Annotated in this window: 50 protein-coding genes (1 of these 50 running past the window's edge); 33 read left to right on the top strand and 17 right to left on the bottom strand. The window is 65.4% G+C overall.

What is annotated here, in order from left to right; translation table 11 throughout:
- Positions 1-856, bottom strand: the start of a protein-coding gene (gene recC / locus ACMZ91_RS09550; protein WP_414578244.1) for an exodeoxyribonuclease V subunit gamma. Its footprint begins 2492 nt before the window's first position; 856 of the gene's 3348 nt are visible here — the first part of the coding sequence; it begins with the start codon at positions 854-856; its stop codon lies off the left edge, out of view.
- Between the two features lie 189 nt (positions 857-1045).
- Between recC and ACMZ91_RS09545 the strand changes: the two genes are divergently transcribed.
- The 6 genes from ACMZ91_RS09545 to ACMZ91_RS09520 are packed head-to-tail and all read left to right on the top strand — an operon-like array spanning position 1046 to position 5142.
- Positions 1046-1834 (top strand): ABC transporter ATP-binding protein, encoded by a 789-nt coding sequence (locus ACMZ91_RS09545; protein WP_049462908.1) that lies wholly within the window; start codon positions 1046-1048, stop codon positions 1832-1834.
- A complete protein-coding gene (locus ACMZ91_RS09540; protein ID WP_005414955.1) occupies positions 1834-2583 on the top strand; it encodes an MlaE family lipid ABC transporter permease subunit in 750 nt (249 codons plus the stop codon). Before ACMZ91_RS09545 ends, ACMZ91_RS09540 begins: the two co-directional genes overlap by 1 nt.
- Positions 2584-2642: 59 nt before the next feature.
- Entirely contained in the window at positions 2643-3167 is a 525-nt protein-coding gene (mlaD, locus tag ACMZ91_RS09535) for an outer membrane lipid asymmetry maintenance protein MlaD (protein ID WP_010487482.1), read from the top strand.
- The gene (locus ACMZ91_RS09530) at positions 3164-3826 is read left to right on the top strand and encodes an MlaC/ttg2D family ABC transporter substrate-binding protein (protein WP_010487479.1); all 663 of its coding nucleotides are present in this window, start codon (positions 3164-3166) and stop codon (positions 3824-3826) included. The genes mlaD and ACMZ91_RS09530 overlap by 4 nt, the downstream gene beginning before the upstream one ends.
- On the top strand, positions 3816-4127 hold the full coding sequence (locus tag ACMZ91_RS09525) for an STAS domain-containing protein (protein ID WP_032128488.1): 312 nt from the start codon (positions 3816-3818) through the stop codon (positions 4125-4127). Before ACMZ91_RS09530 ends, ACMZ91_RS09525 begins: the two co-directional genes overlap by 11 nt.
- Position 4128: 1 nt before the next feature.
- Positions 4129-5142 (top strand): MlaA family lipoprotein, encoded by a 1014-nt coding sequence (locus ACMZ91_RS09520; protein ID WP_049420935.1) that lies wholly within the window; start codon positions 4129-4131, stop codon positions 5140-5142.
- Between the two features lie 84 nt (positions 5143-5226).
- Here the strand turns inward: ACMZ91_RS09520 and ACMZ91_RS09515 are convergent, their stop codons facing one another.
- The 3 genes from ACMZ91_RS09515 to ACMZ91_RS09505 all read right to left on the bottom strand — a co-directional run bounded on the left by ACMZ91_RS09515 (position 5227) and on the right by ACMZ91_RS09505 (position 7915).
- The gene (locus ACMZ91_RS09515) at positions 5227-5772 is read right to left on the bottom strand and encodes a glutathione peroxidase (protein ID WP_010487473.1); all 546 of its coding nucleotides are present in this window, start codon (positions 5770-5772) and stop codon (positions 5227-5229) included.
- A 137-nt stretch (positions 5773-5909) separates the two neighbouring features.
- On the bottom strand, positions 5910-6308 hold the full coding sequence (locus ACMZ91_RS09510; RefSeq protein WP_071228677.1) for a hypothetical protein: 399 nt from the start codon (positions 6306-6308) through the stop codon (positions 5910-5912).
- Positions 6309-6379: 71 nt separating this feature from the next.
- Complete coding sequence (locus ACMZ91_RS09505; RefSeq protein WP_049400349.1) at positions 6380-7915, bottom strand: DNA recombination protein RmuC; 1536 nt, start codon at positions 7913-7915, stop codon at positions 6380-6382.
- 45 nt (positions 7916-7960) lie between these two features.
- Here ACMZ91_RS09505 and ACMZ91_RS09500 point away from each other — a divergent pair, with 45 nt between their 5' ends.
- Positions 7961-8566: a glutathione S-transferase family protein gene (locus ACMZ91_RS09500; RefSeq protein ID WP_414578241.1), complete on the top strand. Its 606-nt coding sequence runs from the start codon at positions 7961-7963 to the stop codon at positions 8564-8566.
- A gap of 121 nt (positions 8567-8687) precedes the next feature.
- On the opposite strand, the gene ACMZ91_RS09495 is transcribed toward ACMZ91_RS09500, so the two are convergent.
- A complete protein-coding gene (locus tag ACMZ91_RS09495) occupies positions 8688-9695 on the bottom strand; it encodes a zinc-binding alcohol dehydrogenase family protein (RefSeq protein WP_414578239.1) in 1008 nt (335 codons plus the stop codon).
- 91 nt (positions 9696-9786) lie between these two features.
- Between ACMZ91_RS09495 and ACMZ91_RS09490 the strand changes: the two genes are divergently transcribed.
- The 5 genes from ACMZ91_RS09490 to ACMZ91_RS09470 all read left to right on the top strand — a co-directional run bounded on the left by ACMZ91_RS09490 (position 9787) and on the right by ACMZ91_RS09470 (position 14128).
- Entirely contained in the window at positions 9787-10758 is a 972-nt protein-coding gene (locus ACMZ91_RS09490; protein WP_032128494.1) for a LysR family transcriptional regulator, read from the top strand.
- Between the two features lie 15 nt (positions 10759-10773).
- Positions 10774-11403, top strand: coding sequence for a leucine efflux protein LeuE (gene leuE, locus ACMZ91_RS09485; RefSeq protein ID WP_134951596.1), 630 nt, complete (start codon positions 10774-10776; stop codon positions 11401-11403).
- A complete protein-coding gene (locus tag ACMZ91_RS09480) occupies positions 11400-11828 on the top strand; it encodes a hypothetical protein (RefSeq protein WP_414578237.1) in 429 nt (142 codons plus the stop codon). Before leuE ends, ACMZ91_RS09480 begins: the two co-directional genes overlap by 4 nt.
- A 5-nt stretch (positions 11829-11833) precedes the next feature.
- Positions 11834-12523, top strand: a complete 690-nt coding sequence (locus tag ACMZ91_RS09475) for a suppressor of fused domain protein (RefSeq protein ID WP_414578250.1) — start codon at positions 11834-11836, stop codon at positions 12521-12523.
- A gap of 177 nt (positions 12524-12700) precedes the next feature.
- Positions 12701-14128, top strand: a complete 1428-nt coding sequence (locus ACMZ91_RS09470; protein WP_032128498.1) for an amino acid permease — start codon at positions 12701-12703, stop codon at positions 14126-14128.
- 48 nt (positions 14129-14176) lie between these two features.
- Here the strand turns inward: ACMZ91_RS09470 and ACMZ91_RS09465 are convergent, their stop codons facing one another.
- On the bottom strand, positions 14177-15418 hold the full coding sequence (locus ACMZ91_RS09465; RefSeq protein WP_478476266.1) for a dipeptidase: 1242 nt from the start codon (positions 15416-15418) through the stop codon (positions 14177-14179).
- A gap of 124 nt (positions 15419-15542) precedes the next feature.
- The gene (locus tag ACMZ91_RS09460) at positions 15543-16712 is read right to left on the bottom strand and encodes a class I SAM-dependent rRNA methyltransferase (protein WP_049400342.1); all 1170 of its coding nucleotides are present in this window, start codon (positions 16710-16712) and stop codon (positions 15543-15545) included.
- A 407-nt stretch (positions 16713-17119) separates the two neighbouring features.
- On the opposite strand from ACMZ91_RS09460, the gene ACMZ91_RS09455 reads away from it, so the two are divergent.
- Positions 17120-18082 (top strand): TerC family protein, encoded by a 963-nt coding sequence (locus tag ACMZ91_RS09455; protein WP_121504960.1) that lies wholly within the window; start codon positions 17120-17122, stop codon positions 18080-18082.
- 106 nt (positions 18083-18188) lie between these two features.
- Complete coding sequence (locus ACMZ91_RS09450; RefSeq protein WP_049400340.1) at positions 18189-18959, top strand: rhomboid family intramembrane serine protease; 771 nt, start codon at positions 18189-18191, stop codon at positions 18957-18959.
- Between the two features lie 154 nt (positions 18960-19113).
- Here ACMZ91_RS09450 and ACMZ91_RS09445 read toward each other — a convergent pair whose 3' ends face one another.
- The 6 genes from ACMZ91_RS09445 to rpmH form a co-directional block, all read right to left on the bottom strand.
- Positions 19114-20229 carry a glycerophosphodiester phosphodiesterase gene (locus tag ACMZ91_RS09445; protein ID WP_414577315.1) on the bottom strand — a complete coding sequence of 372 codons (1116 nt, stop codon included), beginning with the start codon at positions 20227-20229 and terminating at the stop codon, positions 19114-19116.
- A 159-nt stretch (positions 20230-20388) separates the two neighbouring features.
- Entirely contained in the window at positions 20389-21738 is a 1350-nt protein-coding gene (mnmE, locus tag ACMZ91_RS09440) for a tRNA uridine-5-carboxymethylaminomethyl(34) synthesis GTPase MnmE (RefSeq protein WP_277779123.1), read from the bottom strand.
- 3 nt (positions 21739-21741) lie between these two features.
- A complete protein-coding gene (locus tag ACMZ91_RS09435; protein WP_277779122.1) occupies positions 21742-24414 on the bottom strand; it encodes a polysaccharide deacetylase family protein in 2673 nt (890 codons plus the stop codon).
- Positions 24415-24564: 150 nt separating this feature from the next.
- Positions 24565-26280, bottom strand: coding sequence for a membrane protein insertase YidC (gene yidC, locus ACMZ91_RS09430; protein WP_049399025.1), 1716 nt, complete (start codon positions 26278-26280; stop codon positions 24565-24567).
- Positions 26280-26774, bottom strand: a complete 495-nt coding sequence (rnpA, locus tag ACMZ91_RS09425; RefSeq protein ID WP_021203275.1) for a ribonuclease P protein component — start codon at positions 26772-26774, stop codon at positions 26280-26282. The genes yidC and rnpA overlap by 1 nt, the downstream gene beginning before the upstream one ends.
- 5 nt (positions 26775-26779) lie before the next feature.
- Entirely contained in the window at positions 26780-26920 is a 141-nt protein-coding gene (gene rpmH / locus ACMZ91_RS09420) for a 50S ribosomal protein L34 (protein ID WP_005411729.1), read from the bottom strand.
- A 255-nt stretch (positions 26921-27175) separates the two neighbouring features.
- On the opposite strand from rpmH, the gene dnaA reads away from it, so the two are divergent.
- From dnaA to ACMZ91_RS09335, 17 genes are all read left to right on the top strand, one after another.
- On the top strand, positions 27176-28507 hold the full coding sequence (gene dnaA / locus ACMZ91_RS09415; protein ID WP_005411730.1) for a chromosomal replication initiator protein DnaA: 1332 nt from the start codon (positions 27176-27178) through the stop codon (positions 28505-28507).
- Positions 28508-28782: 275 nt separating this feature from the next.
- Positions 28783-29883, top strand: coding sequence for a DNA polymerase III subunit beta (gene dnaN, locus ACMZ91_RS09410; protein WP_005411731.1), 1101 nt, complete (start codon positions 28783-28785; stop codon positions 29881-29883).
- Positions 29884-30874: 991 nt separating this feature from the next.
- Positions 30875-31969: a DNA replication/repair protein RecF gene (gene recF / locus ACMZ91_RS09405; protein ID WP_134951818.1), complete on the top strand. Its 1095-nt coding sequence runs from the start codon at positions 30875-30877 to the stop codon at positions 31967-31969.
- Between the two features lie 112 nt (positions 31970-32081).
- The gene (gyrB, locus tag ACMZ91_RS09400) at positions 32082-34541 is read left to right on the top strand and encodes a DNA topoisomerase (ATP-hydrolyzing) subunit B (RefSeq protein WP_032128508.1); all 2460 of its coding nucleotides are present in this window, start codon (positions 32082-32084) and stop codon (positions 34539-34541) included.
- A 67-nt stretch (positions 34542-34608) separates the two neighbouring features.
- Positions 34609-35454 carry a CPBP family intramembrane glutamic endopeptidase gene (locus ACMZ91_RS09395; protein ID WP_134951819.1) on the top strand — a complete coding sequence of 282 codons (846 nt, stop codon included), beginning with the start codon at positions 34609-34611 and terminating at the stop codon, positions 35452-35454.
- A 71-nt stretch (positions 35455-35525) separates the two neighbouring features.
- A complete protein-coding gene (locus ACMZ91_RS09390; protein ID WP_032128510.1) occupies positions 35526-36332 on the top strand; it encodes a M48 family metallopeptidase in 807 nt (268 codons plus the stop codon).
- Between the two features lie 132 nt (positions 36333-36464).
- Complete coding sequence (locus ACMZ91_RS09385; RefSeq protein WP_032128511.1) at positions 36465-37652, top strand: tetratricopeptide repeat protein; 1188 nt, start codon at positions 36465-36467, stop codon at positions 37650-37652.
- A 143-nt stretch (positions 37653-37795) separates the two neighbouring features.
- The gene (locus tag ACMZ91_RS09380) at positions 37796-38464 is read left to right on the top strand and encodes an energy transducer TonB (protein ID WP_049420917.1); all 669 of its coding nucleotides are present in this window, start codon (positions 37796-37798) and stop codon (positions 38462-38464) included.
- A gap of 94 nt (positions 38465-38558) precedes the next feature.
- Positions 38559-39320, top strand: a complete 762-nt coding sequence (exbB, locus tag ACMZ91_RS09375) for a TonB-system energizer ExbB (protein ID WP_049420916.1) — start codon at positions 38559-38561, stop codon at positions 39318-39320.
- A gap of 62 nt (positions 39321-39382) precedes the next feature.
- A complete protein-coding gene (locus tag ACMZ91_RS09370; RefSeq protein ID WP_005411739.1) occupies positions 39383-39808 on the top strand; it encodes an ExbD/TolR family protein in 426 nt (141 codons plus the stop codon).
- A gap of 3 nt (positions 39809-39811) precedes the next feature.
- Positions 39812-40225 (top strand): ExbD/TolR family protein, encoded by a 414-nt coding sequence (locus ACMZ91_RS09365; protein WP_005411740.1) that lies wholly within the window; start codon positions 39812-39814, stop codon positions 40223-40225.
- Between the two features lie 101 nt (positions 40226-40326).
- On the top strand, positions 40327-41787 hold the full coding sequence (gene cls, locus ACMZ91_RS09360; protein ID WP_414577311.1) for a cardiolipin synthase: 1461 nt from the start codon (positions 40327-40329) through the stop codon (positions 41785-41787).
- 40 nt (positions 41788-41827) lie between these two features.
- On the top strand, positions 41828-42097 hold the full coding sequence (locus ACMZ91_RS09355; RefSeq protein ID WP_032129280.1) for a hypothetical protein: 270 nt from the start codon (positions 41828-41830) through the stop codon (positions 42095-42097).
- Positions 42098-42106: 9 nt separating this feature from the next.
- Positions 42107-42850, top strand: coding sequence for a pyridoxine 5'-phosphate synthase (locus tag ACMZ91_RS09350; RefSeq protein ID WP_277779118.1), 744 nt, complete (start codon positions 42107-42109; stop codon positions 42848-42850).
- A 146-nt stretch (positions 42851-42996) separates the two neighbouring features.
- A complete protein-coding gene (locus ACMZ91_RS09345) occupies positions 42997-44088 on the top strand; it encodes a PA0069 family radical SAM protein (RefSeq protein ID WP_414577308.1) in 1092 nt (363 codons plus the stop codon).
- A gap of 192 nt (positions 44089-44280) precedes the next feature.
- Positions 44281-47499, top strand: a complete 3219-nt coding sequence (locus ACMZ91_RS09340; protein ID WP_277779117.1) for a DUF6531 domain-containing protein — start codon at positions 44281-44283, stop codon at positions 47497-47499.
- A gap of 16 nt (positions 47500-47515) precedes the next feature.
- On the top strand, positions 47516-49651 hold the full coding sequence (locus tag ACMZ91_RS09335) for an RHS repeat-associated core domain-containing protein (protein WP_277779116.1): 2136 nt from the start codon (positions 47516-47518) through the stop codon (positions 49649-49651).
- Between the two features lie 636 nt (positions 49652-50287).
- Here the strand turns inward: ACMZ91_RS09335 and ACMZ91_RS09330 are convergent.
- The 3 genes from ACMZ91_RS09330 to ACMZ91_RS09320 form a co-directional block, all read right to left on the bottom strand.
- Positions 50288-50995 carry a 2OG-Fe(II) oxygenase gene (locus ACMZ91_RS09330; RefSeq protein WP_134950649.1) on the bottom strand — a complete coding sequence of 236 codons (708 nt, stop codon included), beginning with the start codon at positions 50993-50995 and terminating at the stop codon, positions 50288-50290.
- 108 nt (positions 50996-51103) lie between these two features.
- The gene (locus ACMZ91_RS09325; RefSeq protein WP_014035428.1) at positions 51104-52120 is read right to left on the bottom strand and encodes a class 1 fructose-bisphosphatase; all 1017 of its coding nucleotides are present in this window, start codon (positions 52118-52120) and stop codon (positions 51104-51106) included.
- 419 nt (positions 52121-52539) lie between these two features.
- Complete coding sequence (locus ACMZ91_RS09320) at positions 52540-53742, bottom strand: amino acid aminotransferase (protein ID WP_049462449.1); 1203 nt, start codon at positions 53740-53742, stop codon at positions 52540-52542.
- A gap of 171 nt (positions 53743-53913) precedes the next feature.
- Between ACMZ91_RS09320 and ACMZ91_RS09315 the strand changes: the two genes are divergently transcribed.
- The gene (locus ACMZ91_RS09315; RefSeq protein ID WP_049462447.1) at positions 53914-56004 is read left to right on the top strand and encodes a TonB-dependent receptor family protein; all 2091 of its coding nucleotides are present in this window, start codon (positions 53914-53916) and stop codon (positions 56002-56004) included.
- Between the two features lie 228 nt (positions 56005-56232).
- Here the strand turns inward: ACMZ91_RS09315 and ACMZ91_RS09310 are convergent, their stop codons facing one another.
- Complete coding sequence (locus tag ACMZ91_RS09310) at positions 56233-56577, bottom strand: hypothetical protein (protein WP_032129273.1); 345 nt, start codon at positions 56575-56577, stop codon at positions 56233-56235.
- Positions 56578-56723: 146 nt separating this feature from the next.
- Here ACMZ91_RS09310 and ACMZ91_RS09305 point away from each other — a divergent pair, with 146 nt between their 5' ends.
- Complete coding sequence (locus ACMZ91_RS09305) at positions 56724-57122, top strand: hypothetical protein (protein ID WP_010487387.1); 399 nt, start codon at positions 56724-56726, stop codon at positions 57120-57122.
- The last annotated feature ends 19 nt before the right edge of the window (positions 57123-57141 follow it).

The following is a 57141-nucleotide window of genomic DNA, read 5'->3' as shown; positions in this document are numbered from 1 at the left end:
CCAGCACCGCCATGAAGTCGCGCCCGGCCGCGCCCCAGGCTTCCAGCAGGCGGTTTTCGCCGGCTGCTTCGCCGAAGGGATCGGGCGCGCCGCTGCGCAGGCGCTCGGCCAGGGTCTGCAGATCGCCCCAGTACGACTGCACCGGGGTGGGCATATAGAAATGCAGCTCGCCAACACGTGCCTGGGTGGCCATCACCCGCAGCACATCGGGCGAGATGTTGAGCGTCGCGAACGCAGACATGCGCGGTGGCAAGCCCTTCGGCAAGGGTTGGCCGGCCCCTTCGAAACGGTCCAGGTATTCCTGGATGCGGCGCGCGCGGTAGTCGTGGCCGTGGGTGATGGTGCGCCACAGGATCGCCTGCGGATCGGACGGATCGGCACCGGCCGCCCAGCGCAGCAGCCAGTCGCGGCGCCACGCCTGGTACTTCTCGAACACCGAGGCCAGCTCGCCAGCCAGCGCCCACGGCTTCAATGCGTCATCGCCGGCAAGATAGGACTGCAGCGCGCGCATCGGTGGCTGCGCCAGCAACGCCGGGTCGCGCAGGGCCTGGTACAGCTTCCAATGCAGGCCGGCCGCGTCCAGGTCGTCCTGCTCGCCGCTGACGTTGGCCTTCAGCGCGCGCGCCACGAACTCACCCGGGGTGAGGAATTCGAGGTTCGCAGCCACACCGAACTCGGCGGCCAGTGTCGCTTGCAGCCAACGCCGCATCGCTACCTGCGGGATCAGCACCACTTCCGGTGCCAGCAGCGGCTGGCCAGGAACGGGCGCCCGCACATTGCGCGCCAGCAGCGCGGCCAGCACGTCCAGGGAGTTGGAATGGTAGAGGCGGAAATCGCTGCCTGGGTCACTCATCATGCACAGTGTGCAGGACAGCAGGCAGTATTCAATGGCTGGGCCGCGAGCGGTACGGATTGTTCCGGGACGCCGGCCGATTGTCCCGGCCTCCGCCGAGGCTTGTCGTGCAACAATACTGCACCGTCCAGTCTGCTTATGTTCAGCCGACGGGCCCGATCCTTCGATGTCTAAAAAACGTTAATGGTGCCCATGTCGGCTTCCACCTCCAGTCTGGTGCAGTTATCCAACGTCCGCATCGACCGGAGCGGACGCACGATCCTGCGCGACGTGTCGCTGCAGGTGCCCAAGGGCAGCATCACCGCCGTTCTGGGTCCGTCCGGCAGCGGCAAGTCGACCCTGCTGGCGGCGCTGACCGGCGAACTGCGCCCGGTCGCCGGCGAGGTCACCCTGTTCGGCAAGCCGATTCCGCATGACAGCGGCGCGCTGCTGGAAATGCGCAAGAGCGTGGGCGTGCTGCTGCAGGGCAACGGCCTGCTGACCGACCTGACCGTGGCGGAAAACGTGGCGCTGCCGCTGCGTACGCACACCCGCCTGCCGACCGCCGTGCTGCGCCGGCTGGTGCAGATGAAGCTGCATTCGGTGGGCCTGCTGGCCGCCGCCGATGCCTGGCCGCGCGAGCTGTCAGGTGGCATGGCGCGCCGCGTGGCGCTGGCCCGTGCACTGGCGCTGGACCCGCCGCTGATGATCTACGACGAGCCGCTGACCGGGCTGGACCCGATCGCCTCGGGGGTGATCATGAGCCTGATCCAGCGCCTCAACCACAGCCTGGGCCTGACCAGCATCATCGTCAGCCACCACGTGCACGAGACCCTGCCGATCTGCGACCAGGTGATCGCGATCGCCAATGGCGGCATCGTGTTCCAGGGCACGCCCGAGGCACTGCAGTCCAGCCAGGACCCGCTGCTGCGGCAGTTCCTGCACGGCCAGCCCGATGGTCCCATCCCGTTCGATGCCGCGCCGCGCGCGAGGGTCGCCTGATGCCGTTCGTTCAAGCCACCCGCTCGCTGGGTCGTGCCGGCCTGTTCTCGCTGACCGTGCTGCGCGGTTCGCTGCCGACCCGTGATTTCCTGGCCGAGTTGACCCGCGAGATCTACAAGATCGGTGCGCGCTCGCTGCCGATCATCGCCGTCGGCGGTGCCTTCGTCGGCCTGGTGCTGACCCTGCAGGGCTACCGCACGCTGACCACCTTCGGTGCGGCCGACGCACTGTCGACCCTGCTCGGGCTGTCGCTGTACCGCGAGCTGGCACCGGTGCTGACCGCGCTGCTGTTCATTGGCCGCGCTGGCAGCTCGATCGCCGCCGAGCTGGGCCTGATGCGTGCCACCGACCAGATCAAGGCGCTGGAGCTGATGGCGATCGACCCGGTGGCCAAGGCGGTGGCGCCGCGCTTCTGGGCGGCGGTGCTGACCGTGCCGCTGCTGACCGGCATCTTCTGTTCGCTTGCAATCAGTGCCAGCTACTTCGAAGCGGTGCACGTGCTGGGCCTGGACAATGGCGTGTTCTGGTCGGCGCTGCGCAACAGCGTGGACTTCTGGGACGACTTCGGCGTGGCAATGCTGAAGTCGGCGATCTTCGGCGGCACTGCCGCGCTGGTTGCCGCCTATGTGGGTTTCCACGCCGAGCCGACCATTGAAGGCACTTCGGTGGCGACCACCCGTGCGGTGGTCAACGCTTCACTGCTGGTGCTGATGTTCAACTTCGTGCTGTCGGCAATGTTGTTCACCTAACCCCTCCACCGGCGGTGCGCAGGCGCGCGCGGCCACAACGACTCGATCAGGTAATCCACATGGCCATCCGCGGTCCCAGACTCGAATTTTCCGTCGGCGCCTTCCTGCTGCTGGCCCTGGCCTCGCTGATGGTGCTGGCCGTGGCCTCGACCAACCAGCGCTGGAGCTGGGGCAGCGAAGGCTACGACCTGAAGGCACGCTTCTCCCAGGTCGGCCAGCTGCGCAAGCAGGCGCCGGTGAAGATCGGCGGCGTCACTGTCGGCCAGGTCGCTTCGATCGACCTGGACCCGGTGAAGTTCGAATCGATCGTCACCCTGCGCATGGACAGCAAGGTCAAGGACCTGCCGGCGGACACCTCGGCCGGCATCTTCACCAGCGGTTTGCTCGGCGAGAGCTATATCGGTCTGCAGCCGGGCGGTGATCCGGACGTGCTGAAGGCCGGTGACGAGATCGTCTTCACCCAGCCGGCGGTGGACCTGATCCAGCTGGTCGGCAAGTACATGTTCAGTGGCGGTGCCGGTGGCGGCGCTGCTCAGAAGCCCAACGATGGCGCGCAGGCGCCTGCAACGGAACCGCAACCATGAAGATGAAACTGATCCCGGCCCTGCTCGCCTCGGCGCTGCTGGCGGCCACCCCGTTCCTGGCCCAGGCCCAGGCCGCTGCGCCGGCCGCTGCCGCAACGCAGAGCCAGGCCGGCAAGGTGGTGATCGATGCCAGCAGCCGCATCCTGTCCACGCTGCAGCAGCGCAAGAGCGAGTTCACCAGCAACCCGGCCAGCCTGCGCAGCTACATCGACAGCGAGCTGACCCGCACCTTCGACCGCGACTACGCCGCGCGCCTGGTGCTGGGCCCGCACGCCCGCGGCGCCTCCGACGCCGACATCAAGCTGTTCGCTGATGCCATGGCCGACAGCCTGATGCAGCGCTACGGCTCCACCCTGCTCAACATCCAGGGCAAGCCGAGCTTCCGCCTGAAGGGTGAAAGCCCGCTGCCGGGCAATCGTGGCGTGCGCGTGAGCACCGAACTGGTGCGCGCCGGCAACGAACCGACCCCGGTCGAGTACTGGATGCGCAACGTGAACGGCCAGTGGAAGATCTTCGACGTCAACATCGAAGGCATTTCCTACGTGCAGACCTTCCGCAACCAGTTCGACACCCCGCTGCGCCAGAAGGGCATCAAGCAGGTGGCCAACGAACTGCACAGCGGCAGCATGCAGGCCGGGCCCGCGGGCAATGGCAAGTAACGCACTGGCGCTGCTGGAAGGCGACACCCTGCGCCTGCGCGGGGTGCTCGACCGTGCCGCGGTGATCGCACTGTGGCCGCAGCTGCAGGCCCTGCCGGCAAAGCTGTCACGGCTGGAGCTGGGTGAGGTCGAACGCGTGGACAGCGCCGGCCTGGCGCTGCTGGCCGAGCTGGCCGCACGTGCGCGCAAGAGCGGTCACCCGCTGGCAGTCTCCGGCGCGCCGGCCGGCTACAACGAGCTGAGCGCAGCCTACCGGCTGTCGCCCGACCTGGATTTCAACGCTACTTCTGCTGCGAGCTGACATGAACGTCGTACGCACTTTCCCCCTGATCGTCCTGGCCACCGCCCTGACCGCCTGCGCCGGCAAGCCCGCACGCAGCGATGCGCCCGCAGCCAGCACCGTGGTCCCGGCCAGCACCATCGCCGAGGCCTCTGCCGCCACCGCCGATACCGCTACGGTCGATGCCGCACCGGCAACAGCCGTGGTTGCCGCACCTGCGCCGGCCACGCCGCCATCCGCACCGGCCCGCAGCGCCGACACCGATGCGGCCAGGGCCGCGGCGGCGACCGCCCCCGGTGGTGACGACGACTTCGATGCCCTCTACGGCGGTGCCGGCAACACTGGCAGCGCGGCAGCCTACGATCCGTGGGAACCGTTCAACCGCAAGGTGCACACGTTCAACAACGCGGTTGACCGTGGCATCGCCCGCCCGCTGGCCACGGCCTACACCCACGTGGTGCCGCGCTTCGCCCGCACCGGCGTCAGCAACTTCTTCAGCAACCTGCGCGCACCGGTGACCATCACCAACCAGCTGCTGCAGGGCCGCGGTGCCGATGCGTGGGACAGCCTCGGCCGCTTCCTGATGAACAGCACGCTGGGTATCGGCGGCCTGTTCGATCCGGCCAGCAAGGCGATGGTGCCGCGTCGCAATGAGGACTTCGGGCAGACCCTGGGTGCCTGGGGCTGGCGTCGTTCGCGTTACGTGGAACTGCCGTTCTTCGGCCCTCGCACCGTGCGCGATGTGTTCGGCCTGGCCGGTGACATTCCGCTGTCGCCGATCCGCCGCATCGAAGAGGACAAGATCCGCATCGGCCTGCAGGGCATGCAGCTGGTCGATACCCGCGCGCAGCTGCTGGCAATCGACGACCTGCGTGACACCGCCGTGGACGAGTACTCGCTGGTACGCGATGCGTGGATGCAGCGCCGCAACTACCAGATCGAGAACGATCTGCGCAGCAAGCGCGACCGTGGCCATGACGATGCCAATTCGCCGATCCCGGTCGATGCGATGCCGATGCCGCAGTGGACGCACTGAGTCCGGTCTGCAGCGCATGAAAAACCCCGCCTCGGCGGGGTTTTTCTTTTCCGGCAGGTGCCAACCTTGGTTGGCACGCTTTCCTCAGGCTGCCAGCGCTGCCTCGATGGCCTCGCGCAGGCGCGCGTCATCGGCAGCCACGTCCGGGGCGAAACGCGCGATGACCTTGCCGTCGCGGCCAACCAGGAACTTCTCGAAGTTCCACAGCACCGCCGGTGCTGCGTGGATCGGGATCTCCTTGCTGGCCAGGCGCTCACGCAGCGGGCCTTCGCCGATCGACTGCGGCTGGGCGGCGGTCAGCTGCTGGTACAGCGGATGGGTATCGTCACCGGCCACGCTGATCTTGGAGAACATCGGGAAGCTGACGTCGTAGGTGAGCTGGCAGAACTGCTGGATCTCCGCCTCGCTGCCCGGCTCCTGGCCGAGGAAGTTGTTGGCGGGGAAGCCCAGTACTTCCAGACCCTGCGCGTGCTTTTCCGCATACAGCGCCTGCAGGCCTTCGTACTGCGGGGTCAGGCCGCACTTGGAGGCGACGTTGACCAGCAGCAGTACCTTGCCCTGGTAGTCGGCAAGCGAGGACGGCTGGCCGTCGATGGTGGTGAGGGAAATGTCCTGGATCGGGGTGCTCACGCGGGGGCTCCGGCAACAGCGGGGAATGGCCCACCAGCATAGCGCCGCGCGATGGCGGTAGTGCCGGCCGCTGGCCGGCAGTCGTGCGACCGTTCGCAAAGGTTCATGCGGTTGCCGGCCAGCGGCCGGCACTTCGATCAGTCCACGCAGATCGTGCCCTGCGCCTTGCCGTCATCAATGCGCTGGCGGCAGCCGAAGTTCTGGCGCACATCGCGCTGGCAGGTACCGGTAGCGGCACTGCCAGCGGCCACCTCGGGACCGGCCAGGCACTGGCCCGTGCAGTCGCTTTTGCGGCTGCAGGCCTTGCCGGCATCGGCATAGGGAATCACGCACTGCTCGCGTTGCAGCCGGCCCAGCCGTTGCAGGCTGCCGCCGGCGGCCTGGCAGTCGACGTCGCGCGCTTCGCGATACGCCTCGGCCGCTTCAGGGCTGGTGGCTGCGGCAGGTGCCGCGGTCGTATCGGCAGCCGGTGGTGCGCTGCTGCAGGCGGCAAGCAGCGCGGTCAGGACAAGGCTGGTGAAGCGGCGCAGGCGCATGACGATACCTGATCGAGACGGACAGGCCGCCAGCATACGCATCGGCGATGCAGGCGGCGTGTCAGCGTGGCTCAGGCCTCGTCGCCGTCACTGCCTTCCTCTGCTGGCAGCGCGTCCGGCAGCAACTGGCGGCTCTGCTCAACCGGCAGCGACTCGACATCCCTCAGCTTGCGGGCGATCGCGCGGGTGCGCACCCCGGTCTGGTCGATCTGCTTGCTGGCCTGGTCCAGCTTGGCCTTCACGTTGTCCAGTACATCACCGAACTTGCCGAACTCGGTCTTCACCGCACCCAGCAGGCTCCACACCTCGCTGGACCGCTTCTCGATGGCCAGCGTGCGGAAGCCCATCTGCAGGCTGTTGAGCAGTGCGGTGATCGTGGTCGGCCCGGCGACCACCACGCGGTGGTCGCGCTGCAGCAGATCGACCAGGCCGGGGCGCCGGATCACCTCGGCATACAGGCCTTCGGTAGGCAGGAACATCACCGCGAAGTCGGTGGTGTGCGGCGGCACGATGTACTTCTCGCAGATCGACTTGGCCTGCACCTTCACCGCACGCTCCAGCTGCGCACCCTGCACGCGTACGAGTTCGGCATCACCCTGCTCCTGTGCGTCCAGCAGGCGCTCGTAGTCTTCGCGTGGGAACTTGGAGTCGATCGGCAGCCACACCGGCGTGTCATCGCTGCTGCGACCCGGCAGGCGCACGGCGATGTCGACCATTTCGCCACTATCCGGGCGTACCTTCACCCCGCGCGCGTACTGCTCCTGGATCAGGGTCTGCTCGAGGATGTTCTCCAGCTGTACTTCACCCCAGCTGCCGCGCGTCTTGACGTTGGTCAGCACGCGCTTGAGGTCACCCACGCCGGTGGCCAGCTGCTGCATCTCGCCGAGGCCGCGCTGCACCTGCTCCAGGCGCTCCGAGACCAGTTTGAAGGACTGGCCAAGGCGTGTTTCCAGGGTGGACTGCAACTTCTCATCCACCGTCACGCGCATCTGTTCCAGCTTCTGCGCATTGTCGCTCTGCAGCGCGCGCAGCTGCTCTTCCAGCGTCGTGCGCATCTCGGCGATGCGCTGCTCGTTGCGCTGGGTCAGTTCCTGCAGGCGCAGGCCAAGGCTTTCAGTCAGGCGCTGCTGCGACTGCGCGCCCTCCTCGCGGCCCTTGCGTGCATCGTCCACCAGGGTCTGCCGCAGCGCGCCGAGCTGGGTATCGGTACGCCCGGTGAGCTCCTGCAGCTGCTGGCCAAACGCATGGATGCGGGCTTCCTGCTGCTGGCCGAAGGTCTCCAGCTGGCCGCGCAGCTCCTGCAGCCGCTGTCCCATCAACGCCGCGCCGCGCTGCTGGCTCTCGGCCGCTTCGGCGCGCGCCTTGCGGGCATCTTCGCCCAGCGCTTCGCGCAGCAGGTCCAGGCGCTGGTCGGTGCGGGTGGACAGATCGGTCAGCGCGCGGGCGAAGCCATCGAGCTGTTCGCGCAGCTCGCTGCGCCCGGCCCGCGCCTCCTCGCGCACCGCCTGTTCCAGGCGGTCATGCGGCGGGCGGCGCAGCAGGGCGACCAGCTGCAGGATGAGCACGGCCAATAGAAGGCCGCCAATGAGCAGATATTCGGTTTGCATGGGGCAAGTGTAGGCTGGCCGAGTCTCAACTGCTGCGTCAGGACCATGGTCGTCCTCTACGGAAAGCCCACCTCCATCAATGTGCGTAAAGTGCTGTGGCTGTGCGCGGGGCTGGATCTGCCCCTGCACCACGAACCGGCCCCCTCGCCGGACCTGCTGGCCACGCTGAACCCCAACCGGCAGGTGCCGGTGCTGCGTGATGGCGACTTCGTGCTGTGGGAATCCAACAGCATCTGCCGCTACCTGGCCGCACGCGCAGATCGCGAGGATCTGCTGCCACATGCAGCAAAGGACCGGGCCCGGGTGGAGCAGTGGATGGACTGGCAGGCCAGCGACCTCAACAGCGCATGGCGCCATGTGTTCATGGCACGCGTGCGCCAGCATCCGGACTATCCGGATGACGCCCGTGCCGAGGCCAGCCTGGCGCAGTGGAACCGGCTGATGGGCGTCCTTGATGCACAGCTGGCCACTACCGACGGCTACGTGGCGGGCAACACCTTCACTCTGGCCGACATCGTGCTCGGGCTGTCGAGCCAACGCTGGCGCAGCACGCCGGGCAGCAAGCCGGTACTGGCACACGTAGATGCCTGGTTCGAACGCCTGCGACAGCAGCCCGGTTTCGCCGAGTATGTCGACAACGGTGTGGCCTGAGCAGTGGCTTCTGCAGCTGTTGGCAGGTGTCGACCTTGGTCGACACGGCTGATCCACGCCATGCGTGGATGAAGCGCTGTAGAGCCGGGCGCAGGCTCGGCTCCACAGGAAAAACCGGGCCTTACCAGCCTTCCAGCACGATCTTGCCCTTGGCGCGGTGGCTCTCCAGCAGCGCGTGGGCACGCCGTAGGTTGGCCGCGTCGATGCGCCCGAAATGCTCGCCCAGGGTGGTCTGCAGCACGCCTGTGTCGATCAGCTCGGCCACCCGGTTCAACAGGTCATGCTGGCGCTGCATGTCGGCGGTCTTGTACAGCGGCCGGGTGAACATCGACTCCCAGTGCAGTGACAACGCCTTGCGCTTGAGCGCCATCACGTCGACCTGGCCGGGATCATCGATCAGCCCAAGCTGGCCCTGCGGCGCCAGCAGTTCCACGATCTGCGCGTAGTGCTGGTCGGAGTGGGTCAGGCTGGCCACGTGCTGTACCTCGCTGATGCCGAGCCGCGCCAGGCCCTCGGCCAGCGGCAGGCTGTGGTCGATCACATGGTGTGCACCCATTGCGTACGCCCAGTCCTGGGTATCCGGACGCGAGGCGGTGCCGATCACCGTCAGTTTCGTCAGCTTCCGCGCCAGCTGCACCAGGATCGAACCGACACCGCCGGCAGCGCCGATCACCAGCAGGGTCTGGCCTTCGCCACCGCCCTCGGGGATGCGCAGGCGGTCGAACAGCAGTTCCCAGGCGGTGATCGCGGTCAGTGGCAGCGCCGCGGCGGCGGCATCGTCGAGGCTGGCCGGCTTGCGGCCGACGCTGCGTTCGTCCACCAGCTGGTACTCGGCGTTGCTGCCCGGGCGATCGATGACGCCGGCGTAGTAGACCGCATCGCCGGGCTGGAACAGGGTCACCTCGCTGCCCACCGCGTCGACGATGCCGACCGCATCCCAGCCCAGCACGCGCGGGCCATCGGTGGTCACGCCGCGACGGACCTTGGTGTCGACCGGGTTCACCGCCACCGCGCGTACCGCCACGCGCAGGTCACGCGGGCCGGGCTGCGGCAGCTCCAGTTCGATGTCGATCAGGGCCTGGGCATCATCGATCGGCAGGTCGGCTTGGGTGTAGGCAATGGCGCGCATGGCAGCGGTCCAGTGGGGAAGGAGGCGACAGGTTGCGCCGCACGCGCTCCCACAGAAAGGCGCAGAATCGGGCAGCACTTTCACTCTGGCAATGAAGATGATCCGCTTCGACGATCTGCAGCTGTTCGTCCGCACTGCCGCACTGGGCAGCTTCTCGCAGGCGGCGCGCGAGGCCGACCTGCTGCCCGGGCAGGTCGCCGCGGCGGTGGCGCGGCTGGAACGCGAGCTGGACCTGCGCCTGTTCGTGCGCACCACCCGCAGCCTGCGCCTCACCGGCGAGGGTGCGCTGTACCTGCCGTATGCGCAGGAGGTACTGGCCACCCTGCGCGAGGGACAGGCGCGCGTGCAGGGCGAGGACACCGAGCTGCACGGCACCCTGCAGCTGTCGGCGCCTTCGGACCTCGGCCGCAACCTGCTGCTGCCCTGGCTGAGCGCCTTCCGAGCTGCGCACCCGCGGCTGCGCCTGCACCTGCGCCTGTCCGACGAGGTGGCCGATGTATTCCGCGACCCGGTCGACGTGGCCATCCGCATCGGCCACTTCGACGACGCCAGCTACGTCGCCCTGCCGCTGCTGGAAGGCAATCGACGCGTGCTGGCCGCCTCGCCCGGCTACCTGCAGCGGCGTGGCACGCCCACCCGCCTGGAGGATCTGCGCGAGCACGACTGCCTGGTCTATCAACTCAACGGCCGCGCCTACGATCGCTGGTCATTCGAGGTCGACGGGCGTCGCAGCGTGATTCCGGTGCGCGGTCCGCTGGTCTGCGACGACGCCGATGTAGTGCGACGCTGGGCCGTGGCCGGCGAAGGCATCACTTACAAGTCCTGGCTGGACCTGCGCGAGGACGTGCTGGCCGGGCGCCTGCAGCTGCTGCTCGATGGTGTTGGCAGCAGCATCCCGCTGCAGCTGGTATGCCCGCACCGCAAGCAGTTCTCGCCAGCGGTACGGCAACTGCATGCGCAGCTGCGCCAGCACCTGCAACCGCTGCTGTCTGGCATGCCCACTGGCCTCACCCGCCCCCTGTCGCCAACGGCGGCACTGGCCGACAATGGCGGCCCCCCGTAACAAGAGAACGCCGCCATGCCGTGGATGGGCATCCAGGACCTGTGGACGTTTCTGGTCGCCGTGCTGGTGTTTCTCGCCCTGCCCGGCCCCGGCACCTTCACGCTGCTGACCGCCACCGGCCGTGGCGGCGTGCGTGGTGGCTATACCGCGCTGGCCGGCCTGCTGGTCGGCGACCAGATCCTGATGTGGCTGGCGTTGGCGGGCGTGGCGGCGCTGCTCAAGGCCAACCCGCTGGTGTTCCACGCGGTGCAGTACCTGGGTGCGGCCTACCTGGTGTGGGTCGGCATCAGCCTGCTGCGCACGCCGAAGCGCGAGGGCGGCGACGCCGGCCCGATCCGCATGCAGCCGGGGCGCTACTTCCAGCAGGCGATCCTGGTCAGTCTGCTCAACCCGAAGGCGATCCTGTTCTACATGGCCTTCCTGCCGTTGTTCATCGATCCGAAGGCGCACCAGGGCATCGCCACCTTCGCGGCGTTGGCCGGCATCATCCTGGTGGTCAGCATCGCCTACTGCTCGATGTTGATCGGCGTGGGCAACCTGGCCCGCCGCCGCCTGATCCAGCACCCGCGAATCAGCGATGCGCTGCGCCGTGTGGCAGGCCTGTTCCTGGTGGGGTTCGGCATCCGGTTGGGGCTGAACGGATGAAACCCTGGCCGACGGCGATGGGCGCCCTGCTGCTTCTGGCCAACACGAGCGCCCCGGCGGCCACCGCGCAGGATCATCGCTGCCTGAGCGGCGGCCGCAATGACGGCATCCATCTGGAATGGCGTTGGCTGGATGACGGCCAGGCCGACGTTCGCTATGCCGGGCAGCGCGAACGCCTGCTGCTGCGCCGGGTTTCAATGGAGACCACGGTGCTGGCCGAAGACCGCCCCTACCAGTTCGACAGCGTCTGGGAAGAGCGCATCAACGGGCGCCTCAACGGCCGCTACCTGCTGAGCACGCAGGGCGCGCTGGTGCTGGACCTGAGCTACGAGCGTGCCCGCGACGGACGTCGCACCACCTTCCACGATGACGTCGAGGCCTGGCAGGAAGACGGCTGCCGCTGGCCCGGCAAGGTGGCCGAGTGAGCACCATGGGCGACGACACCCTGCTGGAGCGCAGCTGGGAATATCGGGAGGAGACGCTGTACCGGCGGTTGTTCGGCGATACCGGGCCGGGGATCTATCCGATCGACATGGATCTGCTGCGCAACGTCTTCAAGCAGGACCAGATCGACCCGCGCTGGCTGCATGTCGGCGTCAATGCCTGCCCTCCGCACGGTGATCGAAGGCACTGGATCTATGTCAGCTCCGGCCTGTCCAACCCCTGGGAAGGGCGGCACGAAGATGGCGATTCGGGGTTGGGCATCGAACTGATGCTTGAGACGCAGGAAGAAGCGACCTGGGCACTGACCACCTTGCGCTGGTTCACCGCGTACCACCTGCTGCTGTGCCACTCACGCATGCCCGGCAATCCGTTGGCGCCATGGGACCGGCTGAAGCTGGGGGGGCCGGTGGATCACGCAGGGAGCATGCTGCAGGCGGCCGTCTTCGTTCCGTCACTGCATTTTCCTGGACCCCAGCAACTGCCATCGGGACGATTCGACTTCCTGCAGCTGCTGCCATTGACCCTGGACGAGCATGCGTTCGGCCGCGCCCAGGGCTTCGAAGTGCTGGTGGCCCAGTTGAGAACCCAAGGTGCGGCGCCGGTGGTCGATCCGCAGCGGGTCAGCATCGATCTGGCCCCTGCTCTCACGCTTCAAGCGCCTCCCGGCTCGCCTTGAGGGATCGAATCATTTCGAATCCTGTCGGCATTTGTGCCGATTCCGGCAGAATGCTCGGAGTACAGCCGCGCCGGTGACGCATCTGACACTCGCATGACCCCCGTCAGTGGTAATGCTGCGCTGCGTTCGGTCACACTCGGGAACTTGTCGTTCTTAGTCACCCCTTCCGAGGCCTGCATGTCCCTGTTCCGGCGCAAGTCCCTAGATTCCGTCACCGTCCACGAAGCCGGCAGGCGCCTGATCCCGACGCTCAGCTGGCCGCACCTGATCGCGCTGGGTATTGGCGCCATCGTCGGTACCGGCATCTACACGCTGATCGGCGTCGGTGCCAACCTGGCCGGCCCGGCCGTGCTGATCTCCTTCGCCATCGCCGGTGCGGTCTGCGCCTGCGCGGCACTGTCCTACGCCGAGCTGTCGACGATGATGCCGGCCGCCGGCAGTGCCTACACCTACAGCTACAGCGCGCTGGGCGAGGTGTTCGCCTGGGTGGTGGGCTGGAGCCTGATCCTGGAGTACTCACTGGTGGTGAGTACGGTGGCGGTGGGCTGGTCCGGCTACTTCGTCGGCTTCCTCGAATGGGTCCACACCCAGTTCGGCTGGAACGTGCACCTGCCAGCGTGGCTCGCAGCCGGCCCGCACGTGGAAGGCGGCATGATCAACCTCCCGGCGATCGTCATCACCTGGCTGGTGGCCGGCATGCTGATGGCCGGCACCAAGGAAAGCGCCACCCTCAATGCCATCCTGGTGGTGTTCAAGCTGATCGCGCTGGCCATCTTCGTGGCCGTGGCCCTGCCCGCCTTCGACAGCGCCAACCTGCAGCCGTTCATGCCGTATGGCTTTGCCAAGTCGATGGGCCCTGATGGCGTCGAACACGGCGTAATGGCGGCGGCAGCGATCATCTTCTTCGCCTTCTACGGCTTCGATGCGATCTCCACCGCCGCCGAAGAAACCAAGAACCCAGGCCGCGACCTGTCGATCGGCATCATCGGTTCGATGATCGGCTGCACCATCGTCTACGTGCTGGTCGCGCTGGCCGCGGTCGGTGCGATGAGCTACGCGGTGTTCGGCCACAGCGCCGAGCCGCTGGCCCTGATCATGCGCCAGCTGGGCCATCCGACCGCGGCGATGGTGATCGGCGTGATCGCGATCATCGCGCTGCCGACGGTGCTGCTGGCCTTCCTGTACGGCCAGAGCCGCATCTTCTTCGTGATGAGCCGCGATGGCCTGCTGCCGCGTGGCCTGTCCAAGGTCAACGCACGTACCGGCACGCCGGTGGCGACCACGCTGTTCACCGCGGTGGTGGTGTCGGCGCTGGCCGGCGTGGCCCGCCTGGACGAGATCGCGGCGCTGGCCAATGCCGGCACCCTGGCCGCGTTCACCGCCGTGGGCATCTGCCTGGTGGTGCTGCGCCTGCGCGAGCCGAACCGCGAACGTACCTTCCGTACCCCGCTGGCCTTCGTGGTTGGTCCGCTGGCCGCGCTGGGCTGCATCTATCTGTTCCTCAGCCTGCCGCACAGCACCCAGCTGTACTTCCTGCTGTGGAACCTGGCCGGCCTGGTGCTGTACTTCCTGTACAGCCGCCGCCACGCACTGATCGCGAAGTAAACGGATCACCGGTCGTGCCGGCCAGCGGCCGGCACTACCGCAGGGCGGTCAACCGCCCTGCTTTGCCGCGTAGTCCTGCGCCTGGCGCATCACCCGCAGCAGGTTGCCGCCCCAGATGCCGGCAATCTGCTGCTCGGTATAGCCCTTGCGCAGCAGCCACGCGGTGATCTTCGGCAGCTGGCTGACATCGGGCAGGTCGCTCAGGCCACCGCCGCCATCCCAGTCCAGGCCGATGCCCACGTGCTCGGGGCCCACCACCTTGAGGATGTGCTCGAAGTGGGCGAAGAAGTCGTCGAGGCTGGCATGGCGCACCGGGTGCTCGTGGTCCAGCGCCTGCTCGGCCTTCAGCAGGGCAACGCCCTGTTCGATGCCCATGCCTTCCCAGCCACCCAGCTGCTTGCTCAGCGCTTCCTCGGCCTGCTTGCGCTCGGGCGTCTTTGCGGTGTCGATCAGGTAGCCGCCATAGGCGTTCACCTGGATCACGCCGCCGGCCTTGGCCAGCTTGCGCAGGCGCGCGTCATCCAGATTGCGCGGGTGGTCGTAGACCGCCTTGGCCGAGCTGTGCGACAGCACGAACGGCACCGGCATCATCGCCAGCAGGTCGTCGAACACCGCGTCGGACGCATGCGACTGGTCGATCACGATGCCCAGCTTCACCGCCTGCCGCACCAGGTCCTTGCCGGCCGGGCTCAGGCCTTTCCACTCCGCACCCTTGGGATCGGTGGCCGAATCGGCAAACTCGTTGTTGGCGAAGTGCACGGTGCTGAGCAGGCGCAGGCCGGCGCGGTGGTAGAACGACAGCAGGCTCGGGTCTTCCACCAGCGGGCTGGCGTTTTCCATGCTGATGTAGACCACGCGCTTGCCGGCGGCCTTGATCCGCGCCGCGTCATCGGCGGTCAATGCCAGCGCGAAGCGCTCGGGGTTGGCCGCCAGCATTTCGCGGATCTCCAGCAGCCGCTGCAGGCCATGGTCACGCTCGGCGAGGTGCGCAGCGGGGCTGCGGTCGCCCTGATCGGTGTAGATCGCCCAGAAACCGCCGTCCAGCGCACCTTCGACCATGCGCGGGTAGTCGACCTGCGAAAGCGCATTGCGGTCGTGACGCTGCTCGATGTCGAAGCCGGTTCGGCCGAAATTGGCCGGCGTATCCAGGTGGCTGTCGAGGGTGACCAGGCGCTGCTGCAGGGCCTTGGCGCGCGCCAGCTCCTGTGCGCTGAACTCGATGGCATGAGCCGACAGCGGCGCGCACAGCGCCAGGGCAAGCACGACGGACAGGTGGCGCAACGATGGCATGGGCTCTCACCGGCAATGGGAAGAGCCCGACCATAGCGCTGCGGACCGCGGATTTGTAGAGTCGAACTGTGCTCGACTGATCAGGCACCGCGAGTCGAGCATCGCTCGACTCTGCATCTGGAAATCAGTCCACCACGCGGCAGAACACGGCCTTGAGGTAACGCGATTCCTGCACGTGGGCCATGAACGGATGATCCGGGCCGGCGCCGGCCACCTTCAGGATCTGGATCGTGCGGCCGGAGAAATAGGCCGCGCGGCGCAGCATGTCGAGGAACTGGTCCTCGGCCACCAGGCCGGTGCAGGAGAACGTGGCGAACAGGCCGCCCGGCTTCACCACGCCCAGCGCCAGCTTGTTCATGTCCAGGTACTTCTTCAGCGCAGTGATCACCTGGTCGCGGTCGCGGGTCATCTTCGCCGGGTCCAGGATCACCACGTCGTACTGCTCACCGCGGTTGGCGGCGTCGCGCAGCCACGGGAAGATGTCGGACTGGACGAACTTCGGGCGCACGTTGTTCAGGCGCGAATTGCCCTTGGCGATCTGGATGACGTCTTCATCGATGTCGATGCCGACCACTTCAGTGGCACCACGCGCCGCCGCGTACACGGCGAAACCGCCGGTGTTGCAGCACAGGTCGAGCACGCTCTTGCCTTCCACCTGCTGGCTCAGCCACTCGCGGTTCTCGCGCTGGTCGGCAAAGAAGCCGGTCTTGTGCGCACCGGCCGGGTCAGCGCGGAACTTGATGCCGTACTCGGTGATCACCGCCGCTTCGGTGGTGGTGTTGCCGTGGAAGTCGAAGCTTTCCTGCTTCTGCACGTGCTCGTCGGCGAAGCTGTGGAAGCGGCAGCCCGGGAACTGCTCGCGCAGGGCGTCGTAGATCCACTCGCGGTGGCGGAACATACCGGCGGCGAAGAATTCGACCACCACCAGATCGCCGTAGCGGTCCACCACCAGGCCGGACAAGCCATCGCCCTCACTGTGCACCACGCGCCAGGCGTCGGACACCGCGTCGAGCTTCAGCACCTCACGGCGCAGCGACACCGCCTGGGCGATCTTGCGCGAGAACCAGCCGGCATCCACCGGCACGTTCTGGTCGGTTTCGAGGATGCGCACGGCAATGCGCGAGTGCCCGTTGTAGAACCCGCGGCCGATGAACTCCCCGTCCACGCCGACCACGTCGACGATGGAACCGGGCTTGGGCCGGACGGTCGGCTTCTCGACCAGTTTCTGGAAGATCCACGGGTGGCTGGAACGCCACGCATTCTTGAGGCGGACAATCGGAAGGGGGGTATTCATCCACCTATTGTAGCCGGGGGGCGCTTTCGTAGAGTCGAGCTGGCGCGACGGGCGTTGCTGAACGGCCCGGGCAAGGCGTGCCAACCAAGGTTGGCACCTACCAGGGCGGGCCGGCCGGCGTGCCAACCAAGGTTGGCATCTACCAGGGCGGGGGCCCCGGCCACCCGGCATTTGACGGCAGCCCGGCCAGGCCGCAGAATCTGCGCCAGAAGGGGAGTAGCTCCCAGACGTTGTCGCCGTCATTTCGAGCCCGCAGGCTCCGGTGCAACGGCAGTTCCAGCCGACTGGAACTGCGAGCGAGACCTTCGCCGTACTGGCGAAGCTCTGTCCCTGGATCCCCCTCCCGATCCTCCGTTGCAGATCCTCGCCGTCCGGCCTGGCATTCATCTTTCCAACGGACATTCCCAATGCAGACGATCGGTAACGTGTGGTTGTGGGGCGGCTTCGCAGCGGTGGTGGTCATCGCCCTGCTGGTCGACCTCGTGTTGATGCGCCATGGTGGGCCGCACAAGGTCACCTTCAAGGAGGCCCTGTGGTGGTCCATCGGCTGGGTCGCGCTGGCCCTGCTGTTCAATGCGGGCCTCTGGTACTACCTGAATGAGACCGCCGGCCAGGTCGTGGCCAACAAGGTCGGCCTCGAATTCCTGACCGGCTACCTGGTCGAGAAGGCGCTGGCGGTCGACAACATCTTTGTCTTCCTCATGATCATGAGCTACTTCGCGGTGCCGGAGGAGCAGCGCCAGAAGGTGCTGATCATCGGCATCCTGGGCGCGATCGTGCTGCGTACGGTCATGATCTTCGCCGGCAGCGTGCTGATCACCCAGTTCCATTGGCTGCTCTACGTGTTCGGCGCCTTCCTGCTGTTCACCGGCTGGAAGATGTGGTTCGCCGCCGGGCAGGAGCCCGATCTGGAAGCCAACCCGGCCCTGCGCTGGATGCGCAAGCACCTGCGCCTGCTGCCGGACTACGCCGGCAACGCACTGAGCGTGAAGCGCGACGGCGTGCGTTGGTTCACCCCGCTGTTCGCGGTGCTGATCCTGATCGCGGTCACCGACGTGATCTTCGCCGTGGACAGCATCCCGGCGATCTTCGCGATCACCACCGACCCGTTCATCGTGCTCACTTCCAATGTGTTCGCGGTGCTGGGCCTGCGTGCGATGTTCTTCCTGCTGGCCGGCATGGCCGACCGCTTCCACCTGCTGCCGTACGGCCTGGCGCTGGTGCTGGGCTTCATCGGCATCAAGATGATGATCATCGACCTGTTCAAGATCCCGACCCCGATCTCGCTGGGCGTGGTGGCGGTGATCATCGCCGCTACCGTGGTGTTGAGCCTGAAGTACCCGCCGAAGGAAGGCGAAGGCCAGGCCTGAGCCTGACCCGCTGGATGGCGCGGCCGGTGGGATTGTCCCGCCGGCCGTTTCCACTCTCCCGCAGCGGTGGCCTTGGTTTCGCGCCAACCACCGCCATTGCTGAGGTATGAACAACAACGCGCCCCTGCCCGCTGGCGACGTGCCGGCCCCCCGCAATGACCGCTCGCGCATCCTGCGGGCGTTCAATGTCAGCCTGGCCGCCGTGCTGGTGCTGGTGGCCGTGTTCGCCCTGCAGGGCACGTTCGACTGGCGACCGTGGGCAGTCGCGCCGCTGGAAGCCAAGGGTCTGCTTGGCCTGATCGGCGGCCCGATGCTGCATGCCTCGGTCGAGCACATCGCCGCCAACAGCATCGCGATCCTGATCCTCGGCACGCTGGCCGGCAGCGTCTACCCGAAAGCCACCGTGCGCGCCCTGCCCCTGCTGTGGCTGGGCTCGGGCATCGGCGCGTGGATGCTGGGCAATCCGGGCAGCGTGCACCTGGGCGCCAGCGGCGTGACCCACGGCCTGATGTTCCTGCTGGCCAGCCTGGGCCTGCTGCGCCGCGATCGCGCGGCCATCGCCACCGGCCTGATCGGCATGCTGTTCTACGGCGGCATGCTGATGACCATCCTGCCGCACGCCGATGGTGTGTCCTGGCAGTCGCACATGGGCGGCGCCTTCGCCGGCATCATTGCTGCGCTGCTGTTCCGCAACGCCGACCCGCTGCCGCCGCGCCCGCGCTACAGCTGGGAAGACGAAGAAGAAGACGTCGAACCGCTGGCCGACGACGAGCTGGAGCCGCCGTCACCGCAGCGCGTGCCGGTGCTGTGGCAGCCGCGCGAGGGCCAGGACTACGTGGTGATCCCGTTCCGCCGGCCGGACGAGCCGCGCGGCTGAGCGATGGTAGTGCCGGCCGCTGGCCGGCAACCTCATGACCCGGTAGTGGCCGACCTTGGTCGGCGCTCCCGCTGCATGCCAACCAAGGTTGGCAACTACCAGAGCATTCCGTCACATCCGGTAGCGCCGGGCCATGCCCGGCGGCATTGGCCGGTCAGTTCGCCGCATTCCCCGCCGCGCCCATGCCATCCACCGCCTGCCGGCCCAGTGCCGGGTCATCGGTGAAGAAGGCATCGATGCCGGTGGCCAGATAGGCGCGCATCTCGGCAACCGACCCCTCTGCATTGCGCGCGTTGTCGGCGCCCTTGCGCAGGTTGCTGGCCTGGAAGTGGTTCTCCGGACGGAAGGTGTACGGAATCACCATCAGGCCCACTGCATGTGCGTCCTGTACCAGCGTGGTCGGAGTGCTCAGCGCGCCCTTGGCGTCCAGCGGAATGATCGAGCGCAGTTCCGGGCCGATGCTGTCGGCGTAGCTGGCGATGTCCTTCAGTCCTGCCGGCGTCATCATCTGCGCGTAGGTCAGCTTGCCACCGGCCTTGGCGATGTCGGCCGGCTGGGTGTCGCCCTTCCACAGCAGTTGCAGCAGGCGGATGTTGCTGCCGCGCGGGATCTTGCCGCGCAGGTAGCGCAGGTTGGCGGTCTCGAACGACTGGATGGTGACCGGGCCGACATTGGTATAGGCATTGCCACGCAGCGCGGTCAGGAGCTTGTCTTCCATCGGCAGGCCGATCGACTGGAAGTAGGTCGGGTGCTTGATCTCCGGTACCAGGCCGATGCCGCGGTTGGCACGCCCGGCCTGCTGCACCAGGAAGGCCAGGATCTCGTCCAGGCTGGCGATGCGGAACTGCCCGTCGTAGGCGGTGCTGCGCAGTTCCGGCAGGCGCTCGCGCGCATAGAGGGTCTTCAGCTCGGCCAGTGTGAAGTCTTCGGTGAACCAGCCGTCGACCTTCTGACCATCGATCACCTTGCTGGTGCGGCGGCTGGCGAACTCTGGATGCGAAGCGACGTCGGTGGTGCCGCTGATCTCGTTCTCGTGGCGGGCCACCATCACTCCGTCCCTGGTCATCACCAGATCCGGCTCGATGTAGTCGGCGCCATCGGCGATCGCCTGCGCATAGGCGGCCAGGGTGTGCTCGGGCAGCAACGCGCTCGCCCCGCGATGGCCATAGACCGACACCTTGTGCGCGGCCGGGGTGGAGGATTCAGCACTCATGGCCACCGATGGTGCCACGGCCAGCGACAACAGCAACGCACAACCCCACGACTTCACTGCGACTTCCCCAAGCGGTATGTGATGGGCGTCAGTATGCGGCGGCAATGTGACAGGTGGGGGACCTGGGGTCGGATCCCCGCAGGGGCTCCGACCCCGTAGCGATCCCGAGGAGCTCGTTCGGCTGGGTTGCCGGCCAGCGGCCGGCACTACCAAGGCTTACTTCCCGATGCAGAAACTGGAGAAGATCCTTCCCAGCAGGTCATCGGCACTCATCTGCCCGGTGATCTCACCCAGCGCGTCATGCGCCAGCCGCAGTTCCTCGGCGGCCAGTTCCAGGTGCTCATGCGCCAGCTCGCCATCGGCGCGCTGCGCGTGTTCCTGCGCGCGCTCGATCGCATCGACGTGGCGGGTGCGTGCGGAGAACTCGCCGTCCACCTGCTCGCCTGCCCCGGCCGAGGCAATCGAACGCAGGCGCGCATGCAGATCTTCGAGTCCGGCGCCGGTGGCCGCCGAAACGAACACCCGATCCGGATCGTCCAGTGTCGGCAGCGCCGTCAGCAGGTCTGACTTGTTGTGGATGTAGACCTTGTGCGGCACCGCCGCCACGGCATCGCCCAGCGCCGCTTCACCCGCAGCCGGATCGCGCGCATCCAGCACGATCAGCGCCAGGTCGGTGCGTTCGATTTCCACATGCGCGCGGCGCATGCCTTCGCGTTCGATGGCGTCGCCACCGTCGCGCAGGCCCGCGGTGTCGACCAGGGTCAGCTCCAGGCCGTCCAGGCGGATGGTCTCGCGCAGGGTGTCGCGGGTGGTGCCGGCGATGTCGGTGACGATGGCGCGTTCGCTGCCGGCCAGCGCATTGAGCAATGAACTCTTGCCGGCATTCGGCGGCCCGATCAGCACCGCATGCAGGCCATCGCGCAGGCGACGGCCGCGCTCGGCATCACGACGCAGCAGGGCAAGATCAGCGCGCGCCTGTTCCAGCCCACGCCGCACCTGCGCGCCGCCGAGCGTGTCCAGCGGTTCGTCGGCGAAGTCGATGGCCGCTTCCACGTGGATGCGCAGCAGCACCAGCTGCTCGACCACGGCGTCGATGCGGCGCGAGAACACACCATCCAGCGAACGGCGCGCAGCGCGCGCGGCACGGTTGTCGCCCGCGGCGATCAGGTCGGCGATGGCCTCGGCCTGGGCCAGGTCGAGCTTGCCGTTGAGGAACGCCCGTTCGCTGAACTCACCCGGGCGCGCCTGGCGCGCACCGAGCGCGATGCAGCGCGCGACCAGTTGCTGCAGCAGCACCGGGCTGCCATGGCCCTGCAGCTCCACCACCTCTTCGCCGGTGAAGCTGTTCGGTGCCGGGAACCACAGCACGATGCCATCGTCGATGACCTCGCCGTCGGCATCACGCAGGCGCGCGTAGTGCGCGTGGCGCGGACGCAGTGCAGGTGCACCCAGCGCATTGGCAATCGCTGCAGCGCGCGGGCCGGACAGGCGCAGCAGGCCGACACCGCCGGCGCCGGGCGCACTGGCTATGGCCACGATGGTGTCGGTGCGGATCGCGTCGTTCATGGCTCAGAGTTTCTCCAGCTGCGCACGCGCCTGGGCCGCGCCGCTGCCCTGCGGCTGCAGCGCCAGGTAGGTGGTGTAGGCCTGTTTGGCCTTGGCCTTGTCGCCGGCGTTGAAGTAGGCGTCGCCCAGGTTGAGATAGGCCACGGCGCGCGAGGGGTCGATCTTCAGTGTGTTCTCCAGCCAGCGCGCCGCTTCGGCATAGCGCTGCTGGCGGTAGTAGACGAAGCCGAGGTTGTTGGCGGCCTGGGCGAAGTCCGGGCGCAGCTTCAGCGCCTCGGTGAACTGGGCTACCGCTTCGTCGTACTGCTTCTCGCGGTACAGCTGCAGGCCACGGTCATTGGCCTGCTGCGCGCGCTGGCGGTCGGACGCCGGGCCGGCGGTGGGCACCACCAGCTTGGCCTTGCCACCCTGCAGGTCGGCCACGGTCACCGGTACCTGGCTGCCCTTGGCCTCGCTGGCCGCATCCACCTTGTTGTTCAGCGCGATCGCATCGGCTGTCAGCTGGCGCGTATCGGCGTTGAGGAATTCCTGGCTGTCCGGCACCTGGAACACGAACTCGCCGCCCTGCGAACCGGGCAGGCTGCCGAAGGCCGGGGTCTGGTGCGAGACCGCCGAGACCGCCGGCGCCACGTAGGCGGCCAGTTCGGTACCGGTGATCAGGCCGTCGCCGTTGAGGTCGCCCTTGCCGGCCAACGCCTGCAGCAGCACCCAGGTGAACACCGAATGGCCGTTCGGGCCGGCATCGGCCACCTGCTGGTCGGCACCACCGGCGGTCAGCATCTGCCGCGCGCTGCGTCGCGCGTTCTCGCGCAGGAACGACGACGACGAGGGACCGCCACGGGTCAGGCCCAGGCCGCTGTAGCAGGCATCCATCACGAACATCACATGCTTGGCCTGCATGCTTTCGGCGATGTTCTGGATGTCGGTCATCGCGATCGCGTCGGTGGCAAATTCCTTCGGATCCGAATCGACCGGAATGATGTAGCCGAGGTCGCGCCCGGAGGCGAGCTGGCGGGTCGCGCCATGGCCGGCGAAGAACACGAACACGCGGTCGTTCTTGCCGGTGCGGTCATCGGCCAGGCGGTCGTGGAAGGCGGCCAGGATGTTGTTGCGGGTGGCCTGCTCGTTCTTCAGCACGATCACCTGCGAGGACGGGAAGCCGAACTGCCCGGTCAAGGTATCGGCCACTGCCTGAGCATCATGGCTGGCGTATTCCAGCTTCGGCCACTTGGCGTAGGTGTCGATGCCGACCACGATCGCCCACGACTTCTCGTAGCCGGTGGTGACGGTGGCGGCACCGGCGTCGCCCTTTCGCGCACGGGCGACGGTGAAGTCGCGGCCATTCCAGCCGGCGAACTGGTAGCCATCGGCGATCAGCCGGTCGAGGATCTGCGGCAGCGCCTTCACCGCACGATCGTGGATGTCGTGGAACAGGATGATGCCGCGCTGTTCCTTGTTCACCTGGTCGAGCACGCGCTGCACGATCGACTCCGGTACCGGGTCGGCCCAGTCCATCGAGTCGATGTTCCACATGATCGACTTCAGCCCGGCCTCGTTGAGCAGCTGCAGGCCTTCGGCGTTGCGCGCGCCGTACGGGAAGCGGAACAGCGGCGCGCGCTTGCTGTCCACGTCCTTCAGCAGCGTGTCGGTGTCGAGTACCTGTTGGCGCAGCGCATCCCCGGTGGTGCGCGACAGCTGGGCGTGGGTCAGGCTGTGGTTGCCGACCGCATAGCCCTCTTCCATCAGGTTGCGGCTGATCTTCGCCATCGGGCCCAGGCTGACCTTGCCATCGGCCTCGACCTTGCCCAGGTTTCGGCCCACTTCGAAGAACACGCCCGGCACGTCGTAGCGCTTGAGGATGGCCACCACTTCATCGGTGTAGGCCTTGTGCGGGCCATCGTCGAAGGTCAGCACCACGGTCTTGGCCGGCAGGTCGCGGCCGAAGATTTCGCGGTCGCTGTCCTTCATGGACATCGGGTACGGCTCGATCACCCCGTAGTCGCGCAGGATCGCTTCGCGGCTGTAGTCCTTGTGCAGGTGCGCGATGTAATCGTCCCACTTCTCGCGCTTCAGCTCGATGGCGCGGGTGCGCTCGAAGCGGCTGAAGATGCGGGTCAGTTCCTGGTTGTAGTTGCGTTCGATCTCGTCGAGCGCCTCCAGGTCCTCGCCGATGCGCTGGTGCAGCTTCACCGCCGGCAGCGACGAATCGGTACCGACCCGCTCATGCAGATCACGCAGCACTTCGCGGAAGGCCAGGCGGTCGGCATCGAACAGTTCCGGCGCGGACTCGATGTAGTCCAGCACGGTACCCAGGGTGGCGAAGCGCTGCGGACTGGAACCGCGCAGCAGGGTGTCGAACTGCGCGGCGATGGCCGTACGTTGCTCCAGGCCATCATGGAACAGCTGCTGGCCCACACGCGTGGAGGTGCCGCGGTCGGCGGCCGACTGCTGTTCTTCGTCGGCCAGCAGCACGATGATCCGACGGTAACCGTCGAGCTGCTTCTGCAGCGCAGCCAGCAACGGCGCGGCGGCCGGGTCGGCGGCGGCCGCGGCCTGCGCGCTGGGCTGGGTCACGCCGGTTACCGGTGCCTTCGCGTCCTTGTCGCCACAGCCGGCAACGACCAGGGTCAACAACAGCGAGGGCAGGAACAGGCGGAACGACGACGCACGCGGCATGGCGGACTCGATGGATGGAGGAACGGTGTGCCGGCGATTCTAACGCCGCATGCGAAAAGCCCGCCTTGCGGCGGGCTTCTGCGGGTCGGTCGGGGCTCAATGGCAGTCGACCAAGGTCGACTCTACAAAGCCGGCGACCTGCCGGTCGGATTACTTCTTTTTGACCGGGGCCGGGGCGGTGGTGGCCGGGACCGGCTCGCCGCCATGGCGCTTGGTCATCCACCACTGCTGCAGCAGGCCCAGGCCGCCGTTGACCACCCAGTACAGAACCAGGCCGGACGGCATGAAGGCCATCATGACGCCGAACACCAGCGGCATGAACTGCATCATCTTCTGCTGCATCGGGTCCATGCCCGGTGCCGGGGTCAGCTTCTGGGTGAACCACATCACCGCCACGTTGATCACCGGCAGGATGAAGTACGGGTCGCGTGCGGTCAGGTCCTGGATCCAGCCGAACCAGGGCGCCTGGCGCAGTTCGACCGATTCCACCAGCACCCAGTACAGGGCGAAGAAGATCGGCATCTGGATGAGGATCGGCAGGCAGCCGCCCATCGGATTGATCTTTTCTTTCTTGTACAGCTCCATCATCGCGGTCTGGAACTTCTGGCGGTCATCGCCATAGCGTTCCTTCAGCTGCGCGATGCGCGGCTGGAAACGACGCATCTTGGCGCCGCTCTTGTACTGGGTCGCCGACAGCGGGTACAGCACCAGCTTCAGCAGCACCACCAGGCCGACGATCGCCCAGCCCCAGTTGCCGACCAGCTTGTGCACCTGGTTCAGCACCCAGAACAGGCCCTGGCCGATCACCGCCATCATCGAGAAGCGGCTGTAGTCGACCACGCGGTCCAGGCCCGGCACGTCTTCCTTGGCAATCAGGTTGACCAGCTTCGGGCCGACCCACAGGCGGGCTTCGGTGCTGGTGGACTGGCCCGGGGCCACAGTGAAGGCCGGACCACGCGCTTCGATCAGGTCACGACCGGCCACCTGCGACAGCACGTAGTGTGCGGTCTGGTCCTTCTGCGGGATCCAGGCGGTGAAGAAGTGGTGCTGCAGCATCGCCAGCCAGCCGCCGGTGATGTTCTGGTTCAGCGTGCCGTCTTCCAGGTAGTCCTTGAACGCACGACGCTGGTACTTCTTGTCGTTGTCGTACCAGGTGGCACCGTTGAAGCTGAAGGAATCCGGGTTGGTCATGCTCCGCGACAGGATGGTCGGGGTGCGGTCCAGGGTGCGGTAGACGTAGCCGTTCCACGGCGCGGCGCCGGCGTTGCTGACTTCATCCTTGAAGCGCACGGCATACTCGTTGCGCGAGACGGTCAGCGTGCGCTTGATGGTCACGCCGTTGTCGGCGGTCCACACGAACGGGATCTGCAGCTCGTTCTGGCCCTTGGCCAGCACGAAGTCCTTGGTGTCACCGACCAGCTTGAAGCCGTCGGCGCCGGGGACCGGGGTGTTCTTGTCTTCGCTGGCCCAGCCACTGATCGCGCTGTACGGGTGCGCGGGGTCTTCGGTCAGCAGGCGGACCGGCGGGCTGCCTTCGTCCTTGGTCTGCGGGAACTGCAGCAGCTCGGCATCCAGCACGCGGCCGCCGTCGAGCACCAGGCGCAGCACGTCGGTGGTGACGGTCACGCGCTGGCTGGCCGGGGTGGCGCTGGCCTGGGCCTGCACGGCGGCCTGGCCGGGGGCACCCGGCACCTGGGCGCTGGGGATGGCGCCCGGGGTTGCGCCCGGAACGCTCTGTGCGGCGGCCGGGGCCGACGTGGTCGTCGGTGCCGGGGTCGGAGCAGCCTTTTCACGGCTCCACTCCATCCACAGCAGCACGGCCACCATCAGCCAGGCAAAAATGAGGAATACGCGGGTCTGGTTCATCAGCGGACAGGCTCGGCGGGGCCGGGACGCGATGCCGGCTCGGTCAAAGAAGGAGTTGCGATGCCATCAGGCGGCGGCATTGTGCCGTCCACGCCCGGCGTGGGCAATGCACGCAGGCGACGCAGCAGGCGCAGGAAGGCCTGGCGGATCTCGTCGTTGCTGGCGGAACGCGCAGCACTTCGAGCCACGACGACAAAGTCGCCTGGCTGGATGTCGGTACGTGTCTGACGCAGGATGTCGCGCAGGACGCGCTTGATCCGGTTACGCCCGACGGCGTTCGGATCAACCTTGCGGGAAACCGCCAGACCCAGCCTGGCCGGCCGGTCAGCCGGCAGCCAGTGCAGGGTCATCAGCGGATCGGACACACGGCGGGCGCCGTTGAAGACCGTTGAGTATTCGGCACGCGTGCGAACCCGCGCAGAGCGAGGGAATCGCTTGCGCGGGTCTGCAGTATTCACTGTCGAAGGGATTGCGTCTGCCGCGATGTGCGGCATGGCAATCAGGCGCTCAGGACTTTGCGGCCCTTGGCGCGGCGACGCGACAGGATCTTGCGGCCGTCAGCGGTCTTCATACGGGCACGGAAGCCGTGGTCGCGCTTACGCTTGAGGTTGCTGGGCTGGTAGGTGCGCTTCGTGGCCATTGGGGGCCTCTCGTATGAATGGGACGGAAAGAACCGGAAATTCTAGAGAGGTACCCCGCCCCAAGTCAACCCCTGGCAGCTACGCGAATTCACTGGGCTGTGCAATAGCTGTGGATGTTTTTGTGAATAAGTAGGGGACAAGCATTCCGAAGGCGGGCGCTCGGTGGTAGTCTGAGCCATCCATTTCCCCCCTTTCCGGCCTGTGTTTGGGCGCCTTGTCGCGTCCATGCCCCGGCCACCGGACGATTATTGCTGATGGATGCCTGGTCCCGTAGTCTCGAGCGCCTCGAAGCGGAGTTCCCGCCGGAAGACGTTCATACCTGGTTGAAGCCGCTGCAGGCCGATCTGCGCGTGGACAGCCTGGTGCTGTATGCACCGAATGCCTTCATCGTCGACCAGGTCCGCGAGCTGTACTTGGCCCGGATCCGCGAACTGCTGGCCCATTTCGCCGGTTTCAGCGACGTTTTTCTTGAAATCGGCTCGCGCCCGCGTCCCGTGGAGGCGCAGAACGCGCCGGTTTCCACGCCGTCGGCGCATGTGTCCAGCGAACCGCAGGTGCCGTTCGCCGGCAACCTGGACAACCACTACACGTTCGCCAACTTCGTCGAAGGCCGCAGCAACCAGCTGGGCCTGGCCGCCGCCTTCCAGGCGGCGCAGAAGCCGGGCGACCGCGCGCACAACCCGCTGCTGCTGTACGGGGGCACCGGCCTGGGCAAGACCCACCTGATGTTCGCCGCCGGCAACGCCATGCGCCAGGCCAATCCGGGCGCGAAGGTGCTGTACCTGCGTTCGGAACAGTTCTTCAGCGCGATGATCCGGGCCCTGCAGGAAAAGACCATGGATCAGTTCAAGCGCCAGTTCCAGCAGGTGGACGCGCTGCTGATCGATGACATCCAGTTCTTCGCCGGCAAGGACCGCACCCAGGAAGAGTTTTTCCACACCTTCAACGCGTTGTTCGATGGCAAGCAGCAGATCATCCTGACCTGCGACCGCTATCCGCGCGAAGTCGAGGGCCTGGAAGCGCGCCTGAAGTCGCGGCTTGCCTGGGGCCTGTCGGTCGCGATCGAACCGCCGGACTTCGAGACCCGCGCCGCGATCGTGCTGGCCAAGGCACGCGAACGCGGTGCCGAGATTCCCGATGATGTTGCGTTCCTGATCGCCAAGAAGATGCGCTCCAACGTGCGCGACCTCGAAGGCGCGCTCAATACCCTGACCGCCCGCGCCAATTTCACCGGCCGCGCGATCACCACCGAATTCGCCCAGGAAACCCTGCGCGACCTGCTGCGCGCCCAGCAGCAGGCGATCAGCATTCCCAACATCCAGAAAACCGTTGCCGACTACTACGGCCTGCAGATCAAGGATCTGCTGTCGAAGCGTCGGACCCGCTCGCTGGCACGCCCGCGCCAGGTCGCCATGGCCCTGACCAAGGAACTGACCGAGCACAGCCTGCCCGAGATCGGCGACGCCTTTGCCGGTCGCGACCACACCACGGTGCTGCATGCCTGCCGCCAGATCCGGACCCTGATGGAAACCGACGGCAAGCTCCGCGAGGACTGGGACAAGCTGATCCGGAAGTTGAGCGAATGATGCACGGATGCCGATGAGGCGTCATCGCACAAAACGGTGCAGAATCCGGTAGCAAGCGCGGGACACGTTGTGGATAAAAATGGCGTCTGAAATCGCGTCGAATTTATCCACAGCTTTCCCCACCCCCTGGGGGTCGGTAATACAGAGGGTTTCGAGGCCTGAAATCCTTTTATTTACAAAGACTTAGCGTTGTTTTCCAGCGATTCTGTCTCTACCAGCACCACCAAGCTTTTGATTTATTCCACATTTTTTAAAGCATAGGGGCACGGAACCACATGCGTTTCACACTGCAGCGCGAAGCCTTTCTCAAGCCGTTGGCACAGGTCGTCAACGTGGTCGAACGCCGCCAGACCCTTCCGGTTCTGGCCAATTTCCTGGTCCAGGTGCAGAACGGCCAGCTGTCGCTGACCGGTACCGACCTGGAAGTGGAGATGGTGTCGCGGATCGCGGTTGAAGATGCCCAGGACGGCGAAACCACCATCCCCGCCCGCAAGCTGTTCGAGATCATCCGCGCCCTGCCCGACGGCAGCCGGATCACCGTCTCGCAGACCGGTGACAAGATCACCGTGCAGGCCGGTCGTAGCCGCTTCACCCTGGCCACCCTGCCCTCCAACGACTTCCCGTCGGTTGACGAAGTGGAAGCCACCGAGCGCGTGGCCATCGGCGAAGCGACCCTGAAGGAACTGATCGAACGCACCGCGTTCGCGATGGCCCAGCAGGACGTGCGCTACTACCTCAACGGTCTGCTGTTCGATCTGCGCGGCGATGCGCTGCGTACCGTCGCCACCGACGGCCACCGCCTGGCGCTGTGTGAAACCGACCTGGCCAAGCCCAGTGGTTCCAAGCGCCAGATCATCGTGCCGCGCAAGGGCGTGACCGAACTGCAGCGCCTGCTGGAGAGCGGCGATCGCGAGATCGAGCTGGAAGTCGGCCGCAGCCACGTCCGCGTCAAGCGCGACGATGTCACCTTCACCTCGAAGCTGATCGACGGCCGTTTCCCGGATTACGAAGCGGTGATTCCGATCGGTGCCGACCGCGAAGTGAAGGTTGATCGCGAAGCACTGCGTGCCTCGCTGCAGCGTGCCGCGATCCTGTCCAACGAGAAGTACCGCGGCATCCGCGTGGAAGTCTCGCCGGGCAACCTGAAGATCAGCGCGCACAACCCGGAGCAGGAAGAAGCCCAGGAAGAGATCGAAGCCGACACCACGGTCAGCGATCTGGCCATCGGCTTCAACGTGAACTACCTGCTGGATGCCCTTTCCGCCCTGCGCGACGAGGAAGTCATCATCCAGCTGCGCGACTCCAACTCCTCGGCGCTGGTGCGTGAATCCAGCAGCGAGAAGTCGCGCCATGTGGTGATGCCGCTGCGTCTCTGACGGCAGCCTGTTCCACGTGGAACCGAACGACGCCCGGGATCTTCCCGGGCGTTTTTTTTGCAGGTTCCACGTGGAGCATCGCGATGGCCGGATCTCCAGGTGTGGGTGAATGGCTTCCTTGAGATCGCTGGTTGCCGATTGATCCTGGCTGCCCTTCTGATGCAATCGGTGCTGAGCGATTGGAATCCAGGTTGTGAGCTTGGGCGCTGTCCAGCCGCTTTCGATCGAGTATGCCGTTCTGGGTCTTCAGCCTGATGCACGTTCCCCGAACTTGCCGGAGGGGTGAAGCAGATCGTGGGTCGCAACGCTGCGGTTGCTTCATCTGCAGACGCCACTGTCCACAGGTCTCGTTGGGGTCGGATCGGGGTCGGCCTAGCTTCTAAATTTGGGTATAAATCTAAAGCATGGTGGTGATGGTAGGCCCAGATTTCGTGGAAAAATGCATTATCTAATTGATTTTTAAAAGATTTATGCAACTGAAACCCCCTGTATAGAGGCCCCTCAGGCTGGGGGGGAACCTGTGGATAGTTTCGCAGGTCGGGCAAAAGGGCTTTTTTATCCACAGTTTGCCCATATCTTGTGTATAAGTCATACAGACCTGCTGTGGACAGTGTGAAACGGCGGGCTCGAATTCCTTGAAATCTGTGGAACCCTCCAGGGCATCGCATCGTAGATTTCAAGAAATCTGCGCGGTGTTCGCGCAAACCACCGTCGGGGCACCTGGCGATGCTCGCGGAATGAGGCTGAAATCGCTGAAATCTGAGGGCCGGTACCCTGCGCCGCCGCTCAGAATTCAAGGATTCCCGGGCGTATCCAGACCCAGGCGAGCCCAGGTGAGGAAGCGCCACCACGTGGAACACGCGTAGGGTTGCCAGACGGAAGCTTCAGCACAGTGGCGATGTCTGGGGCGGCACGGCTGGCTTGACCGATGCAGTAAGCTGATGGATTCCCTGCCCCTCTACCGCCTTGTGCGGATGGTCTTTCGCGCCCCATGCAGATCCGCCGCCTCGCCTTGCATCAACTGCGTCGTTTCAGTGCGGTGGACCTGTCGCCCCAGCCGGGATTGAACCTGCTGACCGGCGACAACGGTGCCGGCAAGACCAGCGTGCTCGAAGCCCTGCACTTGATGGCCTATGGCCGCAGCTTCCGTGGCCGGGTGCGCGACGGTCTGGTACGCCAGGGCCAGGAAGCGCTGGAAATCTTCGTGGAATGGGACGAACAGCGTGCCCTTCACCCGCCCCACCGCCGAAAAGCCGGCCTGCGCCACAGTGGTCAGGACTGGAAGGGTCGACTGGACGGCGAGGATGTCGCACAGCTGGGTAATCTCTGCGCAGCGCTGGCCGTGGTGACGTTCGAGCCCGGGAGCCATGCACTGGTCAGTGGTGGTGGTGAACCCCGTCGCCGCTTCCTCGATTGGGGCTTGTTCCACGTGGAACCGGATTTTCTGTCCCTGTGGCGTCGCTACTCCCGGGCGCTGAAGCAGCGCAATGCCCTGCTCAAGCAGGGCGGGCCGTCGCGGATGCTCGATACCTGGGATCACGAGCTGGCCGAGGCAGGAGAACCACTGACCAGCCGCCGCCAGCACTACCTGGAGCGTCTGCAGCAGCGCACGGTCGCCTTGGCCGCCAGCCTCGCTCCACAACTCGGTATCCAGGGATTGGAGCTGAGCCCCGGTTGGCGGCGGCATGAGCTTCCCTTGGCCGATGCGCTGCTTCTGGCCCGGGAACGTGACCGGCAGGCCGGGTATACCTCGGTGGGCCCGCACCGCGCGGACTGGAGTGTGGATTTCCACAGCATTCCAGGTCGTGATGCGCTGTCCCGCGGCCAGGCCAAGCTGACGGCGTTGGCGTGCCTGTTGGCACAGGCGGAGGACTATGCGGAACAGCGAGGCGAATGGCCGGTGATCGCATTGGACGATCTGGCCTCGGAGCTGGATCGCACCCATCAGGCGCGGGTACTGGAGCGCCTGCTCAATGGGCCGGCACAGATCTTCATCACCGCCACCGAAACCCCGGCGGCGCTGCAGGAACTGACCCACATCGCCCGGTTCCACGTGGAACATGCACAGATCGTGGCTGTGCCATAGTGGGCACACCAGGGCCGCTCGACCCCGGCTGGTATAATTCGGGTTGGAATCCTTTCATTCTCGGCGCATCGCCCCAAGCGGTGCCCGACCTGCGGAGCCTACGGCAAGCGCAATGAGCGACGAACAGAACACCCCGGCAAACAACGGCAATTACGACGCCAACAGCATTACCGCCCTGGAAGGCCTGGAGGCTGTCCGCAAGCGTCCCGGCATGTACATCGGCGACGTGCATGACGGCACCGGTCTGCACCACATGGTGTTCGAGGTCGTCGACAACTCGATCGACGAAGCGTTGGCCGGCCACGCCGACCACGTTGCAGTGACGATCCACGCCGACGGCTCGGTCTCGGTGTCCGACAACGGCCGTGGTATTCCGACCGGCAAGCACGAGCAGATGAGCGCCAAGCTCGGTCGCGAAGTGTCTGCGGCCGAAGTGGTCATGACCGTCCTGCACGCAGGCGGCAAGTTCGACGACAACAGCTACAAGGTTTCGGGCGGCCTGCACGGCGTCGGCGTCAGCGTGGTCAACGCGCTGTCGCAGAAGCTGCTGGTGGACGTGTTCCAGAATGGCTCCCACTACCAGCAGGAATTCAGCAACGGCGCAGCCGTGACTGCGCTGGCCAAGCTGGAAGCCACCACCAAGCGCGGTACCACCGTGCGCTTCTGGCCGTCGACCGTCGCCTTCCACGACAACGTGGAATTCCACTACGACATCCTGGCCCGCCGCCTGCGCGAGCTGTCGTTCCTGAACTCCGGCGTCAAGATCGTCCTTGCCGACGAGCGTGGCGATGGCCGTCGCGATGACTTCCACTACGAAGGCGGCATCCGCAGCTTCGTGGAGCATCTGGCCCAGCTGAAGACCCCGCTGCACCCGAACGTCATTTCAGTCACCGGCGAGCACAACGGCATCGTCGTGGACGTGGCGCTGCAGTGGACCGACTCCTACCAGGAGACGATGTACTGCTTCACCAACAACATTCCGCAGAAGGACGGCGGTACCCACCTGGCCGGTTTCCGCGGTGCGCTGACCCGTGTGCTCAACAACTACATCGAGCAGAACGGCATCGCCAAGCAGGCCAAGATCAACCTGACCGGCGATGACATGCGCGAAGGCATGATCGCAGTGCTGTCGGTGAAGGTGCCGGACCCGAGCTTCTCCAGCCAGACCAAGGAAAAGCTGGTCAGCTCCGACGTGCGCCCGGCGGTGGAAAACGCCTTCGGTGCGCGCCTGGAAGAGTTCCTGCAGGAAAACCCGAACGAAGCCAAGGCGATCGCCGGCAAGATCGTCGATGCCGCACGTGCACGTGAAGCCGCGCGCAAGGCCCGCGATCTGACCCGCCGCAAGGGCGCGCTGGACATCGCGGGCCTGCCGGGCAAGCTGGCCGACTGCCAGGAAAAGGATCCGGCGCTGTCCGAACTGTTCATCGTCGAGGGTGACTCGGCAGGTGGTTCGGCCAAGCAGGGCCGCAACCGCAAGAACCAGGCGGTGCTGCCGCTGCGCGGCAAGATCCTCAACGTGGAACGCGCGCGTTTCGATCGCATGCTGTCCTCCGACCAGGTGGGTACGCTGATCACCGCGCTGGGCACCGGCATCGGCCGTGACGAGTACAACCCGGACAAGCTGCGTTACCACAAGATCATCATCATGACCGACGCCGACGTCGACGGCGCCCACATCCGCACCCTGCTGCTGACGTTCTTCTACCGCCAGATGCCGGAGCTGATCGAGCGCGGTTACGTCTACATCGGCCTGCCGCCGCTGTACAAGATCAAGCAGGGCAAGCAGGAGCTGTACCTGAAGGACGACCCGGCGCTGGACAGCTACCTGGCCAGCAGCGCAGTGGAAAACGCTGCACTGGTGCCGGCCACCGGCGAGCCCGGCATCGAAGGCCTGGCGCTGGAGAAGCTGCTGCTGGCCTACGCGGCGGCGCTGGATTCGATCGAGCGCAACGCACACCGCTACGACCGCAATCTGCTTGAAGCGCTGGTCGACTTCGTCCCGATGGACCTGGAAAGCCTGCGCGCTGCCGGCGAAGGTGAGGGCCTGGATGCACTGGCCAAGCGTCTCAACCAGGGCAGCCTGGGCAGCCCGCGTTTCACGCTGGAACTGCAGGACGCCAACGACGAGCGCCCGGCCGCTGTGCTGGTGACCCGTCGCCACATGGGCGAACAGCACATCCAGGTGCTGCCGATGTCGGCCTTCGAAAGCGGCGAACTGCGCGCGATCCACCAGGCATCGAAGCTGCTGCACGGTCTGGTCCGCGAAGGCGCGACCATTTCCCGCGGTGCCAAGTCGATCGAAGTCGACAGCTTTGCCAAGGCACAGAACTGGCTGCTCGAGGAGGCCAAGCGCGGCCGCCAGATCCAGCGATTCAAGGGTCTGGGTGAAATGAATCCGGAGCAGTTGTGGGACACCACGGTGAATCCGGAAACCCGTCGACTGCTGCAGGTGCGCATCGAAGATGCTGTCGCTGCCGACCAGATTTTCAGCACGCTGATGGGCGATGTCGTCGAACCGCGTCGCGACTTCATCGAAGACAACGCGCTGAAGGTCGCAAACCTGGATATCTGACACAATCGGGACACGGCCGGTGCGCGGGGAGGCGCGCCGGCCTTCGACTCTTGAACGCAGGTACCTGATGTCCGCATCCGCCCCGGTTTCCGCTCCGCCCCCGGTTCCGCCGGCTTCTGCCGCGCCGCGTGTCGTTTCGCCGTTGGCGGGGTTTTTCATCGACCTGGGTATCGCCGCTGTCACCCTGTTCGGCCTGAGCCTGATCAGCGGCCTGCTATGGGGCCTGTACCGTGGCCTGGTGGTCGGTTACGCGAACGCGCAGGCCGGCGCTGGTGCCCCCGACGCCAGTTCGGTAGCGGCGTCACTGGGCCAGCCGGGCGCGCTTGCGCAGATTCTCATGGCGCTGTTTGCCACCGGCGGCGCCGCGCTGCTGCTGTACTTCTGGCGACGGCCGGCCAATGCCGCCGAGCGCCACGCGTCGCGCCAGGCGCTGCGCCGTCCCTCCACCTGGGGCTGGACCCTGCTGGTGGCGACCCTGATCGTGCTCGGCAGCAATGGCATCGCCTTCCTGGCCAAGCAGTTCGGCATCGAGCCGGTTCCCACCAATCTGGCGCTGATGCAGAGTGCGATCGCGCGCTTCCCGTTGTTCCTGGTGCTGTTCGCGGTGGTACTGGCACCGGCCTACGAGGAGCTGCTGTTCCGCCGCGTGCTGTTTGGCCGCCTGTGGAAGGCCGGGCGCCCGTGGCTGGGCGTGGTACTGAGCAGCCTTGCTTTCGCCCTGATCCATGAAATCCCTGGCACCAGTGCCAACGGCCCGGCCGAGATCGCGCAGCTGTGGCTGGTCTATGGCGGCATGGGTGCCGCGTTCTGCTGGCTGTACCAGCGCACCGGCACACTCTGGGCCGCGATCACCGCGCACGCGCTGAACAACGGCGTGGCGCTTGCCGCGCTTGTGTTCTTCGGGGCAACGTAACGCCGTGTCCGCTTGACGAAAGATTAAGCCGCTACGCTACACACTGCGCATATGAACACGGGGGTGGATCCATGAAACAACTGCTGCTGGCCCTTGTCATCACCACCCTGGTCAGTGCCTGCGCGACCACGACCTCTCCTACCGGCCGTCGGCAGATGGTGGGCGGGGTGTCGCAGGCGCAGCTGGACCAGCTCGGCGCACAGGCGTTCGCCGAAACCAAGCAGAAGGAAAAGATCAGCACCGACGGCCGCCAGAACGGTTACGTGCAGTGCGTGGTCAACGCCTTGGTCGCGCAGCTGCCGCCTCAATACCGTGGCGTACGGTGGGAGACGGCCGTGTTCGTCGACAAGGAGCCCAACGCCTTCGCCCTGCCCGGTGGCAAGGTCGGCGTGAACACCGGCATCTTCACCGTCGCCAAAAACCAGGATCAGCTGGCTGCCGTAATCGGCCATGAAATCGGCCACGTCATCGCCCGCCACCACGAAGAGCGCATCACCCGGCAGATGGGTGCGCAGACCGGGCTGGCCGTGCTCGGTGCGCTGGCCGGCGCGGCCTACGGAGAAGGCGCTGCCAGCACCGTCAACCAGCTCGGTGGCATGGGCGCGCAGACCGCCTTCCTGCTGCCCGGTTCACGCACCCAGGAAAGCGAGGCCGACGTGATCGGCCAGCGACTGATGGCCCAGGCCGGTTTCAACCCGGCGCAGGCGGTCGACCTGTGGCAGAACATGATGGCCGCCAGTGGCGGCCGCAGCCCGCAATGGCTGTCCACCCACCCCGATCCAGCCAACCGTATCCAGGAACTGCGACGCGATGCACCGGGACTGACGCCGGTCTATCAGCAGGCGCAGGCGGCCGGGCTGCGGCCAAAGTGCGGATGAGTGCGCAGTTCTATGCTGTATTGCAGCACATAAAACGATTTCTCACGCCATCTGTTTCTGATACGTTTGGCGGCTCAGATTTTTCTGACAGTCCGACTTTGCCGCTATCCGGCGGTTCGATCGAGGTGAACGATGATTTTCCGTAACCACAAAGCTGTGCTTTCCGTCCTCGTCGCGACCGCCCTGACCGGCGCCGTGGTCACCGATGCCTTCGCGCAGTCCTCGCGTTCCTCCGAGCGTGGCAACCGCGGCGGCAAGCAGGCCAAGGCCGAAGCGCTGTACCCGAACGCGACCCGCGAGGAGCCGACCGTCAAGGCATCGGCCAAGCTGGGCAGCAAGCTGCAGAAGATGATCGACAGCTACAACAAGGAAAAGTTCCCGGAGACGCGCACGCAGGCCGACGCGATCCTGGCTGACAGCGCCGCGAACGAGTACGACAAGTCGCTGGCCGCGCAGCTGGCCTCGCAGGCCGCCTACCAGACCGACGACACCCCGGCTGCCGTGGCCTACCTGAAGCAGGTCCTGCAGTTCAACGGCCTGGACAACAACGGGCACTTCCAGTCGATGCTGATGCTGGGCCAGCTGCAGCTGCAGGAAGACCAGACCGCCGAAGGCCTGGCGACCCTGGACAAGTACTTCGCCGAGAGCAAGTCGACCAAGCCGGAAGAGCTGATCGCCAAGGGCCAGGCGCTGTACCAGCTGGAGCGCTACCAGGAAGCGATCCCGGTGCTGAAGCAGGCCATCGCCGGCGCCACCGAACCGAAGGACAACTGGAACCAGCTGCTGATGGCGGCCCTCTCCGAAGCCGGCCAGTCCGGTGAAGCGGTGAAGGAAGCCGAGGCACTGGCCGCCAAGAACCCGAATGACAAGAAGGCCCAGCTGAACCTGGCCAGCATGTACATGCAGGCCGATCAGATGGAGAAGGCTGCCGCGGTGATGGACAAGCTGCGCAGCAGCGGCCAGCTCACCGAAGAGCGCGAGTACAAGCAGCTGTACTCGATCTATGCCAACACCGAACACAAGGAAAAGGACGTCATCGCGGTCATCAACGAAGGGTTGCAGAAGGGCATCCTGAAGCCGGATTACCAGGTCTACCTGGCGCTGGCCCAGTCCTACTACTACTCCGACCAGGTGCCGCAGGCGATCGATGCGTGGCAGAAGGCTGCCCCGCTGTCCAAGGACGGTGAGACCTACCTGAACCTGGCACGCGTCCTGCATGCCGAAGGTCGCATCCCGGAGGCCAAGCAGGCCGCCCAGCAGGCGCTGGCGAAGGGTGTGAAGAACCAGGCTGATGCAAAAAAAATCATCAACCTGAAGTAAGTAGGAATAACGCCTGAATGCCTGCTCAGTTGATGCGCAGGCGCTCAGGATTGGTATAAGCTTGGAGGTTCCTGCGGTGTCATGCACCGCTGATCAGGGATTCCGCCCCCGGCATCCCGGCCCCACTATTGAGCTCTTGGCGCATGACGGAACAACTAGTCGTTCACCGGTACGAACAACCCGATGACAAGGGGCTGAGCTGGCCTCGCATCGTCGGCATCGCGTTTGTAATTGCCCTGCATCTGGCCGCGTTCATGATGCTCCTGATCCCCGCCGTGGCTCCCAAGGCCGTGGCTGAGAAGGAGCGCAACGTCATGGTGACCATCGTCGACGCGCCGCCGCCGCCCCCACCGCCGCCGCCGCCGCCGCCGCCGCAGGATACTCCGCCACCGCCGGTGAAGAATCTGTCGCCGCCGAAGCCGTCGCCGGTCCCGCCGCCGCCGCAGGCGCCGGTCGTGGACGTGCCGGAACCGCGTCCGAACGATATCGTCACCCCGCCGTCGCCGCCCGCGCCGCCGGCTCCGCCGACCTCGATCGAGGCCAGCGTGGATATCTCCTCGAAGGCCATGAATCCGCCGCGTTACCCGCCGGCAGCCTTCCGCGCGGGTATCCAGGGCGAAGTGATCCTGATCATTGATGTCGATGCCAACGGCAACGTCACCAATGTCACGGTGGAAAAGTCCAGCCGTAACCGCGACCTGGACCGTGCTGCGATGGAAGCAGCTCGCAAGTGGCGCTTCAACGCCGCTGAATCTGGCGGTAAGAAGGCGGCAGGTCGCGTTCGCGTCCCGGTCAACTTTGCGCTGAACTGATGCGTCCGGGTGGCCACCTGGCCACCCCCGCTCCCAGTTCGATTGTTTAGCTTAGCTACACCCTTTATCACCACACACAACAAAGGTAAGCGTCATGCTGCAGGAAATTTTCATCGCCGCTGCTGCCGGGGGCAATCCGTCCAACGCCCTGTCGCAGATGGGCTTCGAGCACCTGATCCACGAAATGACCACCAAGCCGGGTGATTTCGCGGTTTCCTGGGTCGTGCTGCTGACCCTGGTCATCATGTCGGCCATGTCCTGGTACTGGACCGTCATCAACATCTTCCGCGCCACCCGCCTGAAGAGCGCCGCTGATCGCGTCGTCAGCCTGTTCTGGGACACCCCGAACGCGCAGGACGCCATCCGTGCGATGGAAGAACAGCCGGCTTCCGAGCCGTTCTCGAAGATCGCCCTGGACGCTGCCCAGGCAGCTGCCCACCACCAGCGCGCTGAAGGCGGTGCTACCGGCGGCGTCGGTGAGAACCTGAGCCGTTCGGAGTTCGTCGACCGCGCTCTGCGTCAGGCGGTCACCCGCGAAAGCAACAAGCTGCAGTCGGGCATGACCCTGCTGGCCACCGTCGGTGCAACTGCTCCGTTCGTCGGTCTGCTGGGTACCGTGTGGGGCATCTACGGCGCGCTGATCAAGATCGGTGCCACCGGCTCCGCTTCGATCGACGCCGTTGCCGGCCCGGTGGGTGAAGCGCTGATCATGACCGCGATCGGTCTGTTCGTCGCGATCCCGGCCGTGTTCGCCTTCAACTTCTTCAGCAAGATCAACAGCGCGACCATCAGCAAGTTCGATACCTTCGCGCACGACCTGCACGACTTCTTCGCCACCGGCTCGCGCGTCCGCTAATTGCGGCGCGCGTCACCCAGCGACGAACGTAAGTAGTCACCAAGATCTAGACGGAGCCCGTTATGGCTTTCAGTAGTGGTAACAGCGGCGGCCCCATGGCCGACATCAACGTTACGCCCCTCGTGGACGTGATGCTGGTGCTGCTGATCATCTTCATCATCACGGCGCCCCTGATGTCCCACAAGGTCAAGGTGGATCTGCCGGAAGCCAACCTGATCCAGAAGCCGGAAGACGCTGAAAAGCGTTCCGGACCGATCACCCTGGCAGTCAAGGAAGACGGCTCGATCTACTGGAACGACGAAGAAATCAACAAGCAGACTCTCGAGTCGCGCTTGGCGACCGCCGCCCAGCAGACCCCGCAGCCGCCGCTTAACCTGCGTGGTGACCGCACCACCAAGATGCGCGTCATCAACGACCTGACCAAGGTCGCGCAGGAGCAGGGCATGCTGGACGTCGGCTTCGTCGCGACCAAAGAAAAGGGGCAATAAGCCATGGCATTCAGTAGTGGTGGTGGCAAGGGCCCCATGGCAGACATCAACGTCACGCCCCTCGTGGACGTGATGCTGGTTCTGCTGATCATCTTCATCGTGACCGCGCCGATCATGACGTACCCGATCGCCGTGGACCTGCCGCAGCGCGTGCTCAACCCACCGCCGCAGCTGGTCGAACCGCCGCCGCCGATCGAACTGAAGATCGACGCCAGCAACCAGGTCTCGTGGAACAACAGCCCGATCAATACGAGCGAGCTGCAGCAGCGGATGGAGCAGGAGGTCCAGCGTGACCCGACCAACCAGCCGGAACTGCGCATCGACGCCAGCCCGGATTCCGAGTACGACGTGATGGCCAAGGTTCTGGCCGCCGCGAAGAATGCTCAGATGAAGAAGATCGGTTTTGTGCAGCAGTAAACGCTACACCGCAACACAACAGTCATGACGCGACTGCAGACGCCCCTGGAAACAGGGGCGTCTTTTTTATGCCTGACGGTCTGGACCGTTATGATCGGCGGATGCTCGCCCTCTTCGACTCCCTGCGCCATTGGCTCGACGGCATCGCCCACCTTGGCACGATCCTGGCGGTCGCCTATCTGCTGTACCTGTTCGCGCTGGCGGGCTGGATCATGCTGCAGAAGCGCGAGCCGGTGGCCACGCTGAGCTGGATCCTGTCGCTGGCGCTGCTGCCCTACCTGGGTCTCTTCATCTACTACCTGCTGGGCCCGCAGAAGGTGAAGCGGCAGCGCCTGCGCCGTGGCCGTGCCCGCTCGGGGATGGAGCACTACAGCGATGTCTGCCCACCCGACGCCGACTGCACCGAGCTGGCCAAGGTCGCACAGGCCACGACCGGGCTCGCGCCGAGCAGCGCCACCGAAGTCACCTGGCTGGTGGATGGCGCGGCAACCTACGCGGCCCTGCTGGACGCCATCGCGCAGGCCCGCGATCACGTGCACCTGGAGTACTACATCTTCAACCCGGACCATGCCGGCACCGCGCTGCGCGACGCCCTGGTCGAGCGCGCCCGCGCGGGTGTGCAGGTGCGCCTGCTGCTCGACGCGGTGGGTTCGTCTGCCCTGCCCCGCCGCTTCCTGCAGCCGCTGCTCGACGCCGGTGGCGAAGCGATCTGGTTCCACCCACGGCAGCTGCTGAAGCCATTCAAGCGCCCGTGGTTGAACCTGCGTACCCACCGCAAGCTGGTGATCGTCGACGGCCGCCTCGCCTTCACCGGCGGCATCAACATCACCGACGACGAGGATGAAAGCCGCAGGGCGGATGCCTACCGCGACCTGCACATGCGCATCCGCGGCCACGTGGTGCGCAGCCTGCAGCTGGTATTCGCCGAGGACTGGCTCTACGCCAGTGGACAGGATCCCTCGCGCATGGACATCGCGCGTCTGTGGCCAGCTGACATGCCGCTGCGCGTCGATGGTGCGATCAACGCCCAGGTGCTGGTCTCCGGCCCGGACTCGGGCTGGGAAACGATCCATCGCCTGCATGTGGCGGCGATCCAGGAAGCGCACGAGCGCGTCTGGCTGGTCACGCCCTACTTCGTGCCGGGCGAAGCGGCGCGGATGGCACTGACCTCGGCCGCGCTGGGCGGGCTGGACGTGCGCCTGCTGGTGCCGAAGATGAGCGATTCCTGGTTCGTCACCCAGGCCGCCCGCTCCTACTTCGACGAGCTGCTGCATGCCGGGGTGAAGATCTACGAGTACGGCCCACGCATGCTGCATACCAAGGCCTTCATCGCCGATGACGACGTCTGCATCGTCGGCAGTGCCAACTTCGATCACCGCAGCTTCCGGCTGAACTTCGAGCTGTCGATGATGATCAGCGACCGTGACCGGGTGGCTGCGCTGGCCGAACTGCTGCAGGGCGAATTCGACCGTTCCACGCGGGTGCACGACCAGGCCGGTCGTTCGCTGTGGCTGCACCGCCTGCCCGAGGCCTTCGCCCGGCTGGCCTCGCCGCTGCTCTGACGCAGCGCTACACTGCGCCGATCATCCGGGGAGCCCGACTATGTACTGGTTGTACCTGCTGCTGGCGCTGGGCTGTTTCGCCTTCGCGCTGAAGACCCCCAGCCCCGGGCTGATGACCCTGTGCCTGCTGGCCGCCCTCGCCTTCCTGCTGGCCTGGGTACGCGGCCGCTATGTGGCCCGTTTCGGTGATCCACAGCGCGATCCGTCCACACTGGTCGATGCCGAAGAACTGCGCCGCCTGCGCGAACAGGCCCAGGCCCGCCGCGGTGACGACCCCAACGATCACGATCCATCCCCTCTTTCCAAGTAGTTTCGTTCCATGACCCAGCTCAGCGTCAACGTCAACAAGATCGCCGTCCTGCGCAATTCGCGCGGCGGTGCCGAACCGGACGTGGTACGCGCCGCCCAGGCCTGCCTGGATGCCGGCGCGCATGGCATCACCGTGCATCCGCGACCGGACCGCCGCCATATCACCGCCGAGGACGTGCTGGCCCTGTCCACGCTGACCCGCGCGCGTGGCGTCGAATTCAACATCGAAGGCAACCCGTTTGCGCCGCCGCGCGAGGGTTACCCGGGGCTGCTGCCGCTGTGCGAACAGACCCGTCCGGCGCAGGCCACCCTGGTGCCGGATGGCGATGGGCAGATCACGTCCGACCACGGTTTCGACTTCGAGCGCGATGCCGAGCGGTTGCGCCCGTTGATTGCCGAACTGAAAGCGATGGGTTGCCGGGTCAGCCTGTTCGTCGACGCGGGCAACCCGCTGCTGGAGCAGGCGGCCGAAGTGGGTGCGGACCGCATCGAGCTGTACACCGGGCCCTATGCGGAGGCGCATGCGGCTGGTGATGCTGACGCGATGCTGGCGCTGTTCGCCACTGCCGCACGCCGTGCACAGGCCGTTGGCCTGGGCGTGAACGCCGGCCACGATCTGTCGCAGGACAACCTGCGCGATTTCCTGGCCAACGTGCCGGACGTGCTGGAGGTGTCGATCGGCCACGCGCTGATCGGTGAGGCGCTGTACGACGGGCTGGACGCCACGGTGCGCGGGTACCTGGCGCTGCTCTGACCCCTCCCCTGTAGCGTCGAGCCCTGCTCGACTTCGGTCTGGGGCCACCCTGGGTGCAGTCGAGCAAGGCTCGACTCTACGGGTGGCGCTGAACCCTTCAGGCGGCCGTCGCAGCCATTGAGACAACCACGACGTACCCTGCCGCAATGGGTATTGCGATCAAGGGCCGAGGTTCCACGTCCCACCTTGCCGGGCGCTTTGAAAGCACCGTCAGCGAGGCGGTGGACGACGGCTGGGCGGTCGACGAGAGCGAAGAGTTCCTCGCCCCTCGCCTGCGCACCGAAGTGCGCGCCGAAACCGCGCGCAGCATCATCACCCGCAACACCTCGCCGGACGTCGGCTTCAGTCAATCCGTGAATCCCTATCGCGGTTGCGAGCACGGCTGCTCGTACTGCTTCGCGCGACCCTCGCACGCCTATCTGAACCTGTCGCCAGGCCTGGACTTCGAGACCAAGCTGTTCGCCAAGACCAATGCGCCGCAGCTGCTGCGCAAGGAGCTGTCGAAGCCGGGCTACGTGCCGCAGCCGATCGCGCTGGGCATCAACACCGACGCGTACCAGCCGATCGAGCGCAAGTTCAAACTCACCCGCCAGTTGATCGAAGTGATGCTGGAAACCAAGCATCCGTTTTCGTTGATCACCAAGAACGCGCTGGTCGAGCGCGATATCGATCTGCTTGCACCGTTGGCGGCGGAGAACCTGGTCAGCGTGCATTTCTCGGTAACCTCGCTGGACCCGCACCTCTCCGCGAAGCTGGAACCGCGCGCGTCGGCGCCGCATGCACGGCTGCGCGCAATGAAGCGTCTGCATGACGCCGGCATTCCGGTGGGTGTAATGGTGGCGCCGGTGATCCCGTGGATCAACGACAGCGAACTGGAAGCCGTGCTGGAGGCCGCACACGATGCCGGTGCCAGCACCGCAGGCTACGTGCTGCTGCGCCTGCCACTGGAAGTGGCGCCGCTGTTCCGCGAGTGGCTGGACACCCATCATCCAGATCGCGCCGCACATGTGATGAGTACCATCCAGCAGTTGCGCGGCGGCAAGGACTACGACAGCCAGTTCGGCACGCGCATGCGGGGCCAGGGCGTGTATGCCGATCTGTTGAACAACCGCTTCAAGCTGGCGCGAAAGCGTCTCGGCTTCAATGCGCAGAACAGCCATTGGCCGAAGCTGGATTGCAGCCGGTTCCAGAAGCCGCTGCCGCCGAAGAAGGATTCGCCACAGGGTTCGCTCTTCTGAGGTGTGTACATCTGCTGGCGTATGCACCAGCGATTCGTCGCGCTGTGCTGTGCCCAGCTCATTGATGGGCAATGCACGAGAAACATTACGTGCCTCCATTGCACCGTTGCAGCGTGCCGTCATACACTCGTTACAAACATGAATTCCCGATGACTGAATGAGTCGGTCTCGGATGAGGAGCTAGGCAAGCGCATGACGCACGTTGCAACACGGAACACCTTGCAGTCCCGACTTCTTCTTCTGCCGCTGCTTTCCCTGCCGATGACATTGGCAACTGCGGCAAACACCCTCGAAACCGTTCAAGTCACCGCCACGCTCCCTGTTGGAGGTGGCGGTGCAGGCGGTTTTGGATTTGGTGGCGGCAGTGGTGTCCACCTGTCCGAGTCACAGATGGACAATGGCGGTGGCGGCGGTGCAATTCCGACCGAAACGGCGAAGGAACAGCCGACCGATGACAAGGAGAAGGACTGTAATGGCCGCAAGGGCAATCCTGTCGTGCTCTACAGCGGCAACAAGGTCGAGCCGGAACTCGATTTCGCCAGCCAGGGCGAAATGGGCCTGTTCCTGCAGCGCAACTACAATCATTACTGGAGCGCGACCGGTCTGTTCGGCAATCACTGGCTGAGCAACTTCGACTATTCGCTCGCGTTCACCGATGCAAACCAGCTGGCGTGGGTACAACGGCCCGACGGTCGCCGCATCAAGTATCTCAAGGATCCAGCCAGCGGCCGCTGGTACGAGGACAAGGCCCAGCCCATCGCGTATCTCGCCGCGAACGGAGACGGCACGTTCACGCTTCGAAACGAAAACAACGGGACGGAAATCTACAACGCCGAGGGCTACATCACCCGGCTCAGCAATGAGCAAGGTGTGAGCTGGACGTTCTCCTATACCGATCGCTACCTGCAGAAGGTCACCCACTCCTCGGGACGCAGTATCAGCTTTGGCTGGACCAATGGACAGGTCTCCCAGGTGACCGACCCGGCCGGCAACATCTACCGCTACACCTATACCCCCAACGTGTTCGGGAATGGGCGTGGGCGGCTCGCCAGCACGACATTGCCAGGCGCTCCTGCAACGACGATCAGCTACCACTACGAAGACGGCCGCTTCCCGGGTGCCCTGACCGGCAAGTCCTTTGACGGCGTGCGCTATTCCACGTTTGCCTACGACGCGGAGCGGCGCGCCATCAGCACCGAGCACAATGGCGGCATCGAACGATTCCGCTTCAACTACGCCGTGCGCAGCACCGAACCGGTGCTTCCGCCCCCCGCCCCGGCTCGACCGGGCGGTGTCCGCGCCGACGAAGAGCGTGGATGGTGCGAGCAGCGCCCCGGAGGCTCACGCATCTGCTACCAGCCGCGCTCGCTGCCTGTCGATTCGCTGCCGATGGAGAGCGCTCTCGGCATGACCGCCGCCGCTGCGCCGAGCCTTACGCGGCCCGTCGATATCGATGTCACTGTGATCAACCCTCTTGGCCGCAGCACCACCTACACGTTCAAGGACGGAAAGATGGTGTCGACCAAGGGTGATCCGTCGCCGAACTGCCCTGCCAGCTACAAGGAGCAGAGCTACGACGCCAATGGGTACCCTGATCTGGTCCATGATTTCCAGGACAATCTGACCAACTTCGACTACAGCGCACAGGGTTACCTGCTGAAGCGGGTGGAAGCGGTCGGCAGCACGGCCGAACGTACGACGTTGCAGGAGTGGGATACCGCGCGTAACCGGCTGCTCAAGACAACGGTGGTGGGTGATCTTGAAGTCGCCTACACCTATGACGATCGCGGAAACGTGGCCAGCGTGACTGAGCGCAATCTGACGGCACGTGGGGTGCCCAGCCAGACGCGGGTAACCCGCACCACCTATAGCTATCACGCCAATGGATTGAAGGCCTCGATCAAAATCGATGGCCCGCTTCCGCAGGATGACGTCACCTCGACCTTCAACAACCAGGGCGATCTGACCAGCACCACCAACGCTCTCGGTCATACGATCAGCTATTCCAACTACAACGGACTTGGGCTGCCGGGGCGCATCGTCAACGCGAACGGTGGTGTGCGAGAGCTGACGTACGACGGCCGCGGCCGCGTTCTATTCGACAGAACCAGTTCGGGAACCGGCTGGGCGACGACCGCCTTTGGCTACACCGCTGCAGGTGACATCGCCTCGCTTACCCAGCCTGATGGCGTAACAGTCCGCTACGGCTACGATGCAGGGCGCCGACTGACACAGGAAGTCCGTTCGATGGGGGACGGCAAGTGGGCGTGGACCCGTCATAGCTACAACAACGCCTCCAATCGCACGCGCACCGAGGTTTCACAAACCGACTATCCGCTGGATTCGGTGGTGAGCGGCGTGATTGACGAAATCACCCATGATGCGCAGTGGAACTGGTTCGTACGTGGCTGGGCCTGCTCCACCGGCTCGGCTGGGTCAATCCAGGTGGACGGTTACGCCGATGGCAACGTCTATCTGGGTAGCACTCAGGCAAACCTTGCCAGCGAGCCAGGTGTTGCTGCGGCTTGCAAAGCATCAGGTAGTGCCTATAGGTATCAGTTGCCGATATCGCTAGCCCAGAGGCAACAGTTGGGCGGTCGCAAATTCTCCGTCTACGGCCAATCTCCGCAGGGCCGCGGCCAGGATCGACCGCTCGCGAACTCAGGGGTGTTTGCGATTCCAACTGCAAGCATCGTTGGTGACATCGGCGGCGTGACCCAGGACGGCAACTGGAACTTCTTCATTGAAGGCTGGGCCTGCTCAGCTGGCGTGGACGCCTCGATCGACGTACACGTCTATGCCGGTGGCGCAGCTGGTGGCGGTACATTCGTCGCTTCGAGCCGCGCCAACTTGGCCACCGACGGAAACGTTGCCAACGCGTGTCAGGCACGCGGAAGTGCCTATTGGTTCAAGATTCCTCTTGACGGCAACGTACGATCGAATCACGGAGGCAAAGCACTATACGTGCACGGTATCTCGCCTGTTGGCGGTCCGAACCTGACCATCAATCGCTCAGGTGCTTTTACCGTACCTGCTGTGGTGCGTAGCGCCGAGCTGGTTTCCGCATCAACCTCGGCGCCTCATATCTTCAATGGCCAGTCATCCAGCGTGACATTCCAGTTCCGGAACACTGGCAATGTCATCTGGAATCCAAGCGATACCTATATGGTCCTGAGGACGTTGCGGACCAGCGAGGCCATCGGGCTTTCGTCTCCGGTCGCACCAGGCGCTGTAGCCACATTCACCGTGATCGTCTCGCCCGTGAACACCGGCAGTGGTGTTGCGCAATTCGGGTATATGGGCCAGTTGGCATCTGGGCCCACCTCTTGGGGGCCGCAGGCACAGGTGACGGTAAGGGCGGAAAACGACAAGGGTAGCTGCAACCCGAAATTCTGCGAAGAGCCACGCTAAGGAAGGCCCAAAAGACATGTCCGCAATTGCCTTGGCCATGATGGGGCTAAATACCATCGTCTCTTCCGTGAACTATCAGTACGACGAGTTGGGGCGTGTGATATCCGAGAGCACTGAGCAGGGAAGAAGCATAAGGTACGTCTACGACGCAGAGGGGAGAGTCACCCAGGTGACCGATTCGCAGAATCGCGTCACCCGTATGAGTTACGATCCGCGTGGACGCCTGATCAAATCAATCGACGCCGCCGGGGGCACGACCCAGATTGCCTACGATCTGGCAGATCGCCCGATCCGTGTGAGCGATCCCCGCAATCTCGTTACCACCTACGAATTCGATGGTTTCGGCCAGCTTTGGAAACAGGTGAGTCCGGACACGGGAACGACACAGCACCAGTACGATGCTGCAGGTCTGCGGACATCGACGGCGCGGGCCGATGGCAGCGTCGTCTCCTTCGGCTACGACGGTCTGGGACGAATGACTTCTGCGAGCGCAGAAGGCCGAACAATGGGTTACAGCTACGATTGGTGCGGCAATGGTAAAGGCCAACTGTGCGGCACTTCAGGGCCCGGAACCGCCACCCATTTTGCCTATACACCGAACGGTCAGCTGCAGATACGCCGCGACTTCACCGATCTGTCTGGTCAGAAGACGGACTACAGCACCACCTATGGATACGACGGCATCAATCGCCTGAGCCAGATCACCTATCCCAACGGTGACAAGGCGACCTACACATATGGCTCCCAAGGAAAACCAAGTGCGTTGATGGCGACGGTCGACGGGACTCAGCGCTCAATCATTTCCCAGGCAAACTGGAAGGTCACGGGAGCGCATGAGTGGCTGGCCTACGGCAACGGGCTTGCCCGGGGCTACAACCACGATCAGGAGGGGCGGCTGACCGCAATGTCGGTCTGGGGACCCAATGGCAGCAAGGTCAGCTATTGGGACTATCAGTACAGCGGCGATGGCGAAATCACCGCCATTGTCGACGCTGTCGACCCGAACATGACCCAGTTGATCGGCTACGACGCGTTGAGTCGTATGACCAAGCTGACCCGCTTCGGTGTCATCAACAATCTTTCCTACGATGCCGGCGGCAATCACGACCGCTACCAGGCAGGAAATCAGCTGACCCAATACAGCATCGACCCGGGGAGCAACCGGGTGCTGAACTACACCAACCAGGACGGCAGCCGTCAGTACCAGTACGACGCATTGGGAAACCGCATCAGCGAGACCGCAGGCAGCCGGATCAGCACTTACGAGTATGACGCCTTCAATCGCATGAGCCGCAGCAACATCGGTGGCATTGCGACTGACTACGTGCTCAATGCGCAGGGGCAGCGCGTTGCAAAGATCAACCAGACCACCAACAGCCGCTACTTCTACGCCGGCCAGAACCAGCTCATGACTGAGCTGAACAACGGGGTGTGGACCAACTACTTCTGGTTTGAAGGTGAACTGGTTGGGCTTGCTCGCAGCGGGCAGCACAATTACGTGCATACCGATCATTTGGGACGCCCGGAGTTCGTCACCAGCCCAAGCCAGCAGACCGTCTGGAAGGCGTACAACTACGCCTACGGACGTAGCGTCCAGAAGGATGAGATTGGCGGGTTGAACATTGGCTTCCCGGGCCAGTACTACGACGCGGAAAGCGGACTCTGGTACAACGGCTTCCGCGACTATGACGCGAGCATTGGCCGGTATGTGCAGAGTGATCCGATTGGCTTGGCGGGGGGATTGAATACCTACGCGTACGTCTCAGGGAATCCAATAAACTTCATTGATCCACTAGGTTTGACTCAGGAGGACATTGATCGCCTATACGCACTCGCGAAGGCAACGGAAACGGATCTTGATTTCCCTGCACGTGACCCATTTGTAAGGGATATGGGAAATGTGGCCGGGCAGTACAATCACGTAACCAGAAGGCTCTACTTAGACAAGCAGTATCTTGAGGTCCTTTCTGATGCTCAGAAGAGAGAGCTATATGACACCATCGTCCATGAAGTTCTCCATCGCAATAGAGGCGTGCTCTCGGGAAATGGAGATAAGTACACTGGGCGCCACAAGGAAATCTACGATGAGGCCGCGCGGAGAACGAGCCGAAATGCTACCAAGATCAAGCTTGCTACAGAAAGCTGTGAATAATTTTCTAACGTTGACAGCCTGTGCATTTCTGTTTTCCATTCCCAGCGGCGACGCAGCTGCAGCAAAGAGTGTTCGATTCTTCGTCGATAAGGCGGCGATGAATGCTCAGGACTGTTTGCGGGTCGATAGTCGGCGTCTTCTTTTCGATTGCCATCAGATCGTCCCTGGCGACCGCAAGGTGTTCGGAATCAGAACATTCTATTCCTCGTGGAGGAGCGATAGATCGAGTTTCATGAAGCTCACTGTCGAGTTGCCAGACGGGCTAAAGTCTGGCGATTCCTACAAAATAGCGGATGGCATAGCCAAGGCATTCCGTAGCACCGGGCCCAGTGCGTTCGCGGGCAAGAATGGATGCTATGGCGCTGCATCGTCAGGAACGATTACGATTGTATCGTCTAGTCCGGGCCGCGTTGATATTCAGGTCGACGCTCTCTTCGATCAGAAGAGCCCGTTGGAATGGCGGGGAGAGTGTGACATTCCTGCTCGTGTTTCTGAGAGATTTAGAACAACGGAACTGGACATTGGGCAACTGGATGCCTGGACGGGAAAAGCTGACCCGGACGCCTCACCGTTTGATCAGGCCCACCCAGTGAGAGGGAAGTAGCGGTCTGTTGTTACATGTGCTGCTGCACCGCATTACCCCCCAAATAACTTCTGCGCACTCTGGAACAGGATCCAACTCGTCGCGATGAACTTGTCCCCACCCTGTGGCCGATTGCCACGATGGGTATGAGTAAACGCAGTCGGCGCAATCAGCAGGCTGCCGGTGCGCGGCGCGATCTTCCGCCCCTGGAACAGGAATTCGGTCTCGCCTTCGTCGAAGTCGTCGTTGAGGTACAGCGTCCACAGCACGTGCCGGTGCAGGGTCTCGGCCTGCGCATCCTTCGGGTACAGCTCGCAATGCCAGTACGGGTAGCCGCCCTCGCCTGCCGCATACCACTGCAGGTTGATCGCACCCGGGCGCAGGCAGGTGCGGGCCAGATCGGCCAGCTGCTGCTGCGGCATGTCAGGGAAGTCCTCGGCAGACAGGCGTCGCGATTGGCCGTTGCTGTCCTGGATCTGCAACATCAGCGGCGCGATCAACGCCTGTGGATAACGGCGTAGATAAGTCAGCAGGCCATTGAACACCGCGATCTGCAGCTGCTGATCGACATCCTGCCAGCCGTCCAGGCCACTGATGCGCAGATCCTTGCTGTGCTTGAGTTCCGGGAACACGCCACTGCCCACCGCACCGGGCTGCAGGCCACGCGTAGCGCGCAGGCGCTCAACGATGGCCGCGCAGACCTCGCTGGGGACGGCGTTGTGGATGACTTCGATGAAATCGACCGGGCCCTGCTCGTGCATGCGTGCATTCCTTAGGCGGCAACGGCTTGATGGTGCCGTTTGCCGCCCTCGGTGTCACCCCACGGTCATGTCACCGAACTGCCATGACCGCTGTCAGGCGATAGGCCGTCAGCCCTGCGCGTCGTCGTGCGCGTGGTGGTAGCGCACGGCTTCAGCCACTTCCTCGCGCGAACCCAGGAACACCGGCACGCGCTGGTGCAGCTGGTCGGGCTGGATGTCGAGGATGCGCTCGCGGCCGGTCCAGGCAGCGCCACCGGCCTGTTCGACCAGCAGGCCCATCGGGTTGGCTTCGTACATCAGGCGCAGCTTGCCGGCCTTGGACGGATCCTTCTTGTCCCACGGGTAGATGAAGATGCCGCCGCGGGTCAGGATGCGATGCACGTCGGCGACCATGCTGGCGATCCAGCGCATGTTGAAGTTCTTGCCGCGCGCGCCTTCCTTGCCCGCCAGCAGATCACCAACATAGGCCTGCATCGGCGCTTCCCAGTGACGCTGGTTGGACATGTTGATGGCGAATTCCTGGGTGGCCGCCGGAATCTGCATGTTCTCGGTGGTCAGCACGAACTCGCCCTTCTCGCGGTCCAGGGTGAAGGCATGGGTACCGTGGCCGACGGTCAGCACCAGCTGGGTGCTGGGCCCGTAGATGCAGTAGCCGGCGGCGATCTGCTTGCTGCCCGGCTGCAGGAAGGCATCATCGCCCGGCAGTTCGACGTTGGTCGGGCAGCGCAGCACCGAGAAGATGGTGCCGACGGAGACGTTGACGTCGATGTTGGAGCTGCCATCGAGGGGATCGAACAGCAGCAGGAAATCACCGCGCGGATAAATGTCCGGCACCGGCTGGCTGTGGTCCATTTCCTCCGAGGCGCAGGCGGCGAGGTGGCCGCCCCAGGCGTTGGCTTCGAGCAGGATCTCGTTGCTGATCACATCCAGCTTCTTCTGCGCTTCGCCCTGCACGTTGCCGGTACCGGCGTCGCCGAGCACGCCACCGAGGGCGCCCTTGCTGACGGCGATGGAGATGCTGGTGCAGGCGCGGGCGACGACCGCGATCAGCTGGCGCAGGTCGGCATTGATGCGGCCGGCGTGCTGTTCCTGGATCAGGAAGCGGGTCAACGAAGTACGGGACATGGTCGGGCAGGTCTCGGCAGCGGGAAAACGCCTATTGTCGCCCGTATGGCGGGGCCGTGCGTGAGCGCGGGAAGGCGTAATCGTTTCCAGATGCGTTGCGCTCGTGGCGCCTTCCTTTTGTCGAGGCGCGTGGAAGGGGGAGGCGATGCAGGACACGCTGCAAGTACGTCCATGTAAGCTCGATGGCGCCTTGCTCGTGTGCGCTGTCCTGCGCACACGGCAAGACCGGGGTGGTGCGTCCTGCCCAACCCGCCCGAGGCATGCCTCGGGCCCATGGCGCCAACGGTCCTGCATCACCTCCCCCTCCCACGCGCTTCAGGGTTCGCCGCGAGCGCGGTGGGGATGGCAAAGGCAAGAGCAAAAGCAAAAAACAAAGGCGCCTTTCGGCGCCTTTGTCTTCAAACCACTGGAGCGTTGTTTCAGCCCTTGGCGACGGTGGCCACGGCCTTGGCGACGTATTCCAGGTTGTTCTGGTTCAGCGCGGCCACGCAGATGCGGCCGGTGCCGACGGCGTAGATGCCGAACTCGTCGCGCAGACGCTCGACCTGCTCACGGCTCAGGCCGGAGTAGGAGAACATGCCGGCCTGTTCGTTGATGAAGCCGAACTGCGGGGCACCGGCAGCGGCCAGCTTCTCCACCAGGCCCTGGCGCAGTGCGTGGATACGCTCGCGCATCTCGGTCAGCTCCTGCTCCCACATCGCGCGCAGTTCCGGGTTGGTCAGCACGCCGGCCACCAGCGCGGCACCGTGGGTGGACGGGCTGGAGTAGATGGTGCGGATCACGCGCTTGACCTGCGACTGCACGGCCTTGGCGTCAGCGGCGGTCGGCGCCACCATCGACAGCGCACCCACGCGCTCGCCGTACAGCGAGAACGACTTGGAGTACGAATTGGCGACGATGAAGCTGTCGATGCCGGCTTCGGCGATGATGCGCACGGCGGCGCCGTCCTGCTCGATGCCCTTGTCGAAGCCCTGGTAGGCCATGTCGATGAAGGGGAACAGCTGCTTTTCCTTCAGCAGCTGCGCGACCTGCTTCCACTGGGTGACCGTGAGGTCAGCGCCGGTGGGGTTGTGGCAGCAGGCATGCAGCAGCACCACGGTGCCGGCTTCCAGCTTGCCCAGGTCGGCCAGCAGGCCGTCGAAGTTGACGCCGTGGGTGGTCGGGTCGAAGTAGGTGTAATCCACCACTTCGAAGCCGGCCGCGCTGAACACGGCGCGGTGGTTTTCCCAGCTCGGGTTGCTCAGTGCAACGGTGGCGTGCGGCAGCAGCTTCTTCAGCACATCGGCGCCGACACGCAGCGCACCGCTGCCACCGACGGTCTGTGCGGTGGTGACGCGGCCGGCGGCCAGCAGCGGCGAGTCCTTGCCGAACACCAGCTCGCGCGTGGCCTGCGTGTACGCCGGCAGGCCATCGATCGGCAGGTAGCCGCGCGGTTTGGCTTCAGCGGCGAGCTGCTGCTCGATCTGCTTGACGGCGCGCAGTAGCGGAATGCGGCCGCTCTCGTCGTAGTAGATGCCCACACCCAGGTTGACCTTGGTCGGGCGGCTGTCGGCGTTGTACGCCTCGGTCAGGCCCAGGATCGGGTCGCCTGGGACCAGTTCCACGTTTGCAAAGAAGGACACGGCGGTACTCGTTCGGTAGACGGAAAGGGGGAGGAATTGCGCCACGCGGTCTGCGGCTTTTCGGCCGGAAACAGCCCATCGTAACAAAGCCTGCCGGGGCTGGCCGCCGCCATCGTCATCCGCGGCCCCGTACCATGGCGTGCGTTGCCGCCCGATCCATCAACCTGAATCATGAATCCTGCCGCACGACGCCGTTGCCTGCCGCTGTCCGCCCTGCTGCTGTCGCCACTGGCGGCCATGGCCGAGCCTGCGCCCACCGCCCTGCCCGCCGTGCAGGTGCAGGTGGCGCGGGTGCCGGGTATCGACCCGTTCGCGCTGCCGGCCAGCCTGGACACCGTCTGGATCGACGCCAGCCGCGCGGGCACCGGCGCGCAGCTGTCCGAGGCGTTGGCCGGCGTACCGGGACTACTGGCACGCGACCGGCAGAACTTCGCTCAGGATACGCAGCTGTCGATCCGTGGCTTCGGTGCGCGCTCGACCTTCGGTGTGCGCGGGGTGCGGGTGCTGATCGACGGGGTGCCGGCGACCATGCCCGATGGCCAGGGCCAGCTGTCGCACGCCAGCTTGTTGGGCGCCGAACGCATCGAGGTGCTGCGCGGGCCGTTCTCGGCGCTGTACGGCAATTCCTCCGGCGGCGTGCTGCAGGTCTGGAGCGCGCAGGGCCAGGCCGGCGACCCGTGGCGGCTGCGCGTGAACGCCGGCGCCGACAACACGCTCAGTGTCGGCGCGCAACTGAAGGGTGCCGGCCAAGCGCTGGACTACAACATCGCCGCCAATCACTTCCGCACCGATGGCTGGCGGGACCATAGCCGCGCGCGCCGTGAATCGCTCAACGCACGTATTGGTGGTGATCTGGGCGGTGGACGGCTCGAGCTGCTGCTCAACGCGCTCGATGCCCCCGATGCGCAGGATCCGCTGGGCCTGAGCCGTTCCCAGGTGGCGGCCGATCCGCGCCAGGCCACGGCAGTGGCTCACCAGTACAACACCCGCAAATCGGTGCGCCAGCAGCAGGCTGGGTTGCGTTGGACCCGGGAAACCGACACCCAGCGCTGGCAGCTGATGGGCTATGCCGGGCAGCGTGAGGTCACCCAGTACCTGCCGATTCCGCCGACCGCACAGGCCAACCCGTTGCATGCGGGCGGCGTGATCGATCTGGACGCGGGCTACGGCGGACTGGACGCGCGCTGGGGCTGGCACGGCGACCTCGCCGGCCGACCGCTGGATCTTGTGGCCGGGCTCAGCGCCGACCGCCAGCGCCAGCATCGCACCGGCTACGAGAACTTCATCGGCAGCACCCTGGGCGTGCGTGGGCGCCTGCGTCGTGACCAGATCGACGTCGTGCAGAACGTGGACCAGTTCGCCCAGGCCTGGTGGCAGTGGAGCCCGCGCTGGTCGTTGCTGGCCGGGCTGCGCCACAGCGCCGTGCGATTCGAATCGAATGACCGCTACATCACCGGGCGCAATCCGGACGACAGCGGCCACCGTCGCTATCAGGCAACCACGCCGGTGGCAGGTGTCAGCTTCGAGGCCAGCCCGCAGTGGCGGCTGCACGCCGCCGTGGGCCGGGGCTTCGAGACGCCTACCTTCAATGAGCTGGGGTATCGCGCCGACGGCCACGCGGGATTGGCACTGGATCTGGCGGCCGCGCGCAGCCGCAATCTGGAGATAGGCAGCAAATGGCACGCACAGGACGGAACCCAGCTTGATATCAGCCTGTTCCGCGCAGATACCGACGATGAGCTGGCAGTTGCGAGCAACTCTGGTGGGCGCAGCACCTATCGCAACATCGGCCGCACCCGCCGCCAGGGTGTGGAACTGCAGTACCGACAGCCGCTGGCCGAGCAGCTGGAACTGCAGCTGGCATGGACATGGCTGCAGGCGCAGGTGCGCTCGCCGTACCTGACCTCGAACAGCGTGGTCGCCGCGGGCAGCCGCCTGCCCGGTGTGCCGCAGCAGCAGGCCTTCGCCAGGCTGCAGTGGACCCCCGCCGACTGGCAATGGGCGCTGGAGGCGTCCGCCAGTAGCGATACCGTGGTCAACGACGTGGCGACCGAACGTGCGCCCGGTTTCGCCCTGCTGCATCTGGAAGGCGGGCGTCGCTGGAACCTGCCGGGTGGCGAGCTGCGGGCCTTCGCACGGTTGGAGAACGTGCTGGACCAGGCCTACATCGGCTCGGTGATCGTCAATGACGGCAATGGCCGCTTCTACGAGCCGGGACCGGGACGGCGGGCCAACGTCGGCCTGCAGTGGTCGTGGCGTTGAAGTGGTAGTGCCGGCCGCTGGCCGGCATCGCGCCGTGCAGGACGTCAGGAGGTTGCCGGCCAGCGGCCGGCACTACCCGTAAATCGGAGGCCGTGGCCGGCATCGCGCCGTGCAGGGCGCCAGGAGGTTGCCGGCCAGCGGCCGGCACTACCGGTCAGTCGGGGGCCCTGGCCAGAATCGCGCCGTGCAGGACGTCAGGAGGTTGCCGGCCAGCGGCCGGCACTACCGTCAGTCGGGGGCCTTGGCCGGTACGAACGGCGAGGTCGGGTCGCTGGCCGGGAAGGTCTCCTCCAGCGCCTCATCCTGGTTGTCGCTGGCGCGCTGCTTGCGCTCACGCCGCTTGAGCGGGCTTTCCTGGCCGCCACGATGGCGGTCGCCGCCGTCCTTGCGGTCCAGCGCGGCCTGTTCAGACTCGTGCTTCACCGGCAGATGCTCTCCGGCATGCTCGGCATCGAAGAACGGTGCACCGGTGCCGCGGTAGTCGGCATTGTCGGCATCGCGCTTGCCGCGCTGCTCGCCGGGAATGGGCGGGTGGTTTTCGCGCAGCGGGTCTCGTGAGGTCTCTCGGCTCATGGTCTGGTACCTGCACTCGGGGGCTCCCACTACACCGCCCTGCAGGTAAAGCCGCCGCGAACCTGGCGTCATGAACATCTCGCTCACCCCCCGGTAACGGCACCGCGCGTATTCCTGCCCACCCGCCCCCGCTGCAGGAGCCGGCCATGCCCCGTCTTGAACGACCCGCACCGTCCGTGTTCAACGCCCTGCTCGATCCGCTCGGCCAGCGCACCGCGCAGCGCCGCACGCGCCGCCAGGAAGATCCGCAGGCGGTGGCGCAGGACTACCTGCAGTACATGCTCAGTGACTACGAAGAGCGCCGAGGCCAGAGCCACCGCAACTGGCGCGATCTGTGCCCGGTGTATGCCTTCGCGCTGACTACCCACGCTGCCGACTGGCCGCGCGGTGATGCCGCCGATACCTGCGAGGAACTGGCCGAGCATTGGGAGCAGATGCGCGGGCAGTCGCGGTTGAGCTGGTCGCAGGCGAGGCCGGTGGTGGAGGACGCCTGGCGCGCACTGGACCATATTCCGGCGGCGGCGGTGAGGCCGTTGCTGCAGTAGTGGGGGGGGGGGGGGGGGG

Origin of the sequence: Stenotrophomonas sp. FR024 (assembly GCF_047500745.2) — a bacterium.
Lineage (GTDB): Bacteria > Pseudomonadota > Gammaproteobacteria > Xanthomonadales > Xanthomonadaceae > Stenotrophomonas > Stenotrophomonas maltophilia_A.
The sequence above is the reverse complement of the archived record's forward strand: the minus strand, read 5'-3'. Positions and strand labels throughout refer to the sequence as shown.

Coding starts and splice junctions, on each gene's coding strand:
- ACMZ91_RS09545 (WP_049462908.1), top strand. CDS start 1,046: ATGTCGGCTTCCACCTCCAGTCTGGTGCAGTTATCCAACGTCCGCATC.
- ACMZ91_RS09540 (WP_005414955.1), top strand. CDS start 1,834: ATGCCGTTCGTTCAAGCCACCCGCTCGCTGGGTCGTGCCGGCCTGTTC.
- mlaD (WP_010487482.1), top strand. CDS start 2,643: ATGGCCATCCGCGGTCCCAGACTCGAATTTTCCGTCGGCGCCTTCCTG.
- ACMZ91_RS09530 (WP_010487479.1), top strand. CDS start 3,164: ATGAAGATGAAACTGATCCCGGCCCTGCTCGCCTCGGCGCTGCTGGCG.
- ACMZ91_RS09525 (WP_032128488.1), top strand. CDS start 3,816: ATGGCAAGTAACGCACTGGCGCTGCTGGAAGGCGACACCCTGCGCCTG.
- ACMZ91_RS09520 (WP_049420935.1), top strand. CDS start 4,129: ATGAACGTCGTACGCACTTTCCCCCTGATCGTCCTGGCCACCGCCCTG.
- ACMZ91_RS09510 (WP_071228677.1), bottom strand. CDS start 6,308: ATGCGCCTGCGCCGCTTCACCAGCCTTGTCCTGACCGCGCTGCTTGCC.
- ACMZ91_RS09505 (WP_049400349.1), bottom strand. CDS start 7,915: ATGCAAACCGAATATCTGCTCATTGGCGGCCTTCTATTGGCCGTGCTC.
- ACMZ91_RS09500 (WP_414578241.1), top strand. CDS start 7,961: ATGGTCGTCCTCTACGGAAAGCCCACCTCCATCAATGTGCGTAAAGTG.
- ACMZ91_RS09495 (WP_414578239.1), bottom strand. CDS start 9,695: ATGCGCGCCATTGCCTACACCCAAGCCGACCTGCCGATCGATGATGCC.
- ACMZ91_RS09490 (WP_032128494.1), top strand. CDS start 9,787: ATGAAGATGATCCGCTTCGACGATCTGCAGCTGTTCGTCCGCACTGCC.
- leuE (WP_134951596.1), top strand. CDS start 10,774: ATGCCGTGGATGGGCATCCAGGACCTGTGGACGTTTCTGGTCGCCGTG.
- ACMZ91_RS09480 (WP_414578237.1), top strand. CDS start 11,400: ATGAAACCCTGGCCGACGGCGATGGGCGCCCTGCTGCTTCTGGCCAAC.
- ACMZ91_RS09475 (WP_414578250.1), top strand. CDS start 11,834: ATGGGCGACGACACCCTGCTGGAGCGCAGCTGGGAATATCGGGAGGAG.
- ACMZ91_RS09470 (WP_032128498.1), top strand. CDS start 12,701: ATGTCCCTGTTCCGGCGCAAGTCCCTAGATTCCGTCACCGTCCACGAA.
- ACMZ91_RS09465 (WP_478476266.1), bottom strand. CDS start 15,418: ATGCCATCGTTGCGCCACCTGTCCGTCGTGCTTGCCCTGGCGCTGTGC.
- ACMZ91_RS09460 (WP_049400342.1), bottom strand. CDS start 16,712: ATGAATACCCCCCTTCCGATTGTCCGCCTCAAGAATGCGTGGCGTTCC.
- ACMZ91_RS09455 (WP_121504960.1), top strand. CDS start 17,120: ATGCAGACGATCGGTAACGTGTGGTTGTGGGGCGGCTTCGCAGCGGTG.
- ACMZ91_RS09450 (WP_049400340.1), top strand. CDS start 18,189: ATGAACAACAACGCGCCCCTGCCCGCTGGCGACGTGCCGGCCCCCCGC.
- mnmE (WP_277779123.1), bottom strand. CDS start 21,738: ATGAACGACGCGATCCGCACCGACACCATCGTGGCCATAGCCAGTGCG.
- ACMZ91_RS09435 (WP_277779122.1), bottom strand. CDS start 24,414: ATGCCGCGTGCGTCGTCGTTCCGCCTGTTCCTGCCCTCGCTGTTGTTG.
- yidC (WP_049399025.1), bottom strand. CDS start 26,280: ATGAACCAGACCCGCGTATTCCTCATTTTTGCCTGGCTGATGGTGGCC.
- rnpA (WP_021203275.1), bottom strand. CDS start 26,774: ATGCCGCACATCGCGGCAGACGCAATCCCTTCGACAGTGAATACTGCA.
- rpmH (WP_005411729.1), bottom strand. CDS start 26,920: ATGGCCACGAAGCGCACCTACCAGCCCAGCAACCTCAAGCGTAAGCGC.
- dnaA (WP_005411730.1), top strand. CDS start 27,176: ATGGATGCCTGGTCCCGTAGTCTCGAGCGCCTCGAAGCGGAGTTCCCG.
- dnaN (WP_005411731.1), top strand. CDS start 28,783: ATGCGTTTCACACTGCAGCGCGAAGCCTTTCTCAAGCCGTTGGCACAG.
- recF (WP_134951818.1), top strand. CDS start 30,875: ATGCAGATCCGCCGCCTCGCCTTGCATCAACTGCGTCGTTTCAGTGCG.
- gyrB (WP_032128508.1), top strand. CDS start 32,082: ATGAGCGACGAACAGAACACCCCGGCAAACAACGGCAATTACGACGCC.
- ACMZ91_RS09395 (WP_134951819.1), top strand. CDS start 34,609: ATGTCCGCATCCGCCCCGGTTTCCGCTCCGCCCCCGGTTCCGCCGGCT.
- ACMZ91_RS09390 (WP_032128510.1), top strand. CDS start 35,526: ATGAAACAACTGCTGCTGGCCCTTGTCATCACCACCCTGGTCAGTGCC.
- ACMZ91_RS09385 (WP_032128511.1), top strand. CDS start 36,465: ATGATTTTCCGTAACCACAAAGCTGTGCTTTCCGTCCTCGTCGCGACC.
- ACMZ91_RS09380 (WP_049420917.1), top strand. CDS start 37,796: ATGACGGAACAACTAGTCGTTCACCGGTACGAACAACCCGATGACAAG.
- exbB (WP_049420916.1), top strand. CDS start 38,559: ATGCTGCAGGAAATTTTCATCGCCGCTGCTGCCGGGGGCAATCCGTCC.
- ACMZ91_RS09370 (WP_005411739.1), top strand. CDS start 39,383: ATGGCTTTCAGTAGTGGTAACAGCGGCGGCCCCATGGCCGACATCAAC.
- ACMZ91_RS09365 (WP_005411740.1), top strand. CDS start 39,812: ATGGCATTCAGTAGTGGTGGTGGCAAGGGCCCCATGGCAGACATCAAC.
- cls (WP_414577311.1), top strand. CDS start 40,327: ATGCTCGCCCTCTTCGACTCCCTGCGCCATTGGCTCGACGGCATCGCC.
- ACMZ91_RS09355 (WP_032129280.1), top strand. CDS start 41,828: ATGTACTGGTTGTACCTGCTGCTGGCGCTGGGCTGTTTCGCCTTCGCG.
- ACMZ91_RS09350 (WP_277779118.1), top strand. CDS start 42,107: ATGACCCAGCTCAGCGTCAACGTCAACAAGATCGCCGTCCTGCGCAAT.
- ACMZ91_RS09345 (WP_414577308.1), top strand. CDS start 42,997: ATGGGTATTGCGATCAAGGGCCGAGGTTCCACGTCCCACCTTGCCGGG.
- ACMZ91_RS09340 (WP_277779117.1), top strand. CDS start 44,281: ATGACGCACGTTGCAACACGGAACACCTTGCAGTCCCGACTTCTTCTT.
- ACMZ91_RS09335 (WP_277779116.1), top strand. CDS start 47,516: ATGTCCGCAATTGCCTTGGCCATGATGGGGCTAAATACCATCGTCTCT.
- ACMZ91_RS09330 (WP_134950649.1), bottom strand. CDS start 50,995: ATGCACGAGCAGGGCCCGGTCGATTTCATCGAAGTCATCCACAACGCC.
- ACMZ91_RS09325 (WP_014035428.1), bottom strand. CDS start 52,120: ATGTCCCGTACTTCGTTGACCCGCTTCCTGATCCAGGAACAGCACGCC.
- ACMZ91_RS09315 (WP_049462447.1), top strand. CDS start 53,914: ATGAATCCTGCCGCACGACGCCGTTGCCTGCCGCTGTCCGCCCTGCTG.
- ACMZ91_RS09310 (WP_032129273.1), bottom strand. CDS start 56,577: ATGAGCCGAGAGACCTCACGAGACCCGCTGCGCGAAAACCACCCGCCC.
- ACMZ91_RS09305 (WP_010487387.1), top strand. CDS start 56,724: ATGCCCCGTCTTGAACGACCCGCACCGTCCGTGTTCAACGCCCTGCTC.